Annotated in this window: 40 protein-coding genes and 5 pseudogenes; 31 read left to right on the forward strand and 14 right to left on the reverse strand. The window is 63.0% G+C overall.

Features of this window, described 5'->3' with window-relative positions; genetic code table 11:
* The first annotated feature begins 102 nt into the window (after positions 1–102).
* The 5 genes from NHG85_RS01020 to NHG85_RS01040 all read left to right on the forward strand — a co-directional run bounded on the left by NHG85_RS01020 (position 103) and on the right by NHG85_RS01040 (position 6,341).
* On the forward strand, positions 103–1,137 hold the full coding sequence (locus tag NHG85_RS01020) for a tyrosine-type recombinase/integrase (protein WP_253328955.1): 1,035 nt from the start codon (positions 103–105) through the stop codon (positions 1,135–1,137).
* Positions 1,138–1,839: 702 nt separating this feature from the next.
* Complete coding sequence (locus NHG85_RS01025) at positions 1,840–2,817, forward strand: helix-turn-helix domain-containing protein (RefSeq protein WP_253328957.1); 978 nt, start codon at positions 1,840–1,842, stop codon at positions 2,815–2,817.
* Positions 2,814–4,301 carry an AAA family ATPase gene (locus NHG85_RS01030; protein ID WP_253328960.1) on the forward strand — a complete coding sequence of 496 codons (1,488 nt, stop codon included), beginning with the start codon at positions 2,814–2,816 and terminating at the stop codon, positions 4,299–4,301. Before NHG85_RS01025 ends, NHG85_RS01030 begins: the two co-directional genes overlap by 4 nt.
* 2 nt (positions 4,302–4,303) lie before the next feature.
* A complete protein-coding gene (locus NHG85_RS01035; RefSeq protein ID WP_253328962.1) occupies positions 4,304–5,368 on the forward strand; it encodes a ParB N-terminal domain-containing protein in 1,065 nt (354 codons plus the stop codon).
* 148 nt (positions 5,369–5,516) lie between these two features.
* A complete protein-coding gene (locus tag NHG85_RS01040) occupies positions 5,517–6,341 on the forward strand; it encodes a recombinase family protein (protein WP_253328964.1) in 825 nt (274 codons plus the stop codon).
* A 567-nt stretch (positions 6,342–6,908) separates the two neighbouring features.
* Here NHG85_RS01040 and NHG85_RS19930 read toward each other — a convergent pair.
* Positions 6,909–7,274: pseudogene (locus NHG85_RS19930) on the reverse strand (IS110 family transposase); the annotation flags it as partial.
* A gap of 711 nt (positions 7,275–7,985) precedes the next feature.
* On the opposite strand from NHG85_RS19930, the gene NHG85_RS01050 reads away from it, so the two are divergent.
* The 4 genes from NHG85_RS01050 to NHG85_RS01065 are packed head-to-tail and all read left to right on the forward strand — an operon-like array spanning position 7,986 to position 11,704.
* Positions 7,986–8,759 (forward strand): ATP-binding cassette domain-containing protein, encoded by a 774-nt coding sequence (locus tag NHG85_RS01050; RefSeq protein ID WP_253328966.1) that lies wholly within the window; start codon positions 7,986–7,988, stop codon positions 8,757–8,759.
* Between the two features lie 29 nt (positions 8,760–8,788).
* Positions 8,789–9,772, forward strand: a complete 984-nt coding sequence (locus NHG85_RS01055; protein ID WP_253328968.1) for an autoinducer 2 ABC transporter substrate-binding protein — start codon at positions 8,789–8,791, stop codon at positions 9,770–9,772.
* Positions 9,750–10,742 (forward strand): ABC transporter permease, encoded by a 993-nt coding sequence (locus NHG85_RS01060; RefSeq protein ID WP_253328971.1) that lies wholly within the window; start codon positions 9,750–9,752, stop codon positions 10,740–10,742. The genes NHG85_RS01055 and NHG85_RS01060 overlap by 23 nt, the downstream gene beginning before the upstream one ends.
* Positions 10,739–11,704, forward strand: coding sequence for an ABC transporter permease (locus tag NHG85_RS01065; protein ID WP_253328973.1), 966 nt, complete (start codon positions 10,739–10,741; stop codon positions 11,702–11,704). The genes NHG85_RS01060 and NHG85_RS01065 overlap by 4 nt, the downstream gene beginning before the upstream one ends.
* A 3-nt stretch (positions 11,705–11,707) precedes the next feature.
* Here NHG85_RS01065 and NHG85_RS01070 read toward each other — a convergent pair whose 3' ends face one another.
* The 4 genes from NHG85_RS01070 to NHG85_RS01085 are packed head-to-tail and all read right to left on the reverse strand — an operon-like array spanning position 11,708 to position 15,770.
* The gene (locus tag NHG85_RS01070; protein ID WP_253328976.1) at positions 11,708–12,709 is read right to left on the reverse strand and encodes an SIS domain-containing protein; all 1,002 of its coding nucleotides are present in this window, start codon (positions 12,707–12,709) and stop codon (positions 11,708–11,710) included.
* 23 nt (positions 12,710–12,732) lie between these two features.
* Entirely contained in the window at positions 12,733–13,674 is a 942-nt protein-coding gene (locus tag NHG85_RS01075) for an eIF2B alpha/beta/delta subunit family protein (RefSeq protein ID WP_253328978.1), read from the reverse strand.
* Positions 13,667–14,596, reverse strand: a complete 930-nt coding sequence (locus tag NHG85_RS01080) for a carbohydrate kinase family protein (protein WP_253328980.1) — start codon at positions 14,594–14,596, stop codon at positions 13,667–13,669. The genes NHG85_RS01075 and NHG85_RS01080 overlap by 8 nt, the downstream gene beginning before the upstream one ends.
* A gap of 1 nt (position 14,597) precedes the next feature.
* Complete coding sequence (locus NHG85_RS01085; RefSeq protein ID WP_253328982.1) at positions 14,598–15,770, reverse strand: carbohydrate kinase family protein; 1,173 nt, start codon at positions 15,768–15,770, stop codon at positions 14,598–14,600.
* Positions 15,771–15,952: 182 nt separating this feature from the next.
* On the opposite strand from NHG85_RS01085, the gene NHG85_RS01090 reads away from it, so the two are divergent.
* The 5 genes from NHG85_RS01090 (at position 15,953) to NHG85_RS01110 (ending at position 22,180) form a co-directional block, all read left to right on the forward strand.
* Complete coding sequence (locus NHG85_RS01090; protein WP_253328984.1) at positions 15,953–16,102, forward strand: hypothetical protein; 150 nt, start codon at positions 15,953–15,955, stop codon at positions 16,100–16,102.
* Positions 16,103–16,148: 46 nt separating this feature from the next.
* Complete coding sequence (locus NHG85_RS01095) at positions 16,149–16,631, forward strand: hypothetical protein (RefSeq protein ID WP_253328986.1); 483 nt, start codon at positions 16,149–16,151, stop codon at positions 16,629–16,631.
* Positions 16,632–17,128: 497 nt separating this feature from the next.
* A complete protein-coding gene (locus tag NHG85_RS01100) occupies positions 17,129–17,563 on the forward strand; it encodes a hypothetical protein (protein WP_253328987.1) in 435 nt (144 codons plus the stop codon).
* 87 nt (positions 17,564–17,650) lie between these two features.
* A complete protein-coding gene (locus NHG85_RS01105) occupies positions 17,651–18,181 on the forward strand; it encodes a hypothetical protein (protein WP_253328989.1) in 531 nt (176 codons plus the stop codon).
* A 246-nt stretch (positions 18,182–18,427) separates the two neighbouring features.
* On the forward strand, positions 18,428–22,180 hold the full coding sequence (locus NHG85_RS01110) for an ATP-dependent DNA helicase (protein WP_253328991.1): 3,753 nt from the start codon (positions 18,428–18,430) through the stop codon (positions 22,178–22,180).
* A gap of 134 nt (positions 22,181–22,314) precedes the next feature.
* On the opposite strand, the gene NHG85_RS01115 is transcribed toward NHG85_RS01110, so the two are convergent.
* Positions 22,315–22,608 carry a hypothetical protein gene (locus tag NHG85_RS01115; protein WP_253328993.1) on the reverse strand — a complete coding sequence of 98 codons (294 nt, stop codon included), beginning with the start codon at positions 22,606–22,608 and terminating at the stop codon, positions 22,315–22,317.
* Positions 22,609–23,014: 406 nt separating this feature from the next.
* Between NHG85_RS01115 and NHG85_RS01120 the strand changes: the two genes are divergently transcribed.
* Entirely contained in the window at positions 23,015–24,151 is a 1,137-nt protein-coding gene (locus NHG85_RS01120; RefSeq protein WP_253328994.1) for a DNA cytosine methyltransferase, read from the forward strand.
* Positions 24,152–24,236: 85 nt separating this feature from the next.
* On the opposite strand, the gene NHG85_RS01125 is transcribed toward NHG85_RS01120, so the two are convergent.
* Entirely contained in the window at positions 24,237–25,616 is a 1,380-nt protein-coding gene (locus NHG85_RS01125; RefSeq protein WP_253328995.1) for an AAA family ATPase, read from the reverse strand.
* Between the two features lie 100 nt (positions 25,617–25,716).
* Here NHG85_RS01125 and NHG85_RS01130 point away from each other — a divergent pair, with 100 nt between their 5' ends.
* The 3 genes from NHG85_RS01130 to NHG85_RS01140 all read left to right on the forward strand — a co-directional run bounded on the left by NHG85_RS01130 (position 25,717) and on the right by NHG85_RS01140 (position 27,763).
* The gene (locus tag NHG85_RS01130; protein WP_253328996.1) at positions 25,717–26,184 is read left to right on the forward strand and encodes a hypothetical protein; all 468 of its coding nucleotides are present in this window, start codon (positions 25,717–25,719) and stop codon (positions 26,182–26,184) included.
* A gap of 90 nt (positions 26,185–26,274) precedes the next feature.
* Positions 26,275–26,967, forward strand: coding sequence for a hypothetical protein (locus NHG85_RS01135; protein ID WP_253328997.1), 693 nt, complete (start codon positions 26,275–26,277; stop codon positions 26,965–26,967).
* A gap of 400 nt (positions 26,968–27,367) precedes the next feature.
* Entirely contained in the window at positions 27,368–27,763 is a 396-nt protein-coding gene (locus NHG85_RS01140) for a hypothetical protein (protein WP_253328998.1), read from the forward strand.
* Positions 27,764–27,822: 59 nt separating this feature from the next.
* Here NHG85_RS01140 and NHG85_RS01145 read toward each other — a convergent pair whose 3' ends face one another.
* Both NHG85_RS01145 and NHG85_RS01150 read right to left on the reverse strand, forming a co-directional pair.
* The gene (locus NHG85_RS01145; protein ID WP_253329000.1) at positions 27,823–28,473 is read right to left on the reverse strand and encodes a hypothetical protein; all 651 of its coding nucleotides are present in this window, start codon (positions 28,471–28,473) and stop codon (positions 27,823–27,825) included.
* 440 nt (positions 28,474–28,913) lie between these two features.
* Positions 28,914–29,240, reverse strand: coding sequence for a hypothetical protein (locus NHG85_RS01150; RefSeq protein WP_253329002.1), 327 nt, complete (start codon positions 29,238–29,240; stop codon positions 28,914–28,916).
* 652 nt (positions 29,241–29,892) lie between these two features.
* On the opposite strand from NHG85_RS01150, the gene NHG85_RS01155 reads away from it, so the two are divergent.
* On the forward strand, positions 29,893–30,243 hold the full coding sequence (locus NHG85_RS01155) for a hypothetical protein (protein ID WP_253329004.1): 351 nt from the start codon (positions 29,893–29,895) through the stop codon (positions 30,241–30,243).
* Positions 30,244–30,446: 203 nt separating this feature from the next.
* Here the strand turns inward: NHG85_RS01155 and NHG85_RS01160 are convergent, their stop codons facing one another.
* Together NHG85_RS01160 and NHG85_RS01165 are read right to left on the reverse strand one after the other, a co-directional pair.
* Complete coding sequence (locus NHG85_RS01160) at positions 30,447–30,893, reverse strand: hypothetical protein (RefSeq protein ID WP_348773664.1); 447 nt, start codon at positions 30,891–30,893, stop codon at positions 30,447–30,449.
* 855 nt (positions 30,894–31,748) lie between these two features.
* The gene (locus NHG85_RS01165) at positions 31,749–32,963 is read right to left on the reverse strand and encodes a type II toxin-antitoxin system HipA family toxin (protein ID WP_253329006.1); all 1,215 of its coding nucleotides are present in this window, start codon (positions 32,961–32,963) and stop codon (positions 31,749–31,751) included.
* Positions 32,964–33,396: 433 nt separating this feature from the next.
* Between NHG85_RS01165 and NHG85_RS01170 the strand changes: the two genes are divergently transcribed.
* From NHG85_RS01170 to NHG85_RS19940, 12 genes and pseudogenes are all read left to right on the forward strand, one after another.
* Entirely contained in the window at positions 33,397–33,564 is a 168-nt protein-coding gene (locus tag NHG85_RS01170; protein WP_253329008.1) for a hypothetical protein, read from the forward strand.
* A 344-nt stretch (positions 33,565–33,908) separates the two neighbouring features.
* Entirely contained in the window at positions 33,909–34,916 is a 1,008-nt protein-coding gene (locus tag NHG85_RS01175) for an AAA family ATPase (RefSeq protein WP_253329010.1), read from the forward strand.
* Between the two features lie 3 nt (positions 34,917–34,919).
* Positions 34,920–37,463: a S8 family peptidase gene (locus tag NHG85_RS01180; RefSeq protein WP_253329013.1), complete on the forward strand. Its 2,544-nt coding sequence runs from the start codon at positions 34,920–34,922 to the stop codon at positions 37,461–37,463.
* Positions 37,464–37,738: 275 nt separating this feature from the next.
* On the forward strand, positions 37,739–38,749 hold the full coding sequence (locus tag NHG85_RS01185; protein ID WP_253329015.1) for an IS30 family transposase: 1,011 nt from the start codon (positions 37,739–37,741) through the stop codon (positions 38,747–38,749).
* Positions 38,750–38,870: 121 nt separating this feature from the next.
* On the forward strand, positions 38,871–40,232 hold the full coding sequence (locus tag NHG85_RS01190; RefSeq protein WP_253329017.1) for an ISNCY family transposase: 1,362 nt from the start codon (positions 38,871–38,873) through the stop codon (positions 40,230–40,232).
* A 167-nt stretch (positions 40,233–40,399) separates the two neighbouring features.
* On the forward strand, positions 40,400–41,410 hold the full coding sequence (locus NHG85_RS01195; RefSeq protein WP_253329019.1) for an IS30 family transposase: 1,011 nt from the start codon (positions 40,400–40,402) through the stop codon (positions 41,408–41,410).
* Between the two features lie 138 nt (positions 41,411–41,548).
* The gene (locus tag NHG85_RS01200; RefSeq protein WP_253329037.1) at positions 41,549–42,574 is read left to right on the forward strand and encodes an IS110 family RNA-guided transposase; all 1,026 of its coding nucleotides are present in this window, start codon (positions 41,549–41,551) and stop codon (positions 42,572–42,574) included.
* Positions 42,575–42,880: 306 nt separating this feature from the next.
* Positions 42,881–43,108, forward strand: a pseudogene (locus NHG85_RS01205) (helix-turn-helix domain-containing protein); the annotation flags it as partial.
* A 59-nt stretch (positions 43,109–43,167) separates the two neighbouring features.
* Positions 43,168–44,480, forward strand: a pseudogene (gene istA / locus NHG85_RS01215) (IS21 family transposase).
* Positions 44,480–45,277: an IS21-like element helper ATPase IstB gene (gene istB / locus NHG85_RS01220; protein ID WP_253329027.1), complete on the forward strand. Its 798-nt coding sequence runs from the start codon at positions 44,480–44,482 to the stop codon at positions 45,275–45,277. Before istA ends, istB begins: the two are co-directional and overlap by 1 nt.
* A gap of 54 nt (positions 45,278–45,331) precedes the next feature.
* Positions 45,332–45,512: pseudogene (locus NHG85_RS19935) on the forward strand (IS30 family transposase); the annotation flags it as partial.
* 173 nt (positions 45,513–45,685) lie between these two features.
* Positions 45,686–46,254: pseudogene (locus NHG85_RS19940) on the forward strand (IS30 family transposase); the annotation flags it as partial.
* Between the two features lie 104 nt (positions 46,255–46,358).
* On the opposite strand, the gene NHG85_RS01230 reads toward NHG85_RS19940, so the two are convergent.
* The 3 genes from NHG85_RS01230 to NHG85_RS01240 all read right to left on the reverse strand — a co-directional run.
* Positions 46,359–47,357, reverse strand: a complete 999-nt coding sequence (locus NHG85_RS01230; RefSeq protein ID WP_253329031.1) for an SCO family protein — start codon at positions 47,355–47,357, stop codon at positions 46,359–46,361.
* On the reverse strand, positions 47,354–49,711 hold the full coding sequence (locus NHG85_RS01235; RefSeq protein ID WP_253329033.1) for a multicopper oxidase family protein: 2,358 nt from the start codon (positions 49,709–49,711) through the stop codon (positions 47,354–47,356). The genes NHG85_RS01230 and NHG85_RS01235 overlap by 4 nt, the downstream gene beginning before the upstream one ends.
* Before the next feature lie 531 nt (positions 49,712–50,242).
* A partial coding sequence (locus tag NHG85_RS01240) for a hypothetical protein (RefSeq protein WP_253329035.1) occupies positions 50,243–50,535 on the reverse strand: 293 nt, incomplete at its 5' end.

Genomic DNA, 50,535 nt, shown 5'->3' on the forward strand with positions numbered 1-50,535 from the left:
CCTTGGCCATGCTGGGCATGATCCGCACAGCATGGCTCTGTCCGCTCCAGTTCCTGTCCGATAACCCGTCTTATCGGTCATGATAATGATACGCCCGTCTGCATGCCGGACACGCCCGAAATCCCCGCCCCGATCGCCCTGCCCGACCATATCGCCGGCTCCGGCCGGCTCGACCGGCTGGTCGACACCGCCCGTGGCTACGCCGACCACGCCGTCGCCGAGAACACCCGCAAGGCCTACAGTCGCGACTGGACTGATTTCGCGCGCTGGTGCCGGTTGAAGGGCGCCGATCCCCTGCCGCCCTCCTCCGAGCTGGTCGGGCTCTACATCACCGATCTCGCGGCCCCCTCCGGCAAGGCCCGCGCCCTGTCGGTGGCTTCGATCGAGCGGCGGCTGGCCGGTCTGAGCTGGGGCTACGCGCAGCGCGGGATGCGGCTCGACCGCCGCGACCGGCACATCGCCTCGGTCCTGGCCGGCATTCGTCGCCGTCACGCCCGCCCACCGGCGCAGAAGGACGCGATCGGGCCGGACGACCTGCGCGCCATGCTTGCCACCCTCGGCCACGATCTACGTGGTCTTCGGGACCGGGCGATGTTGTTGGTGGGCTTTGCCGGGGCGCTGCGGCGCTCGGAGCTCGTCGGACTCGATCGGGCCAAGGACGACACCGTCGACGGCAGCGCCTGGGTGGAGATCCTCAAAGCCGGCGTGCTGGTGACGCTGCGCGGCAAGACCGGCTGGCGGGAGATCGAAATCGCGCGCGGCTCCAGCGCCGCGACCTGTCCGGTGCAGGCGCTGGAGCGCTGGCTGCATTTTGCGAAGATCGAGGTCGGCCCGCTGTTCACCGCCGTCAGCCGCGACGGCAGCTACGCACTCGACCGTCGTCTGAACGACCGGCATGTGGCGCGGCTGGTGCAGCGCACGGCAATGGCGGCCGGGCTGCGCCCCGAACTGCCGGAGACCGAGCGCCGCGCCCTCTTCGCCGGCCATTCGCTGCGCGCCGGGCTGGCCTCGTCGGCCGAGATCGACGAGCGCCATGTCCAGAAGCAGCTCGGTCACGCCTCGGCCGAGATGACGCGGCTCTATCAGCGTAATCGGGATAGATTCCGGTATAATTTGACCATGGCCGCGGGACTGTAACGGGCCCCGTGCCCATTATTCAGAGAGTAAGACGTCCACGAGGCATAGGGCTATTCAAGCGAAACATCACTTACTTGACTGAGACCGGCGCCTTCGGTGGCAAGGTCGCCGAAGTCTTGTCGTGGGCAGCCACCCAGCCACTGCTCGTGCAGATCTACGTCTCCATCGACCGGTTCCTCTGATCCGTTTCAGAGGCCCCCTGCCCTACTCGAATCGGATTCCAGCCACTCCGGGCGTCCTCGACCCTGAGTCGTCCTGGAAATCATGAGATTTCCCTAAGAATCCACTCAGTTTCTCGCTCGGCGTGTGTTGTGCTGCTCGCAAGACGTGTCCGGACGGCAACAGTTTCGTGCCTTTTGAAAGAAAAAACCGAGGCTGGAATTCAGTCGAAGGGCCATGGATGCCGACGTCGTAAGGAGCCGTGGGCCTCAAGGGGTAATGCGGGGGATCAGGAACCACCCATGAGGGCTTGCGGGATGTGTGTGTTAAGTGTCTAACTGCGAGCAACGAAAACACACTTAGAGGGACGTATGGCGAGCTAACCCCCAGACGAGACGAAAGCCCAGGCCGGCTGCAACCGATCTGAGCTTTCCAAGTGTCCCAGGCTCTATCAAGAGACCCACATTTTCACTCTCTTGATAGCGTCACTTCGCAGCCCCCCGCAAGCCCCTTTGGCGTGCGGTCATGAAAAAGTGCGCTCTAATGCAACTCGAACTCGACGCCTCACGCGGTTATGCCGCGATCCCCGACGTCATCCATCGCATCAAGATGAGTGATGGGGCCTATCGCCTCCTGATCATCCTTTGCGCCCACGCCAAGAACTCAACAGGCCTGTGCGACCCCTCCCACGCCTATCTCGCGGACCTGATGGGAAAGTCGAAGGCGAGCATCACGAACCACCTGAATGAGTTGAGGCGGCTTGGGCTGGTCGAGACGACTTCCAAGATCGGGCGCGCTGGTGGGAACGGTGGCCTCCATATCCTCGTGACCTTCTGGAAGGCGTGGCGTCAGTCGGTGCGGGAGGCTGGAGAAGCCCGGCGCAAGGCAAAGTCAGAACCCCGCCGCGTTCAGCAGGGTGAATGCCTTGGCGTTCAGCAGAGTGAACGCGTTAGTAAGAAACATACGATCAACCATACGCCCCCTACCCCGCCGACGCCGGAGGCCACTGAGGCAGCCGGCCCGAAACCTTTGCCGCAGGTCGAGGTGGTGGTGAATAGAATGATCGAGGAGTGGTCCGACGCTATCGGACGCGGCAACGCTTACGGCTCATGGGCTCATCGGCCTGCCCCGAGCTTGGTCTCAGCCACGCAACGACTTCTCCAGGAGCATCGCCTGCCTTCGACGGACACTTCAACGATCACCCCGGCGATACAGGGGAAGCTCCAGTCGATCTGGCAGAGCCTTGGAGTGACGGTAGCGCCAGAGGAACTGGCGGCGCAGGCGCAGAGCGTAGTCAAGTCCACGCCGGACCCCCTGCCCCTCCTAACCCATCTGGCGCGCAGCATTCAGGCTGCTTGGCCGAAGCACCACAGGCGCGCTCCTCCGCTGCCGCAATTCATGACGTATCTCAACAAGGCCCGAGAGAAGGCTGGCACGAGCTTAGGGACCAAGCTGAGAAAACTCGCTTCTGACCTCGGGCGATACCACACCACATTCGGCCAAGAACCGGTGACCACATGACGACACACGAACAGCACACCCCCGATTATTTCTGCGGAAATAATCCGTCCTCGGACCTCGATCAGGTGACAGCCACCGAGGAGATCGTGCAATCACAGACACAAGAACCTAATTATTTCTGCGGAAATAATCCCAGCCCGGAGGCTCCCGCACCGATGCTCGAAGACTTCTTCACTAGGCTTGCCGACGAGATGAAGACCGTTGGCTCCACGCTGAAACGCGATCTCACCATGAAAGGACGTCTCGAGCGGCGCTTTCTCGGGCGCGAGGTCGGCGACCTGCTCGGTGTCACCGACAACTACATCCAGCGTATCCTGACTGAGGAGCCAGAGAACAACCCGGCCTTCCCGCGCGGAGAGCCGGGTGCGCGGGGCTCGGTCTACTCGCTGTCCGACGTCATGCTCATGCGGGCGATCTTGGAATCCAGGGTGTCAGCTAAATACAAGTATCTCTACTGGCGTGAGCCGGGTGACCCCCTGCCCGTCGTGACATTCGGCGCTCAGAAAGGCGGGACCGGCAAGTCCCTGACGGCCGCGCATTTCGCGCAGTATCTGACGATGCAGTATGGCCTTCGCGTCGGCATCATCGACTGCGACCCTCAGGCCACCGTGTCTCTCTACTTCGCTGACCAGAACAGCCCGATGCTGACTGGTGAGGCCCAGACGGTGGCGGCGTTCATGGGCGTGGAGAACTACAAGTCTCCCAACCTCGAGCGCCCCGTGGAAGAGATGCATGTTATGTGGACTAACACCCCGTGGCCGGGCGCCAAGCTCATGCCGGCTGGTGCGCAGATCCAGAACGGCGACTTGACGCTGCTCATGCTTGCCGAGGATGTCGATATCTCGACGCACTCTGTGCTGCAGAAAGCTATCAAGCGATGGGACGATGCCTATGGACCCCGCACGACCGCAGCCGACCTGCGGAACGAGGATGGCTCCTTCAACCTCGAACGCTACCACGCGGCGATGGATGAGACTGTCGACGTGATCATCATCGACCAGCAGCCGTCGCTGACCCTGATGCAGTTGAACGGTCTCGTGGCCGCCACGAACGTCGTGATCCCGCAGACCATGAAGGGATTCGACCTGTCGACGCTGGGTAGCTACGCGAATGCCGTCGCGCAGTATCTCAAGAGGAACGCGAGAGAGGACGAGGTGATCGGAGCAGGGAAGCACATTGTGCTTCCGACCATCATCCAAGGCGTCAACGAGCAAGACACCGACCAGGTGGCCGACCTCTACTACGACCGGGAGGACATGATCTCGCAGGTCTTCTATTCCCGGAGTGAAGCTGTCTCGAACGCAGCGGAATACTACAAGTCCATCTATGAATACGTGCCCGAGACTAGGGGGAAGCGCCCCTCGGCCAAGGCTTTCACGGACAACGCCAACGCGGTGAACGACCACCTCGTTGATCTCGTGTGGAACGGTAAGCTCCCCAGCAAGGGCTTCGCCGACACCTTCATTCAGCAGAAGTGGAGCTGACGATGCCGATGAAGAGGCGCGACCAGGTCGCTGCACAGCGACAGCAAGTCGAGGTTGCTGTAGGCGACCGGCCCACGGGAGGACAGCTAGTGGGTGGTGGTGGTGGCCATTACAACGCTGCCGAAGTGGAGGCGACCAACACCTTCCGAAAGCGGATGTCGACCATCGCAAGTCAGGTCATGGCAGGCGAGGTCAGCATCAAGATCGACCCAACCCAGATCCAGGACGAGATCCAATCCGATCGCCTTGGCGACTGGAAGCAGGGCGCCGAGTTCGAGGCATTGAAGGCAAACATCGCGAGGCGGGGGCAGACACAGCCAATTCGCGTCAGGCCCTGTGATCCGGGATGGAAGCCTAAAGACAGCGACCCCCTCAACATCGAGTCCGAGGCTCGCTTCTTCCTGCAGTCTGGCCGGCGCCGGTTGGCCGCCTGCATCGAGCTGGGTATCCCGGTCCTTGCTGTCATCGGCCAGAAGACCGAGAGCGTGTTCGACGCTGCGGAGCAGGGCGACCACGTGCTGGCGGACCTCGAGGAACGCTTCGCCGAGAACACGATCCGCAAAGATCTTCGGCCGCTAGAGCGCTACCTGTCGATCGGGCGCATCGCGCAGCACCTCAAGGCCGAGGACAACAAGCTGACCCAGACCCAGATCGCCGAGACAATCGGGGTAGGGCAGTGGGAGGTGTCGCTGTCCCTGAAATTCTGGAAGCACGAGGGTGAAGTCCGTGACATCTTCCCAGAGGGAGCTACCACACCTGTCCTCAAGCGCTTCGCCAAGCGCCTAGGAGACGGTAGTGATCGGGAAGCCCTCAAGGCCGAGATCATGGAGGCCATGGGGCAGGAGGAGCCTGACACTTCGGAGGCTTCCAGTTCGTCGGCCATGCGGACGAAGGTGCCTACCACTCGCCCAGCACCTCTGACGCTGTCCAATGGCGCGTCCTTCGTCGCCAAGCGCGGCAAGAAGAACGTGTCGGTGACTCTCAAGGCAGTGCCGGTGGCGCCTGAACTACAAGATGAATTCGAGGCCAGACTGAAGGAACTCGTCGAGAGCTACTGCTCTACATGACATAGATACCAGATTATTTCCGCAGAAATAATCCCCTCACTGCCAAGTCCAAGGTTAGCCTCTCGCCGCTACCTTGGGCCTAATTTATATAGACATATCAATTACCTGAGGTCGATCTCCCTTGAGATATCTCAGTCTGATGTAGAGTTTGCTCAACCACGAAGGAGCAGACAGCGCCGAGGACGACCTTCTGCTCCAGGTTCAGGGCATGATCGCCGAGTACGAGCGGGCCAAGTTCCTGGAGCGCAGCCGGCGCGGACGTCGGCATGCCGCGCGCTCGGGCCTGATCAGCGCCCTGGGCAAGGTGCCCTTCGGCTACCGCTACATCGCCAAGGACGCCGGCGGTGGGGTGGCGCGCGTCGAGGTCTCGGCCGAGGAGGCCCGCTGGGTCCGCCTGATGTTCGCTTGGATCGGGCTGGAGCGCCTGAGCCTGCGGGAGGTGTCGCGCCGCCTCTCGGAGGCGGAAGTACCGACGAGCACCGGCAAGGCCCGGTGGGACAGCACCACGATCGCGCTGATGCTGCGCAACACCGCCTATGTGGGACGTGCAGTCTTCGGGCGCTCGCGCCGGATCCAGGCGCCACCGCGCCTGCGACCGTTACGCGGCCACCCGCAGCCGGCCCGGAAGTCGAACTCCCGAGTCCCCGTGCCGCACGAGGAGTGGATCGAGATTCCGGTGCCGGCCCTGGTTGATCCAGCGATCTTCGAGGCGGCCCAGGCGCAGCTCGACGAGAACCGCCGTCGTCGTCGGGAACTCCGGCGCCGCCCCGGCTGGCTGTTGCAGGGACTCGTGGTCTGCCAGCGGTGCGGCTACGTGTTCTACGGCAAGATGGCGCGCGGGCGCGTGGGTGGCCGGCAGCCGGCCGACTACGGCTACTACCGCTGCACGGGCACCGATGCGCACCGCTTCGTTGGGCAGGCGGTCTGCGACAACAGGTCGGTGCGCAGCGATCGTTTGGAGCAGGCCGTGTAGGATGAGATCCGGACCCTCTTGGAGGATACCGGGCGCGTGGCCGCGGAATACCAGCGCCGGCTCGATCAGGCGCGCGAGAACTCCGGCGAGGCGAAGGACGCCGACCTCGAGCGCCGGATCGCCGCTCTGCGCCGCGGCATCGGGCGGCTCATCGACGGCTATGCCGAGGGACTGATCGAGCGCGACGAGTTCGAGCCCCGCATCGATGGGATGAGGCGGCGCTTGGCCCACCTTGCGGCGGACCGGCAGAGGCCGCTCGCGGACGCCGAGACGGAGCAAAACCTGACACTGCTCATCGGCCGTCTGGACGAGTTTGTCGAGAGGGTCCATGGAGGCTTAGATGAGTTGGACTGGAGCGGCACGCGCGAGATCATCCGGGCGATGGTCCGACGCGTCGAGATCGACGGCGACCACGTCAACGTTGTCTTCCGCGTGCCACCACCCTCAACGCCAGGGAGCGACCGGCGTTCTGACGGTCCGACACCGTCGCCAGACGGCGATTGGCAAGATTGTAGAGGCCGTCATGGCGGCCTCATTGGGGAAGATGCCAACGACGTCGGTGCGCCGTTTGATCTCGACGAAGCGCATGGTCGGACGGGTTGCTGCTTCCACAATCGCCTCGGCGTCGGCCATGTCGTTCTTCTGGGTCTTCACATACGGCCTGACGAACTTCGGTGCGATCAGCCGCACCTCGCGGCCGAAACCCGTTAGCGTGCGAGCCCAGTGGTTAGCCGTCGCGCACGTTTCCATCGCGACGCAGCATCCGGAATGCGCTTCCATGAATGCTAGGAACTGCTTGCGCGACTGCTTCTTCCAAAAGACGCCGTCGCCGTCGCCGTCGCCGTCGCCGTCGCCGTCGCCGTCAGCGGCCGCTCCGTGAAGCTGAAACACCTGCTTGGCCAGGTCGACGCCGATGATTGATACTTCCTTGATAGCTCAATCCTCCTGATCCGATCCGGATTATCGTGGCATAAGTGCCGCCAGGAGGGGTTACCCAACCCATCATCAATGCCCCGCTAGATCAAGGGCGTGGCAACGCCAGAGGCGGTGAGAGAAGTCGTCGAGGTGCAACCCGACGGATCATCTGGGCACATGCAGCAATCGTGATGACGTTGTAAATCTCGTGAGGGGGGCGCTGAGAAGGTCCTGATGGTTAGCTCCCGGGCATGCGGAGTCTTTCCCTGATCCCCTACTGCATCACGAACTAGTCCGACTACGATGCAGTGTCAGGCGACACGACAAACCGGTCGGTTATCACCTTCATTTAGATAGTAAATGATAAATCATATCAGTGTCTTGTTTTTCTTCGTTCTTTCATGTCGAGCCAGTGCAAAGTGCCATTTCAACTTTCGTACGGGCCAAGGTTCTGGCGGTACGGCTAGAGGCAACGCGAGAATGGGCACTGGCGGCATGCCGTTCTTGACGGCTGCGCAAGTGGCGGTCGTCTACGCTGCGCTGATTCAGCGTGTTAACCCGATCATTGCCTGGCGGATCTTCGAGGCGGTTGCCAGTCAGTAGCGCTGTCTCGGCATCCAGCATTGGTTTTCATACACCGGTAACGACGACACAGAGAAAACCATTGACAGAACGTAGATCATGGTTGGAGACTAAAGGTGAAACGTTTCAATACGGCGGAGCAGACGCATGACCGACCCTCTGAAGCTGTCCATGCGTGGCCTCGTGAAGCGGTTCGGCGGTGTAGTCGCCCTCGACTCCGTCGATTTCGAACTGCGCCGTGGCGAGGTCATGGCGCTAGTCGGCGACAACGGTGCCGGCAAGTCGACCCTGATCAAGACTCTGGCCGGCGCGCACATGCCCGACGAAGGGGTGATGGAAATCGACGGCGCACCGGTGCGCTTCACCTCTCCGCAAGACGCCTGGAACAGAGGCGTGGCGACGATCTTTCAAGAGCTTGCCCTAGCGGGAAAGATGACCATCGCCGACAACATCTTTCTTGGGCGCGAAATCGTCCGCAAGGTGGCCGGCATCCCGTTCCTCGATCGTCGCGAGATGCACCGCCGCAGCAAGGAGCTGCTGGAGCGGCTCGACGTCGTCGTGCCCGACATCCACACATGGGTCGAATACCTGTCCGGAGGCCAGCGCCAAGGCGTGGCAATTGCCCGGGCGCTCAACATCGACGCCGAAGTGATCGTCATGGACGAGCCGACCGCCGCGCTGGCGGTGGCCGAGGTGCGCAAGGTGCTCGAGTTCATCAAAGCGCTGCGCCGGCAGGGCAAGTCGGTCGTACTGATCTCGCACAACGTGCAGGACGTCATGGAGGTGTCCGACCGCATCACCGTGCTGCGGCGCGGCCGACGGATCGGGCTTCTGGAAACCGCGAACACCACCCCCGAAGAGGTGGTCGGTTACATCACCGGCGCGGCGCTCGCGCAGAAGCAGCAGCTTGAGCAGGCATGAAAACCGATACCAATCAGGGAGTTTACCGGATGTCTCATCGCAACACATTGCTCGGCGCGGTCGCGCTAGGCTTTGCCAGCCTGCCTGCCTTGGCGCAGGACGACACGACCCGCATCGCCTTCATTCCGCAGATCGCGGGCATTCCCTATTACGTCGCGATGGAAGAGGGCGGCCAGCGCGCGGCCGAGGAGCTGGGCGTCGAATACGTCCAAGAAGGCCCGACCAGCACCAACGCCGCCGACCAGTTGCGGATTTTCGAAAGCTTCGTCAATCAGGACTTCGATGTTATCGCGATCTCGCCTCTGGATGAGGAGACGCTGAAGCCCGCGATTTCGCGCGCCATCGAGCAGGGCATCGTCGTTCTGACCTCGGACGCCGATGCGCCGGGCAGCGATCGGCAGTTCTTCGTGGCGCAGGCGCTTGACCGCGATCTCGGCTACACGCTGCTCGACGAGGCGGTGGCGCGGATCGGTGAAAGTGGCAAGATCGCCATCGTATCGGACTCGCCCTCGATCCAATCGATGCAGAACTGGATCGCCGCGATCCAGGAGCGCGCCGAGAGCACCTATCCCGAGATCGAGATCGTCTCAGTCGACCACACCGACGGCACGGCGCAACGCGCCTATCAGTTCGCGACCGACGCGATGACCCGCAATCCCGACCTCAAAGCGCTGCTCGGCATGGCCTCGACCACCTGCCCAGGCATTGCCCAGGCGGTCGAGGCGGCGGGCGCCACCGGCGAGGTTCTGTCGGCGGGCTACTGCTCGCCCAACACCGCGCGCGACTACATCAAGTCGGGCGCCATGCCCTACTCGGTGCTGTGGAACCCAGCCGATCTCGGCTACCTGACGGTCTGGGTCGGCGACCATCTCGCCAATGGCGGTGAGATCACGGGCTCCTTCGAAGTCGAAGGTCTGGAGCGCACCATCGAGTACCTGCCGGAGGACCAGGTGATCCTGCTCGGCCAGCCGGCAGTCTTCACCGAAGAGAATGTGGACGATTTTGACTTCTAAGGTCCAGAAGGCCCTGTGGCCGCGTGGTGCGTCTTCCCGACCGTTTCACATCGGTCGGGAGGCGCTGCTGCTGATCGCGTTGGCCGTGCTCTGCGCGGTCTTCGCGAGCCAGTCCGAGTTTTTCCTGAGCGAGCGCAACCTGACGACCGTGCTACGCAACTCAGTGGATCTCTCGGTGGTCTGCGCTGGGATGACCATCGTCATCATCCTCGGCGGCATCGATGTCAGCGTCGGCGGCGTCCTCGCGGTCTCGGCTGTGCTGATTGGGCGGGCCTACCAGCTGGGCATGCCCGATTGGGTGGTGGTGCCGATAGGCCTCGCCGCCGGCGCCGCTCTCGGGGCACTGAATGGCACGATCATCGCCCGCACCCGCGTGCCGCCGATCGTGGCGACGCTGGGCACCATGTATATTTTCATCGCTGTGCTGTTCCTCGTGATCGGCGGGGTCTGGATCAGCGGCCTGCCGGCTAGTCTGTCCTTTCTCGTGCTGGGCGAGTTCCTGGGCCTGCCGGCGGGGCTTTATGTGATCGGAGTGATCTACGCGCTGTCGTGGTATCTGCTGCGCCGCACGCCATGGGGCCAACACGTCGTGGCGATCGGCTGCGATGAAGGCGCGGCGCGGCTGGTAGGCATCCGGGTCGACCGCACCAAGATCCAGGCCTACGCGCTGCTCGGCCTCTTCGCCGGTCTCGCGGCGGTGCTCTATGTGGCGCGGCTGCGTAACGTGGAGGTCAATATCGGCACCAACATCGCGCTCGAGGCGATCGCCGCGACGATCCTCGGCGGAGCCAACATACGCGGCGGCACCGGCAGCCTGCTCGGCGCGTTGATGGGGGTTCTGTTCATCAAGATCACGCAGAACGGTCTTGTACTGATCGGCGTGTCGTCGCTTTGGGAGACCGTAGTGATCGGCGGGCTGCTGATCGTCGTGCTTGTGCTCGACGCGTTCGAAACACGGAGAGTGTCATGAACGATCCGCTGAGCCAGCGCCTGTGGTTCCTGTTCGGCCTGCTGCTGGCGGCGGGCCTAGCGGGGGCGCTGTTGTCGCCGCACTTCCTGCAAACCTCGACGGTGGGATACCTGCTGCAATACGTGCCAGTGCTGGGCGTGCTGGGCATGGCGCAGACGCTGGTCATGCTGTCGGGTGGGCCCGGGATCGACCTGTCGATCGGCGCGACCATGTCGCTAGTGGGTCTAGCCATCGCGGCGATGTTCGGGCTCGGCGTGCCGCTGCTTCTGGCCTGCGCGCTGGGGCTGGGGATCGGCGGGCTCTTGGGCGCGGTGAACGCGGTGCTGGTCTGCGTGCTGCGGATCCCGTCGCTGATGGCGACGCTGGCCACCTTCTTCACCTATTCGGGCCTGGCGCTGGCACTGACCGGCGGCTCTGCGCTCGGTGGGTTTCCCGACTGGTTCGGCGTGCTGGCGCAGGGCCGGTTTCTAGGCGTGCCGATCCACATGTGGACCGTCTTCGTGCCGCTGGCGATCGTACTGCACGTTCTGCTGTCGCGGACCCGGATCGGCTCGCACATCTACGCCGCCGGCAATGACGAGCGGGCGGCCTTTCTGTCGGGGGTCAAGGTCTGGCGGCTGCGTTTCGCGCTCTACTGCCTGAGCGGCGTCATTGCCGGTCTAGCGGCGATCATGACGCTGTCTTGGTTCCAGGCGGCGCGGCCGGATGCGGGCGAAGGGATGGAGCTTCTGTCGGTGACTATCGCCGTGCTAGGCGGCGCGCATATCTTCGGCGGCATCGGCCGGATCTCGGGGACGGTGCTAGCGGTGCTGATCGTCACCACCATGCAGGTGGCGCTGCAGCTGGCTAACATCTCGCAGGCTTGGCAACTGGCGGCGATCGGTCTCTTGCTGGTGGGCAGCGTCGTGGCCGACAACGCGGTGGGTGACCGGCTGCGCGCTCGCCTGCGCCGAGCCTCCTGAGGCTCAGTCAGAGCTCCAGCCGAACCAGTCGCTCTGGACCTCCGCCGCGCCCGAGCCACCCGCCGGCTCGGTCACGTCAAGGCCCCGTGCCTCGGCCACAGCCAGGCACAGCGCCTGCGCGGCGAGGCCCGCGCGCATCGCGGCTGCCAAGCCGTCGGTTCCGTCCTCCAGCGCAGCCGCACTGACCGAGCAACCCAGCCGCTCCAGCCCGCCGCGCAGCATGGCTGTGCGCGCGTCGCCCGGTCCGCCGCTGCCGCACAGCACGACATGGTCTCCGGTGCGCAGCATGAACTGCGCACCATGCGCGAAGTTTTCACTTTCGAAAGACCATGCGGGCAGGCCGCCCGCCTCATGCATCTTCGCCGCGCCGTAATGAGCCGAGCCGAGCGCCGCGCCCGAGCCGAGGAAGAAGAACCGTCCATTGGACGGCATCGCTGCGGCGATGCCGCGGGCCTCGTCCAGCAACGCCGGCGTGGCGTCCTTGAGCATCCGGCCGAGCGCCGGGCCGTCGATCTCGCCCGCCAGTGCGCCAAGCGCGAGCAGCGTCATCTGGTAGTCGAGTCCGTGCGGGATGGCGCGGCTGATCGGGGAATAGGGCAAGCGCAGAGCCGCGTTGGCCGCAGCGGCGAGCGCGCTGTCGGGGTTCAGCGTGACAGCGATGGTATGTGCGCCGGCGGCCCGGGCGCGGCGGACCGCCTCGACGCTGCGCAGGGTCGAGCCGGAGATCGAGACCGCGACGAAGGCATCGTCGGCCCCGAAGGCGGTCTCCCATAGCGCCTCGGCAGCACTCAGAGGCCGCAGCGTCCGTTCGTTCAGCCGGAAATGCCGGGTCAGGGCCTGCGCGGCGAAGAGGCTGTCGCCGCAGCCGCCTGCGAAAAGCGGCATCCCCCGCGCGAGGCCGAACCCCATCGCGTGGGCGCTTAGCCGCTCCGCCGCCTCGGCGAGGATCCGGGGCTGCTCCTCCAGTTCACGGCGCATCAGCGCGTGGCTTTCCGATGGGGTCATGGGGTGTCCCTCGCGGTTCGGGGTCAGGTGGCGCGGTGGCGCAGGGCCACCGCCAGATCGGTCGGTGCGACCGGGCCGATCTCTGTCAAAATGGCGGTGACGAGGTCCGGCGGTACGACCTCCAGCTCGGGCGCCGCGGTCGAGGCGGTCTCGCCCTCGCGCAGCAGGAAGTCGTAGTCCCGCGGGGCAGGGGGCGGCAGCTCCCCGACCCGGCGCTCGCCGACCTTGAACAGGTCGGCCGCGCCGTAAACCGGCAGGCCGTGGGCCCGTGCGGCGCGGGCGGCGGGGACCGAGCCGATCGTGTTGCTGACGCCCCCATCCAGTGTAACGCTCTCGGCGCCTAGAAGCAGGGCGTCCGACAACCCGGCCGCGTGTTCGAGCGCGGCGTCAGGAAGGAACAGCAGGGGCACGTCGAGATCGCGCAGCGCCGTCATGTAGCGCCGGCCGCCATCAATGGCGCGGCTCTCGGGGATGACGATCCGTTCGAGTCCCGAGGCTTGAGCCAAGGCGCGGACGATGTCGGCCACGGTGCTGGAGTAGTCGTAGATCAGCGGCGTGCGGCAACTCTGCAAGGTCTCGACCGACCGTTCGACCAGCGCGTGGCGGCGCGTGGCAGCGGCGCGGTCCCACTCCGTGGCGCGCTCGGCCAGCAAGCGGGCGGCCTCCTCGGGAGGCAGGTCCTCCGCGCCGCGGCTTTGCCAGGCCAGCGCGTTAGCGACGATCGGCGCGGCGAGGCCACGGGTGCCGGCAATGAAACGCGACAGAACCAGTGCCTCGTGCAGTGCGGTGGGACGGTCGAGCCAAGCGATGCGGGCCACCAGCGGCAGGGCGAGTGCCACGTGGTTCGAGGCGCCCAGCACCCCTTCGTCGACGATGTCGTGCAAACCCTGCATGGTCTCGGCGTCGGGCTCGGGCAGGCCCTCGCGGCGCAAGGTATCCAGCAGTTCGAACCGGCGTTCAGGCATGCGTTCTCCGATCGGATATGTGATGCATCAGCGCCTCGACCTCTTCAAGGCGGGCCAACCCGGCCTGCGCGCCGTAGGCCCGCGTCGACAGCGCGGCAGCCGCGTTGGCGAAGCGCAGAGCGATTAGGTCATCCCGGCCCTGCAACCAGGTATGTAGAAAGGCGGCGGCGAAGGCGTCGCCGGCGCCGGAAGTGTCAACCACCTCGACCTCGTGCCCCGGAACCTCGTGGCAGGTCCCACCCCGCTCCAGCCGTGCGCCACGGGCGCTTAGCGTGGTCGCGATGGCCTGATCGTCGCGCGTAGCGAGGGAACCGAAGCGCCGCTCTGCCTCGGCCCGGCTGTGCTCGCTGACGAAGAGCAGGTCGATGTCCTTCAGCAGCGCGCCGATCCCGGCGCCCGGCGGCGGCAGGTCGGCCGCTTCCAAGTCGAGCGAGACTGTCGCGCCGACCGCGCGGGCACGGGCCACAGTGGCAGCGACGAGTTCCGGCCGGGTGAAGGTGAGGTGCACATGTGTAGCGCCCTCGAAGGCCGCCGGGGTGAGATCGGTAACCCGCGGCAAATAGGCTTCGCTGATCGCCTTTACCAAGGACTTCTCGCCAGCGCGGTCCACCATGATCACGCAAAAGAAGGTCGGCGTGTTCGCGCGGGTCACGACATGATCGAGATCCAGCCCCTCGGTCGTCAGCGCAGCCAGCGCCTCGCGCCCCATCGCGTCGTCGCCGACGGCGCCCAGCATCCGCACCGGGGTGCCGAGCCGCCGCGCGCCGACTGCCACGTTCGCGGCCATGCCGCCCGGGGTCTGGGCAACGCGCTCACCATCCACCTTCTGATCGCGGCCGGGCGGCTCCGGCACCCGGATGATGATGTCCATATCGATGTCGCCGACGCAGAGCAGGAGCGGCGGTCGGGAGACGGGCGGCATGTCAGGCCTCCGCCGCGGTCTGGGCGGGGCCGTCGATCTCCGCGAGCTTCGGCAGCCGCCCTTGTGCCCCGATAGCGGTGACCGAGAGCGCCGCGCCATGCACTGCGTGCTGCAGGGCGGTCTCGGCCTCGCCCGTAGCGAGCCAACTCGCGAGGAACAGGCCGGCGAAGGCGTCGCCCGCACCGGTGGCGTCGCGCATCTCAACCTTTGGCGAGGGGCAGGCCATAGGCGGATGATCGGGGCGCAGCAGTACCGCACCTTCGCTGCCGTGCGTCAACAGCACCGCCCGGCAGCGCGGCTCGGGCGAGAGCGCAAAGATCTTACCCGGGTCCTCGTCGAGGTCCGGGGCGTGCTCAGCGATGCGCGCGAAGGTAGCACGGTCGAGGAACAGCACATCGAAGATCTCGAGCAGCCGGCGCGGCTCCAGCGCCGATTGCGGCGCACGCTCCAGCCCGGCGGAGTGTAGCGACATCAGGTATCCTGCTTGCTGTAGCTCGTGCCGGGCCCGCTCGGCCACCTCGCGATGAAAGCCGTCGAAATGGATGCAGACGGGCTGGGTGGGCGAGGCCGGGCCTGCCAGATGCCGTACGAGGAGATCGACCGGAACCTGGAAGGGTTCGTTGATGATGGTGCGCTGGCCGTCGGCCCCGACGAGCACGATGCAGCGCGACAGCCTGTCGCCCGGCTGCTGCAGGATGCCGCTGGCGTCGATGCCACGCTGCGCCAGCTCTTCGAGCGCCCAGTGGCTGTCGGCGTCCTGGCCCATGCGGGACACCATCTCCACCCGGATATCGGACGGGGGCCTGAGCCCGGCCGCGAAAGCCGCGACGTTCGCGGCCGGGCCACCGAGCATTTTCTCGATCGACTGCGAGGTGACGCGGGCGCCGGTGAGTGGCACATCGTCGATCTGCACCATGTGATCGATCGAGATGTAGCCGACGCAGATCAGCCGGGCCCGAGCGGTCTCGTGGCCGCCGCCTTCTCGGGGTCTGTGCGCGATCAGCGAGCGGGCGAGGCTGTTCGGCCGGTAATCAAGGTCCGCGACAGCGCGCATTACGGCATCTCGAGCCGCCTCGGAAACGGTCTTGCTGTCATTGAGCACATGCGAAACCGTTCCCACAGAGACGCCAGCTTGGGCGGCCACGTCGCGCACCGTTGGACGTCGCTTGGTCATCGTGTGCTTTACCGCAGCCATAAACCTGTCAGACCAATTTGTTTTCTTGCCGATCGCTCTGCTTGAGAGACCTATTGAAACGTTTCACTATCTTCTTTGGCTGTCAACTGAGAGCGTGACTAAGTGGGTCGGTGGTTGCCGATGAGAACCCAGATCTGCTTCGGTGCGATATCGAGCGGGTCGTGGACGCCATTATGGACGCGATCTTGGAGACGACTCTCTCACATACCCGCCTCAGCGGAATCTTGGAATCGATGCTGAAGGCGACGATGCGCCATGAACAGCCTGTTCAAAACCGCAACTTCGCCGATACATCCGGGGTGGTCAGCTAACTGGAGACTCGAGGCTGCAGGTCGCCAGCCACGGCCTGCTTGCAGTATGATTTTGGCCCATGCAAGGCCGGACCATCTTATCATCAGCTATGACAAGATCCCGATGCTGCCCAGTTCGGTCACGACCATGCTCGTCGCCCTCGCGCAGGCTCCCGATCCAAGGGCGCATGCCGCGGAACTGAAACAGATCGGCCGCGCGCTTCTGGAAAGGCCGGACAACGCGGCCGCGCTGCTGGCCCAGATGGCCGGCAGCACGACGACCGGGCATGACGAAAAGCACATGAGCAAGCTGCTCAGCACGGTGCTCGATGAGGCCCGAATGGCGCGTGAGAACGGCCAGCGGCGCGGCGGCCATATATGTAGTCCACGATTCATTTGGTCTGAGAAGGGCGGCTTCAGCATTTTGATGCAGACGCGCTCAGGTTTACTGTCGCCTAGAGCCTGTATCGGAGAAGCGAGAGGTAAACCATCAGGCCATGGCGCAAGCCTTCGCCAATATCGACGTTGGGCGGGCCGGCGCTTTGCTTGAACATATGCCACAGGCAAAAGATAGGCGGCCGAGCATCCGCTTCCGGGGTCATTCAGCGGGTGCGCATGAGACAGTTATAGAACGACTTCCTGTACTCGCAGTCCTGCCAACTTCTTCGCGGCCCTGAAATCGGCTGCGGAGGTCGAGCTGCTCTCTCCCCGTTACTCCTGAGTTAGGAAACACGGATCCGGCAAGGCGAAACAAATTTGCAGAGAGCGGCAGCTCATCTGTTTTGTTTCCCTTCTCTGGTTTCCCATTTCTCGAAGCCAAGGTTCTGCGTCCCAGCCGTACTTCGCCCTCGTGGAAACTTACCGGATCTAAAGCGGGGTCTGGGAAGGCCTCCCGGTAGGGGGAAGTGAAGGGTGAAGCCTCTCGCCCCTCAACAATCCACAGGTGTTTCCCTAAGATCACATACTTGTGATTATCCGGCTCCGGGGCGGATGTGCTACCAAGGTATTACCGATCTACTGACCATCGCAACACTACAGGATTACGACATGGCGCCCCTGAAGAAGACCAGCATCACTATCGCCCCGGCCCTCGAAAAATTCCTCGCTCGATACAACACGTCCTCGCGGGAGTCCAACGTCACCGCCAGCGGACTGATCGGAAACATGGCCGAACGCTACATGCGCCTTCTGGCGGACGGAAAGCGGTCACGACCGAAATTCTCCGAGAAGGAAATGGAGTACCTCTATGTCATGGTCATCCATGGTGAGGTCGATCCGGACAGTCCCGTGCGACTGGCGGCCCAACTCGAATTCTGGATCCCACAAGACCTTGAAGCGCAAGACATGGACGAGTTCAGTTCTTCCCAAGTGCCGGATACTTGGAAGGACATGCTCAAGCGCCTCAACACGCTTTCACTCGCTCAAGAGCTGTCCCTGATCGAAGAATTCGAAGCCAAGGCGTCAAAGAACCGAGACAACTAATCCCTACTCCAGGGTTCTCCTTCCTCCTCCCGACATTCGACGCTGACACTGACCTTCGCGCTTACTGCGTGAAGGAACGGGGAGGACATGTCTGCGCCTCGCGCCAAGACAAGGCCACAAGCTGGTCACTTCCCCGAACAAACCTTCAGGCCCGGCTCGCGACACCGCCAACCGGGCAACAACGACAATATCGAACACAATGAGGCAAACATGAATGGAGTGATCATCTCGAGCAAAGCCGAGACGTACTGCCAAGACACCGCCCGGCGCCAACTCGACGCGGCTATTGCGCAAGCCAGCCGCGCGACAGGGGCCTTGCCGCTCCCGCTGACCGGCGACAACCTCATCGCGGTGACGCGTGTGGCTGAAATGCAGCTTCTCGGTCGAGGCGTGCAGCTATCGAACCTAGCCGGCACCGTCGTGACCTACGTCCCGGAAGTGCCGAAAGAGGTCGGAGCATCCGGCTGCGCAGTGCTGCAACTCGTTCTGCGGCGCACGGTGGATGAATGGCGCCTGTCTTCGATCACCCCTGTTCATCGTCGCGGCGGCACGCCGATGCAGAGCGATATCTCGCTTACGAAGGCAGCCCAAGCCGACCAGCAGCGTCGGGTGGCATAAGCGGCCGGAACAACAACCACGACCTGAAGTGACCCGGGGGCGGACACCCGTTCCGCTCCCACTACCCCTCTCCTCCATTCGCGTCCCCCCTGACGGACCCGCGCGGCCTCGCGCGGCGGGATGAATGTCGCCTGTCCGATTGATCCGAAACCTCGGCTTAAACGTCACCACACACCTCGGTGGCGCAATTCCAACCTCCCTGATCAGCGGCTCACAGCCGACCAGGGTCCTGACGAGGATCACGTCATGAGTGCTATCGTACCGGGCGCATTTCGGAACGCGACACCTGCCACCAACACGCTTCGAGAGGCTGACCGAGCAGTGCTGCCGTCGCTGACGTTGTTTCGCTCAGATGGCGGCCCCTTGGCCAAGGAGGTTCGGCTCGAGAATGGTCAGCTACACAAGACAGCGCTGGCCGCGCTGAGCCGAGGCACGGCCGAGACGATCCCGGTCGAGACTGCTGCGGAACTGGCCCGCCTGCTCGATGGGCTCGGGCCGCATCAGGCGATCTCGACCGGGATCTTGCGGGACAGGTCCTGTGCCCGGATTGGTACCCGCAGTTGCTTGCGCGAAGGCGAGGTCAGCCGTTCGCTCGAGCATTTTCACCTCCCGGCGGGGCCTGGCTGGCTGCTTTGGGACTATGACGCCAAGTCGATGCCAGATGCTGTCGCGACCCGCATGCGCGAACTTGGCGGGCCGGTTGAGGCCCTCTGCCATCTCTGGCCCGAGGTCCGCGAGGCGGCCCGGGTGATCAGGCCGTCGTCATCGGACGGGCTACGCGCTCCAGGTCTTGCTCCGGTCGAAGGCGGATTGCACGGCTACATCCTGGTGCAGAATGTGTCTCGTTCGCGCGACATACTCGACATCCTGCATCAGCGAGCCTGGGCCGAGGGCCTTGGCTGGATGAGTTTGAGCACGAGCGGCGCCGCTCTCGAGCGCTCGATCATCGACGTGACCGTCGGCTCGCCGGAACGGCTGATCTTCGAGGCACCTCCGGTCCTGCAGCCTCCCGTCACACGCATCCCCCGTCCGACGCTCACCCAAGAAGGTTGCGCACTTTCGGCACCGCTGCTGCCCGAGGAGACCAGAGAGAGAGCAAGGGCTGCCCAAGCCAGCGCGCGGCAGGAGATCCGGCCCACAGCCGAGGCCCGGCGCGCCTCCTATGCCGAGATGCGGGTCGCCGACCAGGCCCGGCGTCTCGGCATCAGTGCCAAGGCGTCACGTCAGCACGTGACGCGACTGCTGCAGACCCGGATCCTGGCCGACGATGTCCTGCTCGACATGCCGGACGGCAGCACAGCCCGGGTCGGCGACATTCTCGATGCGCCTGCTCAATATGATCGCATGGCGCTGCCTGACCCGGTCGAAGGGCTTGGCTATGGGGCCGACAAGGCCACCCTGCTCCTGACCCCGCGCCCGGGGCACCCCGGGGATACGCCATGTCTCGTGTCGCATGCGCACGGATACCGGCGGGTCTACCGTTTCGCGCGCCATGAGCTGGCCGTCCTCTCACCTGTACATCCTATACCGCCGCACGGAGCGGAGCGGGCACCCGCCCTTGCCGCCATTCGGGAACGCATCGCGGACTGGGCCGATCTCAGTGACCGCTACGCCCGAGCGCGTCGTTCAGCGGCGGTCGGTGGCGACAGCGACCCGATACCGGCGCTTGGCGATAAGGAGGGCGACAGGCTCGAGGGGACGCCTGAGCAATCATCTGCGGCAGAAGAGGCCGTCGCTGGTGCGCGCCGGGACAGCTCGGCCGAATGCCTCACCGGCGATCCTGCCGCGCCCGTCTGGCTGATCTCCGGCGCCCAAGGTGTCGGCAAGACCGCCGCGCTCGTCGGCCGGGACGGCCAACCAGGCCTTCTGCACGACGGCACCAGTTACGTCTCGATCATGTATTCGATCGACCAGGCAAAGAGCGCCGAGGCGTTCGCGGACTACATTGCCAACCGACCGCGGGATCGACGTACTCCAGGCGCGATCCAGCTGCGGGGCAGGGCGGCCGAGCGGCCAGACGGAAAAGGCGCGATGTGCCGGATCGCGCCGCAAGCAGAAGCGGCCGCCAAGGCCGGGGCGGACATCCGAAAGGATTTGTGCGGTCGCTGCCCTTATGCGGACGAGTGCGCCTATCTTCAACAGGAGCGCGACCTCGCCGCGATGCGCGAAGAGAAGGACGGAGTGATCGTGTTCGCCGTCCACGATCATGCCACCGTCGCCCTCCCCGGCGGGCTGCAGCCGGACCGCGTCGTTTTCGACGAGCGCCCTCGCGACTTCTTCCATACCTCACACGTGGTGCCGCTGAAGGCATGGGAGCAGGACTTGCTCTCACCACTTCTCCGATCCGGCCAACGACCGCATGCCATCGCAGATCGCGTGGCCGAGCTATCGGAGCTGGTACGACCGCTGTGTGATGCGATCCGTTTCGCGGTGGCCGATGATCCGGAACACGGGCTGGCGCGAATCCGGAGTACTGCCGAAGCCCTCCTTGCCGATACCTCGCGTGCCAGACGGCTGGGTTGTGACAGCATGACGGCGGCGGAGATCCTGCGCCGTGCGGCCGGCATCCTGCATCAGTGCCGCGATCGATCTCTTGCGCAGAGGATTGGGCAATTGCTGACGGCCCCTTCGTCGCAGGAAGAAGGCCAACTAGACAAAGCCCTCGCTCAAATGATCCGTGAGAGAGCACCCTGCCACCTCACGTCGATGGCAGGAATTCTCGTGGCCATCGCAACCGAGCTTGAACAGAACCATGGGCCGGCCCTGCGCGCGGTGCACCAACTGAAACTCGACCAGCAGGATTGCCTCGTCGCGGAAGGGATCACGCCGTTGACCATGCCCCGGGACATCCCGGTACTTCACCTCGATGGTACCGGGAATGGCGAACTGGCACAGGCGTGGTTCGGACCCCGGTTGCAGCACTACCACCACCCGATTGAGAGGTTGGGCACAGCTACCTATATAGGCGCTCACAAATTCTCCACGGTCTCGTTGACCGGCGTCTGCCCCGTCACCGGCCATCCGCGGAATGCGGATCGCGCTGAAGATGTCCGCGACCGCTGGCGCCAGGTTTTCGCGCGGTATCCCGGCTGTTACATCGCGATGCCGAAGCAAGCCCTGCAAGTTTTCGGCGATCTTCCTGGCCACGTGGTGGCTTGGTTCGGCGCTTTGCGTGGACGCAACATCGCGGAGCGCTGCAAGACGGCGATCGTGATCGGCCGCCAGCAGCCGACGATAAGAGACATCGAGCGCAAGGCGCGAGCACTGGCTGTGGCGCTCGACCGACCGTTTGCGCCACTGTCGAACTTGCCGGGCAAATCTTACGCCGACTATCCGACCCGGCGCGAAGGGCTGCGCATGCGGGACGGCAATGCGCACGGGATCGAGGTCGCCTATCATCCCGACCCCACCGCGCAATTGGTGCTGCGCCAAGTGCGGGATGCCGAGGCCACGCAGGCGCTCGACCGGATCCGTCCGCATTTCGAGACAAAGCAGCTGATCTTCGCCGGAGCCGCGATCCCAGATGTGACGTTCGATCGCTCTACCGACTGGAGGACGTTCAAAGCGGGCGGGACACCGCTCGAGCGGGCGCTTGAGCGCCGAGTGCTCCCGCTTGCTCCGATAGAGCTCATGCGGGCCCATCCGGACCTCTGGCCAAACCGGCAAGCCGTGCAGCGGGACGCCGGGATCAACGACTTGTTCGAGGCCGTTCAGATGAAGCACTCGGTATTAGAGAGTCCTTACATACGGGATGTTCAAGTTGAACAGCCGGTACAGCTTATCGCCTACTCCCGGCCGCCGACGGGTACAGGTCGGGGCCAGCGGGCCCGGAGCTTTGCGGCGCTGGTCCTGGCTACGGAGGAAGATGTGCCCGCTCTTTTCAAGCAATGGCTCGGCGAGGTCAGCATTAGCGGGATCAAAACGCTGCGCCCGACAGCCCTTCGGAACGCCCCGAACCAAGCCGCTGCACGGGGGCAGCCTGGCCTGACGTGTCGTTGATTCAGTCGGGCCTCCACCCCCTGGCCCCGGCCTCGTGCATGCTCCTGGGCACGCATTGCACCAAGAGGGCCGGGTCGGGATTGAACGCGGTCCGACAGGTCGGCCGCTGCAGCCCCCCGCTGATCTGTCGAAGCTCAAACGTTGAAGTGCTCCGGCTCGCCGGCATCGAACAGCCGTCGTACAAGCTCGGCCAGGACCCGGACGCTGCGGTGGCGCGGGCAGGTCTGTTCCAAGTAGCCGAGGTCGCTCTCTGATAGGCCGTAGAAGCAGGGGTCCAGTCCCAGGCTCAGGGCGTGCTCGGCCACGATAGAGCGCGCGATCGGACGCACATGCTGCTGGTCCGGAATCGGCATCTCAAACACATCGCATCGCGATAGGAGGGGCCCGCTGATCCGGTCCAGGGAATTGACGGTGCCGGCCCAGTTCACGTGAGTGGCATCGATCGCGGAGGCCAGGAAACTTTTGTGATACCGGTCATGCGGCAGGCTCGACGGGCCCTCGTTGGCTGACTGGCTGCCACTGGCTGTGAGAGCTTCCTGACGTCTCGGTAGCAAACGTTAATCCGCTGGAAACCGGGTCACACTACGATCTGCTTCAAGTCGTCCGAAGTGGCGACCGGGCCGGGGCATACGTCCCCGCTCTCGCAACAACGATCCATGAGGCAATCCCATCATGTCGAGTTTCCACGAGCTTTCCCTCATCACCGTACGTGCGTTCAGAAAGCCTCCCTCTCCATCAGCATCATCTCCGCTTTGAGCGTGATCGACGCCAATTTCGGCCTTCACGAGATCACCCCTGCATTTCCGATACCTTATCATTTGATGGACGCATTCCATGAACAGCATTGAACTCTTCGCCGGCGCCGGAGGCCTCACCTTGGGGCTCAAGCAGGCCGGTTTCTCGCCGGAAATCCTGGTCGAACGCGATGCGCACTGCGGTGCCGCCTTGCGGCGCAATGCGCGACTGTTGGGCCTGAAAGGCTCGACGGCCATATTGCAGCGCGACGTGCAGACGGTCGACTTCCGAGACTACCGAGACATTGACCTTCTCGCCGGCGGTCCGCCATGCCAGCCGTTTTCGGCAGCGGGGCGGGGAAGTGGCCAACAAGATCCCCGCGACATGTTTCCACAGATCGTTCGAGCGGTTCGCGAATGCGGTCCCAAAGCGTTCCTGATCGAGAACGCGCCCGGGCTGATGGCTCCGCGTCATCGCGAATACCGCGACTACATTCTCATGCAACTGCGGTATCCGGATGTCATCGCTCACCCGGGTGAAAGCTGGCGGTCGCACCTCGGTCGGCTGGAAGCCTGTCTCGACCACGGCGTTGCTTTACCGGTGCACTACGACATTCACGTGTTGCAACTCAACGCTGCAGACTACGGAGTGGCCCAGACCCGAAAGGGGGTATTCTTGGTCGGCTTCCGTTCGGACCTCGCACCGAGCTGGGTCGCTCCGACCGCGACGCATGAGAATCCTTCGAAACTGGACGGACGGAGGACGGCTGTCGCAGCGACTGGCGCCGCAATGCCAGAGACACGGGATCGACAGCCATGGCTCAGCATACGCGATGTCGTACACGATCTGCCAGCCTTCGGGACACCTGAAGCCGAGGCCTTGGAGCATCTGTCGAGGGCGGGCGCGCGACCTTATCCTGGCCATACCGGCAGCCCCTATGACAGGCCGTCGAAGGCGCTGAAGGCCGGCGTGCATGGGAGCCCGGGCGGCGAGAACATGATCGACTTCGGCGATGGACAGTACCGCTACTTGAGCATTCGCGAAGCGGCCCGGGTGCAAGGCTTTCCCGATGACTACAGCTTCGACGGAGTTTCATGGAGCCGAGCGTTGCGCCTTCTTGGCAATGCGGTACCCGTCAGGCTTGCGAGCAAGGTGGGGATCGCGGTCGCAGCGGCGTTGAGATCCGGCGAGGCCCTGGCGACAGATGACACGCGTCGCCGGGATCAAGCTGCTTGACCGTTCGGATGGACATGGGGCCCGAGAAGAATGGCTTCTCAGGCCCCAAATGCAGTCGAAAAGTTGCCCCACTGCTGCTCCATGCTCACGCGCGTGGCAGGTCCTGCTCCTGCGCATCGAGAAGCTGTCGAACGAGCTCTGCAAGCACACGGACGCTACGGTGGCGGTCGTAGCTATTCTCGAGAAATTCGACATCTTCGGTCGAAAGCCGGACAAATCCGGTGTGCAGCCCGAGATCGCGAGCGTATTCGGCGATGATCGCGCGCACGATCGGCCGGACATGTTCGCGGCTCGGTGTCGGCATTTCGTACACGTCGCACCGCGAGAGAAGCGGCGCGGTGATCCGGTCGAGAGAATTCGCCGTGAAGAGCCAGTTGATATGCGATGCATTCACGGCTGAGGCGAGAAACCGTTCGTGGTAGTGTACCGCCTCAGTCGGTTCGAGAAGTGGGAGCAGGCTTTCTTGCACCGATCCGTTCCGCGATGTGTACGCCTTGTCGAGCTCGTCGAGGATGATCGCGGGGTTGAGCAAGCGGCTCGAGGCGACGGTCGAAGTCATGATCGAAGGCAGAGAGGTCGACCAGCCGGCAGAAACACCGAACACGTTTGAATCCGAGCTGCCGGCGACGCTGATCCGCGTGACGGGCAGCTCGAGCGCCGCCGCGAAATCGCGCAGAAGCGCGGTCTTGCCGGAGCCGGGTCCGCCGACCAGGATCGTCGGCCGTAGCTTCAGTTCTGCGCGGCCGGTCATGAACCCGCGCTCGAGCGGCCGCAGCAGGCCGTCGATGACCGCAATGGCATGTGGAAATTTGCATGCCAGCGTCTCGCGAACTCGGGCGAAGGTCGAGCGATCAGTGCATTCCGCCAGGCCGAGTTTTTGAGTACAGGCCGCCATCAGGTCCGGGCTCTTCCGAACGGAACGACCGTTTTCCGGGAGCCGGTCGATCGCGCTCTTGTCGAGCAGATAGCGTTGCGGTGCAGTCGACTGGCTCGCCGACGTCTTTCGTCCTGCCGCCCGACCCGGCGCAGCACTCAGCTGCTTCCTGACATGGCCGTAAATCCGTTTCTTCTCGGCTTGCACCCTCGCCTCGGCTTCGCGCTTGATCCTGGCCTTGGCCTCGGAAATCCGGCGCTGTACGAGCAGGTCTTGCAGCGCAACGCTCTCCAGCAGGTCGGCAAGCACATCGACGTCGTCCGGCTCTGCACCGGGCTTCGGATCATCGCGCTCGGCGTCGAACGCGAAGCCGAGAAACGTAGCCAGCTCCGCGCGGCGAAACCGATCTTGGCGCGACCACCATCCGCGCACGATGTCATCGCAGATCTGCTCGCCGGTACTGGAAACATCGGGCGCGTAGAACGCGATCACGCGCTTGACCAGTTCATCGAGATCGAAGCCGATCGGACCCCTGCCTGTATCGCTGGAAATAGAGGCCTTGTGGCCTTTTTTGACATCACTGTCTGACATTCACTTACCCGTACCCAAATTGCAGGGCGCTCTCGCGCGTTCTTGCAGATCAAGGCTGGGGTAAGGTGACGGTCATTTTCATGAAGATATGCTACCTGCCATGAAAGGCATCGTCAATGCGACGCGCCAGGGTATGTTTGATCTGGAAGATGAATCGCCAATTGATCAGGTCTGGATGGAGCAAATCATTCGCTCATCTTCAATCAGGTATCTGGGTAATGTCCCTTGGCCGCTGAACATTGACTTGGCCGATCATTATGCCGTCAAATTACATGAGGCAGCGATATATGAGGAAATCATGATAGGCCTTATCAACTCAGCCATTCTTCTGGCTGGCGCCACGAACCGCAGCGAGCGCATTATTATCGACCCCGAGGGGTATCGGGTGGCGGCCGTGACTGGAGAGTTCCTCCAGCGCTGGAAGGAGCGGGCGCTGGCCGCTGAACAGGAGCTCGAGCGGGTCAGCGCCGAATGCGACGAGCTCGCCGCGGACAACATCGATCTGCAAATGATCGTGCAGGCTCTCGAAGCGAAGATTACCGAACTGCACGCGGCCCCGCCGATCTGAACAGCTCGGCCTGTCTCATCGTCCGGCGCGCACTCGTCACTTGCATGCCCTCGCGTAGATCGCCGGTGCGATCAACAAGCGAGGTGTATCATGACGCGTGAAACGACGACTGCAGCTATGAAGAGGCGTCCTGGCGGGGCGCGTCGTTGCTTCGACATAGCCAGCGAGATCCTGAAACTGCTCATCCGCCTCCTGGCACGAATCTTCGGCTGGCCGATCCGTGCCATGAGCTACCTCACCGGAGGCGGCAGCCGAAGCGGGCGTGGTGGCACGCATTCCGCAGATCAAGAGCGCGCGCAGCGACGCGCGGAGATGGAGCATCCGCAACCGACTCCGGGTGATGTGCCAAAGTCTTCAACGCCTGAGCGGCTGGTGCCGATCATGAAAGAGTACCTGCGTACGACCGACTCGAGCAGGCGGGCCTGCCTGGCAAGGCGCCTGGCCGAGGCCAACGTGTTGCCGTATCTCGACCGCCTGACTGATGACGAACGAAGTGCGTTCCTGCTGACCCCGTCGAGCAGCCTGCGCAAGCATTTCAGCGGGCAGCTCTATTCCCGGACTCTCCCGGCCTGGGATCCGCACGAGCAAGTGCTGGTTGAAGAAAAGTTGCCTGACCCGGCTCGGGAGACCATCCCGGTCGGTACCGCGGTTCCTCAGCCGCGAAAGCGGGCGCGCTTTCACGATGTCGGCTTTGAAGAGATATTGCGCCATCGCACCGCGCAACTCATGCGACGGCAGCGAATGACTTCCGAGCCAGGTCGCGGCAAGCATCCCGATATGTAAGATTTCAGCCCCGGCCGCCGGACCCGTCTGGCAGCCGATGCGGCCCGCCTGTGTCTTTCGCATCACAGGAAATCCAAGCCACATGCGGAAGAGGTGTCGGATCGAAAACTCCAACGCACGCACGGGCTTTCAACTCATTCGACCCCATTCAAATCTCAATTATAATTTTACCATTTCTCCTGATGTCTGTGCCATGCCGAAACAATATGTCCTTCGTTGAGATGCCTCAGATTGACCGGCGGCGAGTGAACGATCTAGGAAAGGCAAGTGATCCAGCGTCCGGGTTGTTAGTTCTATATCACCGTCCTTTGCGACCAGCCTTCGACGCTTCAGTAAAATCGACATTTCAGTAAAGAAGCGCCTGCTTCGCAATGCAATGCAATTAAAGAGAGGTCATGCCATGGGCATTGATTTGAGAATTATCCCCGCCGAGCCTTCTTCCGAAGGCACCGTTCTGGTTGGCATCGAGGTCGGCGTCGACTTTCGAACCGACTGCTTGGGCTGCCTCGACGGAGCGGACATCGAAATCCTGAGGTGCGGCTGGAAAAGCGATCCCAGACGGCAGGATCCGAGTTTACGGCCGACGGGTTTCGACCTCTACTTCGTCCAGCGGCGCGACGTCTTCGGTACCGTAGATGACGAAATGGTACGTCGCCTTGCCGAAGAGGTGCGAGAGCAAGTTTTCTGGATCAACGACGCCGATGTCGAGATCAGCGAGGCTGCGATCGAGCTGCAGGAGTTTGTGGACGACATCGCGGCGGAGTGGCGTCATCAAAGGCGCTCGCACGCCGCCTGATCGCGAGGCCTCCGTTCCCGCGATACAGCTCAGCGGTACCGCGGGAACGACGCTGTCACTCACGTCGGGTCGATCGCCTTGGGATACATCAGTTCCATGACCAGCTGCGGGTCGCGTCCATGCAGGGCGGCAAGCCGGTCGGACAGGCAGAATGCCCACCCCGCGGAGCGGATCCGGCCGGGTCGGCCGGTCACCATGCAGCGTCCCTCCGACGCGCTCTCGGCCCACTCCGCCAACGGCTGAAGCTCTGCTCTAGCGGCCCCGTCGCAGCAGACATAAACACGCAGGGAGCCGAACTTTTCCTTGATGTCGTCGATGTAAATGACCTCGTCGATCGCGCCTGCCAGACGGCAGAGATGGTGTGTCAGCACCTCCCCGATCCACACCCAGCCTGTCGGGAGGCACGTGATGTCGTTGGCGCCATCGACGCCCGCCGCTTCAAGACGGCGTTCGAGCGCGGCCAGGATCCCGGGCACGTCGCGCACGGACGGAGCACCGAAGGGCAGGGGCGTAGCAGGTCGATGCCAGCTACGGTGCTCGCGCCACCCAGCGCCGAGCGTTTCGAGAAGCCTGATCTGAAGTTGCGAGTTGCGAGGCGCGCCGGGGCCGAACGCCAACTCGATACACGCGCCGCTCTCGGGGTGCTGTGCACTCCAGGTTTCGGTGGTCCGAATGTCGACTTCGGCCGGATTGAATGAGGTGTTTGACAATGGAGAGTGCCCTGATCTGCCAAGGTAGAGAAAGGCACGGGCAGGTCACACAGTTGGTATGATCCCAGCGTTTACCGTGCCGCGACGACGGTCATGAATTCGTAAGGTCGGCGCGGTATAAGGCAGGGGCATGGGGAACAGGGTACAAATCGTCATCGCAGCGTCAATCCGATAAGCTCCCAGCCGGCGCTTCGTGGAGGTCCTCAGGGAGATGAAGGACCCGCCAGATCCTTGGCGGCCGTCGCTCCGACCGAGAGAACGGATGACATTGCTCCAGGCAAAGCGCGATCGGGGACTGATTGTGGGTATGTGTCCGCCACACACTCTTTCGGGGGGATATCGGCTCGATGATCGTACGCAACAGACGCAGGAATTTCAGCGCCGATAGGTGAAATTGGAGCCGGCACTCCGGCTCCAATCGGCGGCATGGCCATAGCTGCTCAGGAAGGTCGCAGAATAGTCAGTAGCTTCTTCAGATCGTCTCGCGTCGGTTGATGGCCGTTATCGATCATGCGCTCGAGCTCGACCGCAGCGGTGCCCGCCTGCCACATTCCACCGCCTTCAACGATTTCCAGAACTTCGCCTCCGATGTCCTCGATGGCCTCGCCTTCCGAGAATTCCGGCTCGTCCTGTGACATGCTCTTGCGGGTCAGTTCGACGGCGTGCTCTTCATTTCGAGCCCAACCGCCCCAGCCGTAAAGACCTGCCTCGTAGTAGTTGTGTTCCCATTCGATCAGAACGGAATAATAAGTCAGCTGTTCTTTCATAACGCCTCCGAATATAAGTCACGATATGCAGCTTAGAGGGGCGTGATTTCGGGAGGTTTAAAGAACTCCTATCCGCGAAGAGACGGGGCGGGACGAGGAGAGGGCCTTGAGGAGGCCGGCGATCCATGGCCCGGACAGGAGTTCATTAAGCTATGGCAGATTGCCGTGCGCCTGCGTCCAATCCGGAGCAATGCCGTTGGGCGCCACGAGCTCACGCCAAGGCAGGGATCCCCGGCGAGCCATCAGGACGCTCGATTAGCACCTACCTACATTACCGGGGTGACCTTACGAACCGGTCCCCACCGGGGTTGGCAGGGCTGGGCGGTAGACCACCTTGATCGTGACTTTGGCCGACAGAAAATCGGCTCAAAGGCAAGAGTATTTCATCACTTCCATGAAGAAGGTCATCCTTCGGGCCTCTCACCATCCAGTACGCATACGTACAAACGCATCAGAGAGCCTCCCCGAGCGACTAGACAGGGCCTGAAAGGCGTTTTTCATAAATAATGAAGAAATCAAGACGTTGGTCTATTCGCAATAATATTATGTTGTCTGAACGCCATAGAGGGGTCACCCGGGGAGCCGTTGAGTTGATGCATGCGGACCTGCCCCCGATATTCCCCCCACGCAGTAATCAAAAAAGGGCAGTGAAATGAACATCCAATCCGCTGAGCGTCCTGTGGCTGAGCAGGCTGTGGCCACCAACCTGTCGGCACCTGCGCCGCATCGACCGACTTTGGAGGAGGGCTTCTCTCCGAACGACCTCGGCCTCTCGGAATCCGAAGTGAACGCCGTGGTGGACGCGAACTGGTCCCACTGGTTCGATACCTCCGAGCTCGACCGCCATGTCGAATGGAATGTCGAAGACAGTCTGCAAGACGGGCTGGCAGAGAAGTGGAATATCGACGGTCCCGCGCTCGTGGAAAAGCTCAAGGCGTTGACCACCGAGCAACAGGACGCGCTGGTCGCGGAGATCAAGCGGAGGCGAGCCGCAGTGGCCTAAGCCAAGTCCTGCATCTGGTCGGTAAAGGCGCTGCTTGCAGCGCCTTCATCGTATCTCTTGGCTCGGACGGCCCGAAGGCTTCAGATAACATCGGTCCGGAACACCGCGTCTAACCCGGTCGCCATGTCCCGCCTTGTGCAGAGCTAATGATAGGCCGTGAGCGCATCGGGGGTCTCGGCGTTCAGCTCGTTGAGCGCCGCGAACTAGTTGTTCAGCATCTGGAACACCAGCCAGGCATCAAGCTCCGGGTCGTTCACATGGCCGGCCTGCGGCTTTCCGTCCCGGTAGTGCTTGACCAGATGGTGGTAGGGGTTCCGGGGAAAGGCGAGAGGGTTCAGCCAGAGCGTGTCGATCGGCGCCTGCATCAGTCGGGAGAGGCGGGGTCTCAGCGCGGCGAGATGGGGCAGGTCATGCTGCAGGATGTTGTGTCCGATCGGGTGGGCGACATTGTCGAGCGCGGTCTCGAGACAATCCAGCCCCGCTTGCAGCTGTTTCGCCGCGCAGCGGATGGCCGGCCGGTCGTCATGGCGCACAGCTGCGAAGGCGAAGACCTCCGCCGTCCTCGGATTGACCTCGAGATCGATCGAAAGGCACCGATCGAGCAGGGCAGGACGGCTAGGCAAACCCGATGACTGAGGCAGCTGGTTCATTCGGGAACAGCGAATACAACTCCACGCCGCGCCACAATCGAAACATTTTGAGATCCCGAGCACCCTGGATCTGTCCATTGCAGAAAGGCGATGGCGCGAACGGTCGCCTGCTGCAGCGCGCATTGGCCGAGGGGAGGGCCACCAAGAGAGCAGGGCCAGGGGACCTGCACTACTGGTTAGCTGGGGAAGGAGCGTCGCCGGACTTGGATGTGTCTGGGCAGGAGAAACGGCCTGGTCCCGAGGGAGTCGAGCCAGGCCAGCACTCGTTAAAGACTAGGAAGAGCATCAACGATAGACCAAAATCGTTGACGTATGGTCAGCCTCGCCGAGGCAAGAGGGTATGGGAAGCGCCATTCGCCTCACCAAGCGACAAAATCACTCAGGGCATGCCGTGTGATGGCAAGCGATGACAGAGGAAGCATCCTGTAAACGGGTGCCTTTGGCGCGAGCGGGTTCGGAATTCAACCGGTGTCTCGGCTAGGTCAGCGGCGAGGACGGTTCTGACGTCCCAGGTCGGCATCGAGACAGCTATGGAGTGTCATCCGCGCCGGCAAGAGCTGACGACGGCCCATTGCCGGCGCGTCCGTCGGCTCCATGTTGTTTATCGGCTGGACGGGCTTACTCGCTCCTGCCGTGTCCAGCCGGGAGGACCGGAGCGTGGCAGCGCTTCGGTTCTCGCAAAGGGGGGGCGGGTGTTTGCCACGCATCTTGCAGCAGCCCGCTCGGAGGAGCGCCTAAGCGCTGTGAGGCCGGGGACGTTCCAAGACATCGGCGCTGCCCGCGGGCTTTTCAGGGGGCCGGGGAGAGCGCCCTTGTCCGAGCGAGTAAGTAAGAGTGCGACGATGACCTTGCCAATCAGGCAGCGGGTCGGGTCTGGGTCACTTCGGCCTCGGACGCGACCGCCGCGTGATGCTGCCTGATCCCTTCAAAAAGACCGTCCAGCATGACGGCGGCCGCATCGGGCTCCAAACCAAAGCCCGGCGCCATGTCCAGCACCTGCGTTACGCGTGCGGCCCCGTCTGGTACGCAAAGCGCCGTTGCCCGGTGGACACCGTGAGGTATGCAGTTCGGCAGTTTCAGACCCAACGCGGGCGTGAGTTCGACGGCTTGGCCGGTCCAGAACAGGGTGTGACTGCGGGCGGGAGCGGGGGCTCGGCCCAGAAGACTGTCGAAAGCCGCTCGGCGGAAAAGCTCGCGGCGGAGCGCCTCCGGTTCACGCGCCCATTCGGCTGCGGCGTCGAAGACATCGCCATGGCATACTTCGCGGCTCGGAGCCTTGATAAGATCGAGGAGGGTCTGCCCGCTTACCATGGCCCGCGGGGCGCCGCTCTCCTCGCGATCGAAACGCCCTACGAGCAACACCAGCCGGTCCCCGAGGCGTCGCAGCTCAAAACGGGGAACGTCGATGTGGCACAGCTGTGCGAGCCGGAGCCCCATGTATTCCGCCCGAAGGGCGTCATGCGGGTCACGGCTGTTGCCGAACTTCGCGATGCAAGACCGACCCTTGATGTTCACAAGCACCTTGGGGGATGTCCCGCCAATTGCCACAGCATGAACGAGCGGTTCAGCCAGATCCCCCGGCAGGGAGAGCCCCTGTTCGGTGCGGCGGGCAGCTTCGGCCAAGGCTTCCAGTTCTACCCCGGGCGCGATCCGTGTCTCGAAGCTGGTTGCCGACGCTTGAAAGGACAAAGCGCCGATCCCGTCGGTGCCGGCAAGCAACCCGTAGGCGATGTCGCCGATTTCATCCGCGCCCGCATCAGCATCGTGCTGCCCGAGTTGCAAGGCACGCGTGACGCGCCGGCCCCATGCGCCGGGCAGGGCGTCACGCAATGTCCCGGTGAGACCGGGGCCTGGAAGGGACCGCATCCCCTGCGCCAGGGGCAGGTCAGGGCCGAGCGCGATGGCATTCGATCGCTCGAGGTAGTCCGACATGTAGCCGAAATCATGCCGACCATCCGTGCCACGGTGCAACCGTCCAGCAGGTACGGGCTGGGTCTCGCTTGGCAGCCAGACCCAGATGAAAGCCGAGGAGGCTTTGGACAACGCATGGATGCGCGTGGTGGTCACCATAGATCTTCGCAAACAGGCGCAGGGTACGGGTGGTTTCGGCTATACCCCTGTTCAGGCCGGACGGCGACACCCACGACCTTGGCGATACCAGAATGCCGGCGAGGCCCTTCGCGCGGGACTGCGGCTGCTGTAAGCCGAAGGTTGTCAAAGTCCTGCGCAGCAAGCCCAGCTCAGCGCTGGCCTCGAAGGGGCCCTAGCGGGCAAGCGCGCTCCCGGTTCGAAAGAGCTAGCTGTTTGCCGCGCTTTCGCGAAGGCTCGGCAACGGCATGCCAACGGAGGAAAGCCTGGCGGCTGACGCCATGCGCCGAACAGAGCCTGGTCGATACAGTGCTTTGCGTGCTGGAGACGTTCGGGCCGCGTCGGGCTGCTATATACGAGACCGAACTGCTCGACCGATGCGCCGCCCGGCGGACGGGCGAGCCGCCAGCCGTGAATGCTCGAACCTTCTCGGTCGCAAAACGACATCGACCTGTGCTATGCGCGGCCGGGCGAGCATTCTCCGGTGTTCATCGACCTGCCGGACGAACTCGCCATCGTCGATATCCTGCACGCACGCAGTGACCCGCCGGCGCGCAACGCGGTGCTCAAGGCTCGGCTATGAACGACAAGCGGCGCATGTCTACACAAGGCTAAGTTGAAAAATGACCCCTTTTGCTCCGCCGCTTACTTGCTGCCGCTCTGCGCAGAAAGGGGACTACGCAAAGTAGGATGGCAGCGACTGGGCAACCGACGCGACCGACCTTTAGCTGACGTTGGTTCGAAAGAGCCGTGCTGCGGTGCGGCACCGATCGGGCACATCAGGCAACGCTGAATACAAACACGGAGGCCGGATGCCTGACAATCCGTTGCCTGAGGAAGGCTCAGACTCTCTCGTCGCTCTGGCAGCAGTATATTTGGTTGGCAGTTCGCACCCGTGAGTCTACCGTAAGCAACAACTGAGCAACCATGTCCAACACAAAGCAGATCCTTTCCATGCTGCGCAGCCGCGCTGAAGGCGACGAGGACCAATTCCTCGCGATCGCCCTTCAAGTTGCGGCCGCCGAAGCGCGGCAGGGACGGCGAACCAATGCCGAGCTGCTGCGCGCTGCGGTCGAAGACGTGCGTCGGGGCGGTGGCGACAAACCCTCTGTGCGGGTAGCGCTCGCCCAGCCTCGCGGCGATCTCGAGGGTCTTCTAGACCTCCGCGAGCCGAACATTCGTCTGCCTCAGGTCGTGCTCGCCGACTCCGTTCGTGCGAGACTCGATGGCGTCGTTCTTCAGCAAAGCCGTCGCTCTTGGCTCCGCGAGGGCAACCGTGTGCCCTCCCGTCGCCTGCTCTTCGCCGGACCTCCAGGATCGGGCAAGACGATGACGGCGGAGGCGCTCGCAGGCGAGCTGCGCCTGCCCTTCCTCGTCGTCCGTCTCGAGGCCTTAATCACTCGCTTCATGGGCGAAACGTCAGCCAAGCTTCGGCTCGTGTTCGACGAGACGATTCGGCGTCGCGGCGTGTATCTCTTCGACGAGTTCGATGCCGTGGGCGGCAAGCGCGCCGCGACCAACGATGTCGGCGAGATGCGACGCGTTCTGAATAGCTTTCTGCAGTTCATGGAAGAGCCCGCGTCTACCGACAGCATCATCCTCGCGGCGACGAACCATCCCGAACTCCTTGATCCCGCGCTGCAGCGCCGGTTCGACGATGTTCTCCTCTTCGAGATGCCATCGCCCGACGAGATTCGAGAGGTGATCCGCAACCATCTTCGGCCGATGAAGTATCCGAGGATATCTTGGGACCGGGTCGCGGAGGCCGGGCGCGGGCTTAGCCAGGCTGAACTCGCTCGGGCCGCCGATGAAGCGGCGAAAGCCGCCCTCCTCTCGGAGCGGGATACGATCCGCACAGACGACCTGCTCAAGCAGCTGGCAGCGCGGCATCAGATGCGCGACATCTTCAGGGGCGACCAAGAGGCGGCTCGCTGATCTATGGCCGACTACGACCGTCCGCATATCGACATCGCGCCTTTTCTGACGACCAGCTCCTACACGGCGCATCAATCTCCCGGAGGTCGGACGTTCACGCGTAACCGTGACCAACACGGTCCTCGCTTGAGCGCCGGCTTGGTCGCCTCTCTCACGGCCGCCGAGGCACGCCGCCCGGCACCCGACACCCTTCCGCACGGCGTCCAGCCAGGTGAAGGCGCGTTCGTCACTGTCATTCTCGATCCGAATGCCCGCGAGCTCGACCTCGAGAAACCGAAGAAGGGCGTTCGCCAAAGCGCTGCAGGCGAAGCCAACGGGCGCCGGACCATGGTCCTGCACATGGCGGATGAAGATGCACAGGCCTATCTGCGCGAACGGGTCGAGCGCTATCTAACCGGCGAACTCAACGATCGCGAACGCCCGCCTCTCTATTCGGAGATGGAACCCATCGACGGCTTCTCGCCGACGGAGCTTTTAGACCTATGGCGTGAGGACCCCGGGACCCTTCCGACCGATGCCAACGGACCGACATGGTGGGGTCTCTGGTGCTGGGATGACTTCGTCGATGACGTGACGGGCGTGGCGCGCGCCCTCAAGATGCATGTTGCACCGGAAGACCGTTGGAGCACCTTCCCGGACGTCCGTGTTGTCCCTGTTCATGCAACACGCGCTCAAGTTCAGACGATGCTCGACCTTAACCAGTCTGGCCTCGCCGAGATCGGATACGCGACGGACGACCCCGCCATTCTCATCGATCTGACCGGCCAGGAGCAGGACGGCCTGGTCGAGGACCTTGCCGGCCGCATCCAGTGGCCTGGGGCCGACGTTCCCGCGATCTGTCTCTTGGACACAGGTGTGAACCGCGCGCATCCGTTGATTGAGCCGGCGCTTACATCGGACGATGCGCAGGCCGTCGATCCCGATTGGGGATCGGACGATCACCACCGGCCCGGGCACGGCACACCCATGGCTGGACTGGCGCTCCATGGCGACCTGACAGGCCCCCTCGCCGACGCCTCGGCACGGACGCTCGCTCACCGACTTGAGAGCATCAAGATCCTTCCGCCCACGCCGCGCGCCGCCGACGATCCGGCGAACTATGGCGCGATCACGAAAGCGGCGGTGGCTCTGGCAGAGGCTCAGAATCCCGATCGACCGCGGACAATCTGCTCGGCCGTCACGAACGATAGGCGCCGCGGGGACAGGCCGACCCGCTGGAGCGCTGCGATCGATGAGATCGCGTCCGGCGTCGATGCAGCCAAAGGCGAAGAGCCGCCCCGACGCCTCTTCGTACAGGCGATCGGCAATATCAGTCATTCAAATGACTGGTCCACGATTGAGGACCAAAGCCTCCATCCAGGCGAAGATCCCGCGCAGGCGTGGAACGCGCTGACGGTGGGTGGCGTGACCTTCAAGGACGCAATCGAAGCTCGCGACCGTGCGGAATGGTCGGCTTGCGCCAGCGTCGGCGAAGCAAGCCCCTATGGCCGGACGTCGAGCGACTGGCCGGACGGCACGACGCCAGTCAAGCCCGAGATCGTGTTCGAGGCTGGAAATCGCGCGGCCAACGCGCTCGGAGATCAAGTGAGCGATGCGATGCCGTCGCTGTCGCTCATCTCCACCGGAAAGGGCGGCACGGGTGACGCGCTCATGCCTTTCTACGCGACAAGCGCAGCCACCGCGCAGGCCTCGCGCATGGCGGCTCAAATCACGGTGGAGCACCCTCAGTATTGGCCTGAGACCGTCAGGGCGCTCATGGTGCACAGCGCGGACTATACCCCGGCCATGCGCGCCGAGATCGACAGCGCCATCGGAAAGACTGAACGAAGTGCGCTCCGTCGAAGGTTTGGCTATGGCATGCCCGACCTGCTCCGGGCCCTGGCCTCCGCATCGACTGACCTTGCGCTCGTCTCACAAGCCTACATCCAGCCCTTCGACCGACCGGAGATCAGTCGTCGTGATGCGAGGAGGCGGGTAGGACCAGTCACCTTCGGCTCCGCACATTACTACGACTTGCCATGGCCGACCCGCATCCTCGAGACCTTGGAGAACTGTCCGGTCGAATTGAAGGTCACGCTCTCTTACTTCGTGGAGCCATACCCACTGAAAGGCGCCATGTTGGATCCGGCGCGCTACCGCTCGTTCGGGCTGCGCTTCGACCTCAAGCGCCCCAGAGAGACCGACGCGGAGTTCCAGCGCCGCCGCAACGCGGAGATGGGAGTTCGGATTCCCGCGACCGAAGACGATCCAAATTGGGCGTTCGGCCCGAAGGCGATCGCCGCCGGCTCGATTCATTGCGATACTTGGTCAGGCACCGCAGTCGAACTCGCTTCCCGCGATCAGCTCGCGATCTATCCGGTAATGGGTTGGTGGCGCGACCGACCGGGACAAGGGCGCTATCTCGACAAGGCGCGCTACGCGCTTGTCGTTACGCTGACCGCGCCCGAAGCCGGGATAGACTTGCAGGCCGAAGTCGAGATCGCAGCGCGGACCCAAATTGCGGCCCAGGCCGGGGTTGCGATCAACGTACCGACGAGGGGTGAGTGAACCGCTCTCGCTTGTCGAACTGAAAAGTTCGCACTTGCCGCGAAAGTTCGCTTTCCGGCCTTGTGCCCTGTGCCTTCGCGATGCTGCGCCATGCTTAAACCTTGAGGAAGGGCAGGACCTGACTTCTCGCTTTGGCTGACACTCATGTCAGGTCGAGATCGACAACACTATACATTACATAACGCCTATTACACGCATAGATTGAGTGTAGCGGTGGATTCACGTTCGAAGTGCAACTTCTGTATAGAAACAGATGGTTACATGGAGAGAAATTGATGGGCACCTGCTACGCACATTTGGATCTCGAAGAGCGCCAGAAACTCGCGCGCTGGCGCGAGGCGAAATTGCCGATGAAAGAGATCGCGTTGCGGCTTGGCCGCGCCCCTTCCACGCTCTACCGGGAAATGCAGCGCAATCGCTTCATGGACGATGAGATCCCCGAGCTGAGCGGCTATTACGGCATGACCGCGCAACGGGCTTACGAGAAGCGTCGTGCCATCCATCGCAAGCTGGTCCGGCACCCTGCCATGAAGGCTGCCGTGGTCGACCGCCTCAAGGCCGGATGGTCGCCCGAGCAGATCGCGGGCCGGATGAAGCTTGAGGGCCATGCCACGTCCGTTAGCCACGAGACCATCTACCGCTACGCCTATTCCGGAGATGGCCGGTCCGAGGCGCTCTACCGGCACCTGCCGGAGCACCGCCGGCGTCGTAGACCACGCGGCACGCGACGCCACCACGGCCGCAGATTCAGCAATGAACACAGCATTTCGCTGCGGCCCGTGGAGGTCTCCGAGCGCCAGCAGTTCGGGCACTGGGAGTGTGACTTGGTGATGTTTCGCAAGGAGTTCGGCAAAGCGAATATCACCTCACTGGTCGAGCGCGTCAGTCGCTTCACCGTCCTGGCGAAGAACGCCGATCGGACCTCCAAGCCGGTCATGGAGACCCTGATCTCTGGCCTGAAGGCCCTGCCCCAACCAGCCCGTCGATCCATCACTTTCGACCGGGGCACCGAGTTTACCGCTTGGGCGCATCTCAAGGCCGGTCTCGGCATGGCTCCATGGTTCTGCGACCCGCAATCGCCCTGGCAGAAGGGAACGGTCGAAAACACCAACAACCGGATCCGAAAATATCTCCCCCGCAAGACCGATCCCACGACGATCACGGATCGATATCTGACTTCGATCTGCGATCGCCTCAACGCCACGCCTCGGAAGTGCTTGGGCTACCGGACCCCGGCCGAAGTCTTCCGGGAAAAGCTGATGGAGACGATGCAGTCAGGCGAGTAGAATGAGCCTGCCGGAATTGCGCTTCAGCGTGAGCCCACAAGCAGCAAAGCTAAAGTGTCACCCGTGAGCAATGCAGAAGTGTCACTCTCGCCTGCACCGAGCACAGGCAGAGAGACCGAGCATGGGATGGGTTCTGATGAGCGAGCGCGAGTTGCACCGTGTCGAGGTTCTGGCGCAGATCGATGACGGTCGGATCGATGTCCAGAACGGCGCGCACCTGCTGGGGTTGACCCGACGCCAGATCTTCCGGCTGCTGAAGCGGTATCGCGCGGATGGCGCGGCGGCGATCCGGCACCAGGCGCGCGGGCGCGCTCCGAACAACCGGATTCACGCTGCCAAGCGCGACTATGCCCTGTCGTTGATCCGCGAGAGCTATGCGGATTTCGGGCCGACGCTGGCGGCGGAACGGTTGCAGGACGATCACGGACTGACGGTCTCCCGCGAGACGCTGCGCAAGTGGATGGTCGAGGACGGCTTGTGGCTGTCGCGCAAACAGCGCCGGGCCTTTCACCAGCCGCGCCTGCGCCGCGAATGCTTCGGCGAGCTGATCCAGATCGACGGCTCGGAGCACCGCTGGTTCGAGGGTCGCGGCGATCCCTGCACGCTGCTGGTCTTCATCGACGATGCCACCAGCATGCTGATGGAACTGCGCTTCGTCACCTCCGAGAGCACGTTCAGCTATTTCGAGGCACTGGAGCGCTACCTGGTACAACATGGCCGTCCGGTCGCCTTCTACAGCGACAAGCACTCGGTGTTTCGGGTGCCGAGGCCCAGCGACCACATGACCGGCATGACCCAGTTCGGGCGGGCTTTGGCGGAGCTGCAGATCGAGATCCTGTGCGCCAATTCGAGCCAGGCCAAAGGCCGCGTCGAGCGCGCCAACCGCACACTGCAGGACCGGCTGGTGAAGGAGCTGCGTCTGGCCGGCATCTCGGACATCGCGGCGGCGAACACCTTCCTGCCGAGCTTCGTGGAGCGCTACAATGCGAAGTTCGCCAAGCCCGCCGCCAAGCCGGACAACCTGCACAGGCCGCTGAACGTCGCGCCCGATCGACTGGCCGAGATCTTCTGCCTGCGCGACAAGCGCCATGTCAGCAAGGATCTGACGCTGAAATACCACCACAAGCGCATCCGGCTGGAGGTGAACGAGCTGACCCGCGAACTGGTGGGCAAATACGCCGATACCTACGAATTTCCCGATGGCCGCATCCAGGTCAGACACAAGGGCATCGTCCTGCCCTGCAGCATCTTCGACCCGCACCAGCAGCGCGTCACCCACGCCGCGATCACCGAGAACAAGCACCTCGGCGCGGTGCTGGCTCACATCAAGCGACAGCAGGACAAGGCTGCGGTCACGCCCGAGGTGCGCCCCGAAAGCGCCCGCACCGGGTATCGAAAGACCGGCCGACGCAACACCGGCTGGAACTCCAAGCTGGCCCAACGCGCCAAGGCCCGCGCAGCCGAGCAGGCCTCCGAAAGTTGAGGTCTCCGCCCTGCCCGGCTGCGCTCCCGTCAGGGCCAGCAACGACACTTCTGCTTTGCAGAGCCGGTGACAATTCTGCTTGGTTGCAACAGATTGAGTGTAGCTGTGGATTCACGTTCGAAGTGCAACTTCTGTATAGAAACAGATGGTTACATGGAGAGCAATCGATGGGCACCTGCTACGCACATCTGGATCTCGAAGAGCGCCAGAAACTCGCGCGGTGGCGCGAGGCAAAATTGCCGATGAAAGAGATCGCACTGCGGCTCGGCCGCGCGCCTTCCACGCTTTACCGGGAGATGCGGCGCAATCGCTTCGTGGATGATGAGATACCCCATCTGAGCGGCTACTACGGCATGACCGCGCAACGAGCTTACGAGAGGCGACGTGCCATCCAACGCAAGCTGGTCCGGCACCCGGCCGTGAAGGCTGCCGTGGTCGACCGTCTCAAGGCCGGCTGGTCGCCCGAGCAGATTGCGGGTCGGATGAAGCTCGAGCGCCACGCCACGTCTGTCAGCCACGAGACCATCTACCGCTACGCCTATTCCGGAGATGGCCGATCCGAGGCGCTCTATCGTCATCTGCCGGAGCACCGCCGCCGTCGCCGGCCGCGCGGCACGCGCCGCCACCATGGTCGCAGATTCAGCAATGAACACGGCATTTCGCTGCGGCCCGTGGAGGTCTCCGAGCGCCAGCAGTTCGGCCATTGGGAGTGCGACCTGGTGATGTTTCGCAAGGAGTTCGGCAAGGCGAACGTGACCTCCCTGGTCGAGCGCGTCAGCCGCTTCACCGTCCTGGCGAAGAACGCCGATCGGACCTCCAAGCCCGTCATGGAGACCCTGATCTCCGGCCTGAAGGCCCTGCCCCAACCAGCGCGCCGCTCCATCACTTTCGACCGGGGCACCGAGTTCACCGCCTGGGCGCATCTCAAGGCCGGTCTCGGCGTGGCTCCCTGGTTCTGCGACCCGCAATCGCCGTGGCAGAAAGGCACGGTCGAAAACACCAACAACCGACTCCGCAAATACCTTCCCCGCAAGACCGACCCCACGGCGATCACAGATCAAGATTTGACTTCGATCTGCGATCGCCTCAACGCCACGCCTCGGAAATGTCTGGGCTACCGGACCCCGGCCGAAGTCTTCCGGGAAAAGCTGATGGAGGCGATGCGGTCAGGCGAATAGGATGGGTTAGCGAAAATTGCGCTTCAGCGTGAACTCACAAGCGGGCACTTTCTAAACTGATGGATTGGATGCCCCTCCTGCCGGTCCAATGTGGAACCGTCCGAGCTGCTCTGGCTCGGAGCAATGCAGGAGGAAGAAATGTCAGAGGTATTCATCGTAGGCGTTGATTTGGCGAAACGCGTCTTCCAGATTCATGCTGCTGACGTTGGCGGCCATGCGATCTACCGCAAGAAGCTAAGCCGGCCTCAGTTCGCCAAATTTCTGGCAGAAACACCGGGCTGCGTCATCGCAATGGAAGCCTGTGCTTCCGCTCACTACTGGGGCCAAGAGGCGAAATCCGCAGGACATGAGGTGCGGCTGGTTCCAGCTGGGTACGTGAAACCGTTCGTCAAACGCCACAAGAGCGACGCTGTCGATGCGGAGGCGATTACTGAAGCGGCGTTGCGACCGTCGATGCGCTTCGTACCTGTGAAGACGCCAGACCAGCAATCCCAAGCGATGCTCTTCCGGACACGCGAGATGTTCGTGCGCCAGAGAACGCAGAGCATCAATGGACTTCGCGCACATCTGGCCGAATTCGGGATTGTGCTTCGGCTCAGGATCCGAAACCCGGACACCTTCAGGCGTGAAGTCGCAGCACGAGCCAGCGAGTTGCCTGACCTGGCAGGATCGTTGGCAGAGTGCCTTCTGGTACAGATCGCTTCAATAAGCGAGCAAATCTCGGCTTTGGATATGAAGATCAAGCTGCGCGCGAGGTCGTCGCGTGACGCGCAGTTGATGCAAACGATGCCGGGCGTCGGCCCTATGTCGGCGATGGCAGTTCAGGCATTCTGCCCGCCCGCAGAGAATTTCCGGACCGGCCGCGATTTCGCCGCGTGGCTCGGCTTGGTTCCCAGGCAGCATTCAACCGGCGGCAAGGAACGGTTGGGGCGTGTCACGAAAATGGGCCAGAAAGACGTCAGACGGCTGCTGATCATAGGAGCTATGTCCGTGCTCAATGCCATCGAACGGCGAAAGCGTTGCGTCGAACCGTGGCTCACCCGTATGCTCGAGACGCGGCCTCGAATGGTCGTGGCGGTTGCTTTGGCCAACCGTATGGCCCGGAGACTTTGGGCAATGTTGGCGACGGGCCAAGACTATCAAGTTCCGAGGTCTGTCGCATAAGGCAAACCTCAGATCCCGGCAGGTGTGTGAGGACGAAAGGATCGAATAAGGAAAGCGGATCGACGAGAATGAACTCGGGAAACCAGTGCAACCCTTCGCGGCTTCGAGCCCGATAAACTGATTTGGACCCAAGTTCGCGTATCTCCATAAGGGCCAGCGGTCACATGCGCCGCACAAACAGGCCGGACACGTGACAGCACCCGATCATGCTATCCAGACTTCGATAATTTGCTCGCATAAACGGGGGCATCCACACGTGGGTTGCGACCAACGCTCTATCCTGTCGCAAACACAGGAGTTTGGAAGATGGCCCACCGCGAGCTGGATCTGCAAGAACGGCGGCTGGTCGAAGACCTACTCCAGGCGAAAATGTCTATCGCCCAGATCGCGGTGCGGCTATCACGGCACCGTTCGACGATCTACCGCGAGATCCGGCGCAACCGGTTCGAAGATAGCGAGCTGCCCCAGCTCAGCAGCTACTACTACGGCATGCTGGCCCAAAAACGTGCCGCCGAGTGTCAGGCGACACGACAAACTGGCCCTGTGGCGACACGAGGAACTGGCCCCTTCGATGAGCCATGAGGGGATACTGGATGAGCATTCCAGCGACTGAGAAGCTCCTGCGGATCGAGGGTCTGCGGAGGGACGTCATGAAAGAGCCGGGCGATGTGTCGGCGATGCTGCGCTTGAAGTCGCTCGGCTGGGGAGCCCGTCGGATTGCCACGGAGCTTGGATGTTCTCGAACGACGGCGCGGCGCTGGTTGAAGGAGGGAGCATGGCACAAGCCATCATCCCCTTCGCGCCCGAAAGCGCTGGACGCCTTGGAGGCGTGGGTTGAGGAACGGTTCCGCCGCCATGCCGGCAATGCCGATGTGGTCCGTCAGGAACTCTGGGCTGAGAAGGGCATCAAGGTGAGCCTGCGCACGGTTGAGCGCGCGGTGGCGCATCTGCGTCAGAGCTGCGTGCGGAGGCTCGGGCGACGGTGCGTTTCGAGACGCAGCCGGGCCAGCAACTTCAGATCGACTTTGGCCAGCGGCGTGTGAAGATTGATGGCCTGCCGCAGCTGGTCTCGTTCTTCGTAGCCACGCTTGGCTATTCCCGCCGTATCCACGTGCGGGCCTTTGCGGGCGAGCGCCAAGAGCACTGGTTCGAGGGGATGGAAAGCGCCTTCGCAGCGTTCGGCGGGGTGCCCGAGGAGGTGTTGCTCGACAATGCCCGCGCACTGATCCTGAGCCATGACGTCGCCAGCCGGGAGATCGTGGTGAACCCCAGGCTCCACGCCTTCGCCCGGCATTGGGGCTTTCAGGTGAAGGCCTGTGCGCCCTACCGGCCGCGCACAAAGGGCAAGGACGAGCGGGGTGTTGGCTACGTGAAGAGCAATGCGATCGCCGGACGCGCCTTCGACAGCTTTGAGGCTTTGGAGGCGCATCTGGAGCAATGGACCCGCGAAGTTGCCGATCAACGGCTCCATGGTACCACCGGCGAGGCGCCGATGCTGCGCTTTGCGCGTGATGAAGCTGGCAAACTGAAGCCACTTCCCCAATGCGGACCGTTCCTGGCGATGCGGGACTTGAGCCGACGCGTCGGGTCTGACTGTGCGGTGGAATTCGATACCAACAGCTACTCGGTCCCATGGCGGCTGATCGGCGAGCGAGTGCGCGTGCTGGTCACCGGCGAGACGGTGCGCGTCACTCATGTCGGTGTGGAGATGGCTTGCCACCGACGCAGTGGCGGTCGGCGCGGCCGTATTATTGATCATGCCCACTTCGCGGGAGTTGCAGGCGCCGCCGGTCGGGTGATCCGGAGGTCTGAACCGGTTGCTGCGACTGCGGAGGACTTGATCTCGGAGTCGACGCTGCTGCGGCCTCTCGCCGAATACGAGGCTGTCGCCGGAGGGGCATGGTAATGGCTGTGGTGACGACAGAGGAGTTGGACCGGATGCTGACGCGGCTGAAGCTGACCGCAATCCGTGATCAACTCGACTCGCTGCTCGACGAAGCTGTGCGGGGGGAAATGACGCTGCGCGATGCCTTGGCATTTCTTTGTCAGCGCGAGATCGCCCGCAAGGACCAGCGGCGCATCGACATGAGCTTCGGATTGGCGAAGTTTCCTTTCGTGCGCGATCTTGGCGGCTTCGATTTCACCGCCCAGCCCTCGCTCGATCGCGGCCAGATCCGCGACCTCGCTACCGGACGCTTCATTGCCAACGGCGACGCGCTCCTGCTGCTCGGCCCCCCGGGGGTTGGGAAAAGCCATCTTGCCGTCGCTCTTGGCCGTGAGGCGATCGTCGCGGGATACACCGTGCTCTTCACTGGAGCCATGGAGCTGGTGGCGAACCTGGCCAAGGCGCAGGCCGATGGACGCCTCGAAGAGCGGCTGACGCACTATACCAAGCCGAAGCTGCTGATCGTTGATGAACTCGGCTATCTGCCCCTCGACCCCGATGCCGCGCATCTGTTCTTCCAACTGGTGAGCCGACGCTATGGGCGGGGTGCCATGCTGGTCACCTCGAACCGCGCCGTCGGTGAATGGGGCAGCGTCTTCGGCGACGCGGTGGTTGCAACTGCGATCCTCGACCGTTTGCTCCACCACAGCCACGTCATCACCATTCGGGGCGATAGCTACCGCCTTCGCGAAAAGCGCCGCAGCGGGCTTTTGCAAAAACCCGCTGCGGCGCACGAAACCACAACCGTATCGACATGAGAGTGGGCCAGTTCCTCATGTCGCTCCCGGGCCAGTTCCGAATGTCGCTGGACAGCCGAGCGACGTCACAGACGTCGCAAGCTGATCCGGATGACGGCGCTGCGCGAGGCCGTCATCGACCGTCTGAAGGGCCGGCTGGTCGCCCAAACAGATCGCGGGGCGGCTGCGCTTCGAAGGCCATCGCAGCACCATCTGCAATGAGACGATCTACGCCTTCGTCTATTCGCAGGACGGTTAGAGCCAGAACTTGGCGCGTCACCTGCCCGAGCGCCGCCTCCGCAGCCAAAACGCCGAGGGCGTCCCCCGAAAGACGGGAGGATCGATCAACTGCACGGCTGATCACCCCACCCGGAAACTGGGGAGTTTTACTTCGGCACTTCTGGGGAAACTTCAGTCGGCGTTGACACCCGTCGGCCCCGAAGCCTCGTCTTCCCATTGGAACGCGCGATCCAGAACCGGCCGGATCACGTCAACGACCGCAGCGGGTTCGGCGACTGGGAGGGTGATTTGATGATCTTCGCAAGGAGTTGGGCAAGGTCAATGTTGCCTCTCTTGTTGAGCGCAAGACCTGCTATGCCGTCCTGTTCCGCAACAACGACCGCAGCTCGAAGCAGCTGATGAACCGCCTGATCATCCTGTTGTCGCCCTTGCCCTTGTCCGCACGGCGCTCGATTGTACCGGCGCTCGATCACCTTCGACCGGGGGTTCGAGTTTAACCGCTGGCGTGATCTGAGAACGGGAATGGGCACCGAGGCGTGGTTTGCGACCCGCAGGCGCCTTGGCCGAAAGGCTCGGTCGAGAACCTAGACAAGCGCGCCCGCCGCTACCTGCCCCGTGATACGGCTATCGCCGCACTGTCAGACCACGCGATGGCGGAGATCAGCGCCCAGCTGAACGCCACACCAAGGCGCTGCCTCGGCTACCGGACACCGGCCGAGGCCTTCGCCGAAGAACTCCGTCAGCTCGACCGGTCCTGAACCCGTGTCGCAACCAGCATTGAATCCACAGCGGTTGATCGGGAGCGTCCTACGTGGACCACGGTCTGCTCGGGACCAAGGTCAGGCGCTCGATCTCTGTGGGCTCAATGTGCGTGACCGGCTGCATCATTGCCGTGAGTGTCTTTCCCATCCATGTTGTGCGCTTGGTCGGAAGCGCTCCCCTCCTTTGGGAGCTCTTCGAGGCGCAGGGTTTCTGCGTGCAGGTAAGAGATAAGGTCCGCCGCATCCTTTTCACCGAGACCGAAACGTGGCATGCGAACCGTGGGATACTCTTGGTCGAGCTTAACCGCGATGGGATCACCCTCAGCCAGCATCCGGTCCGGCGTCCTGATGTAGCGCATGAGCCAATCGTGATCTCGCCTGAGCGTTACGCCTTCGAGATCAGGGCCGACGCGCACCCCGGCACCGATCGAATGGCAGGCGGCGCAGCCCTTGCTGAACAGGCCTTCTCCGACCCGGCTCTTTTCGGCAAAGCTATCGAGCGTGGCGCCGTCGAGAACCTTTGCGGGAGTCCTTGGCGGTTCCCAGTCCGGGTCGAGCGCGAGGATGTCGGCGGTCGCGGCCGCTAGATTTCCCATCAGCGAGGTGCGGCGCCATTCGCCGGTCGTGACATTGCCGATCAGCATGTCGCTGCGGTGGTCGCTCAGCCGCGTGCTGCGTTCGCCGAGCTTGTAGCGCAACTCCTCGACCTCCTCCGGCTCGCCGGTGAGGAAATACCAGCCCTCGCCGGCACCAAAGGCCTCGGCATAGGCGGCCAGTTTCTCGGGCGTGTCGCGCTCGGGGGTGAGGGAGATCGAGATGATGACGATTTCCTCGCCCACGCGCTCGCCGAGCCATTCATACACCTTGGCCATCCGCGCGGTGGCGAGGCCGCAGATATCGGGGCAGTCGAGGTAGAAGAAATTGACCACCGCGATCCTTCCATCGAGCAAGTCATCTACGAAGCGGAGCTCCTGGCCCTCCTGATCCAGTAGCGATGTATTCGGAAAGTAATCCAGACCCCAGCGTCCGGGTAGGGCCGAGGTGGCGGCGAGCGTGGTCGCGAGAGCGATCGCGCCGAAGAGTGAACGCCGACGTATCATCCCCGTCTCCGCGGCTTGTCGTCATCATCATCATCATCATCACCGACCATCGGGTTTCCGGTATACTCCTTCGAGAACGGGTTGCCCTCGGGCAGGATTTCGGGGTCCCGGTAGGTCACGCCGTATTTCGAGGGATCGGGCGTCGGGATCACGCTAACATGCTGTGACGACTGGTTCGGATCATTGGGATCGGTCAAGACGTCATAGCGTGCCAGCATGGCCCAGTCCTCGTGGACCGTGTTGTGACAATGCGTTACGTAGGCCCCGCCATATTCCCCGAAGGTGACCTGGACCCGGACCTGGCCACCTGCTCCGGTGCGCCAGACATCCTTGCGTGCGCCGCGCTCGAGACGTGAGAGCCGGCGTCCGTCGCGGTCGATGGTAACGCCTTCCTCGAAATGAAGGTGAACCGGATGATCCCAACCACCGCTGCTGTTCTCGATGATCCAGTGCTCGGTCACGCCCGGCTCCGGGACAAGCATGCTGACTCGGTTGGCATTGAGAAAATGGTTCGACTCGCCGTTGACCCGGATCGTCCAGCCGAAGCCCTCGATGTTCCGATCGTCGCAGTCGGGGAAGCACTCACCCGTTTCCAAACCTTCCTCTCTATCCGTACCCTTAAATTCGAGATGTCGGACGCGGACCGGATCGACGATCGGGATCTGTTCGGTAAGCTGCGACGGAACCCGGCTGTAATCGGGATCGGAAGCGTAATGCTTCTTGCCGGGACTATCGACCGAATCGACTTCGCCCACCACGCGGAATTCGAGGAAAGTGCCCACGCCGGGGTCGTCGGTGTCCTGATCGATCGCGTCCCGCCGCGACAGGTACTCCTTCGGCTTGCCGCCTTCCTCGTGCTCCGCGACGTTGAGCATCCGGATCCTGCTCCCGACCGGGAACTCGCTGAAATCGACCACCACGTCAAAGCGCTCGGCCGAGCCCATCGGATCGAGCAGGTTCACCGAGACCGGGTTGACCATCAGGTTGCCGTCGGTGGCGATCACCTTCATCGGCACCCAGCGGTTCCTGTCGTTGATCAGCCCGGGCCGGATGAAGCGCGACATGCAGGCATTGAGCAATCGGAAGCGGTATTTGCGCGGCAACACTTCGAAGAAAGGCTTGTAGGCGAAATTGACCAGCAGCAGGTCGCCGAGGAAACCTATGGTTTCGAAGATGTCGAAGAAATACTGTCCGTCCTCGTCCAGCGCCGCGTCCGAAATCATCAGATTGACGTCGAAGTCGATATTGCCCCAGTCGAGTTCGGTCCCACTCGGCAGCCTGTGATTGACCCCGTCATTGAGGGTTTCGTTGCCGCGATCGGGGCCGCTATAGTAATTCAGCGCGCCGAGATGGCCCTTGTAGACGTTCTCGGCGGTGAAGAAGAAGCGATGGTCGTGGAACCATAGCGAGCTTTGCAGCTCGCGGTGATCCCCCTTCACATAGGTCAGACCGCCGTATCCGTCGGGCCCGGAGGCACGCGGATCGCTGGCATCGGTGTTGATCATGTCGGCGCGCGCCAAGGTCGTCGACCAGTGATAATCGTAGAACTGCCCGGGGTAGAAATGGGCATTGGAGGCCCCGTCGCTGGCCGATGCGTTATGAGCGTTATGGTTATGCGTGGCCATGCTGATCGAGCCGAAGCCATTGTTCTTGCGGCGATCCTCGGGCAAGGCGTTGTAATGACGGAATATGACCGGCTCACCGTAACGCACTTTCAGCAGCGGCGGTGGAAGCACGGATTCCTCTTCGCGACCGGTATTGAAGGTCCAGACGCTGTCGCGGTCCTGATCTGGAAAATTGGGGTGGAAGGAATAGCCGTTCTGCAGCCGGCCCAGCGTCATGATGAACGCCTTTTGCGGGAGGTATTCCCGCCATCTCTGATGGGCGAAATACTCGCCCGGCGGCCGCCCCTCCATCGGGCCACCCGAGAACCGCGGATTGCGGTAGTCGTCGCCCCCGGATTCGGTGAACTGGGTGTGGTAGGAAAGCCGTCTTGCCTCCGGCTCGTCCAGATAGCCGGGAAAGGCCAGATCGAGTTCGTAGCCGTTCGGCTTCTCCGTGAGCTTGTGCGGCTCCTCCAGCCGCAGGCGCGGCATCCGATAGGTGAAGGGCATGGCGCCGAAAGTCGGGCTGCGCGGCACGCCGGTCGGCACCGAGGCATAGGCGCTTGTTGCGAACGGGCTGAGGCCGTTGATGTTCGCCAAGGTGCCGAGGCTCGTGAAAATTCCCCACTTGAACAACTCGCGTCGGCTTACATGGCCCTGCGTAAGAGCCTTGACGATTTCGGCACGATTGTTGCGAGCATGTTGCGCTTCTTTGTGACGACGGCGCGAGGCGTGTGGCTTGAGATACATAAATCCCTCCGTTGGCACTCCGCAAAATGCGCAACGCCGTTCGAATATTGCCTCTCCCCATTATTGGTTAACGCGGCGGGATCTGTCCATCAACTGAACGTCTTAAACAGAAATAGGGACTTTTCCCCCAATACATGTGTTAATGGGGCTTGACGATTTGCCGATTTTTCATGATCGGAGCGAATCTCACGCGACGTTGTTGCAAATCTTGGTGAGGGGGATTCACTGAGCGGGTCCTGACGGTTAGCTCCGGCATGCCAAAGCCTTCCACCTCACCCGCCCTGAGACGAGACGGTTCGACAGTAGGAGCCATTGACGGCAACGTGTCCCAAATCATCTGACGACGGACAGGCAACGGCGGGGGCGGTCTCGAAAAGCCTAGCACGCCTCGGCGTGTTGCGGTCATGAGCGGGTCAGGAACTAGCAAAGATGCAGGAAGTAGGGGTTAAAAGAATCGTGCTATATACAACAGCGTCGATCAGAGGCTCGGAGCTCCTTACATTTGATGGCGGATGGAGGACGTGCCTGTCTCTAATCTTCATCGCCGCCGCGTCTCCACTTCAAGCCCATACCGATGGGACACCTCTGGCGCCGCATGCTCTCTGGACGGCGTGGTCTCTGCAACCTACCGTCATTCTGCCGGTCGCGGTCGCCGTGGCCGTATATAGGAGAGGCGTTCATCTGTGAGAACGGCGGTGAGAAAGTCGGCCACGGTAGCGGCAGGATGAGCCTGCTGCGGGCGGCATGAAAGTCGTCCACCTTTACCCTTTCTGGAGGCAGGGAGGGCGGGAGGATTTTCACCGTGGACTTGTATCGCAAGGTTC

This window comes from Limimaricola litoreus, from assembly GCF_024159025.1.
In the GTDB taxonomy this organism is placed as follows: Bacteria; Pseudomonadota; Alphaproteobacteria; order Rhodobacterales; family Rhodobacteraceae; genus Limimaricola; species Limimaricola litoreus.

Coding starts and splice junctions, on each gene's coding strand:
- NHG85_RS01020 (WP_253328955.1), top strand. CDS start 103: ATGCCGGACACGCCCGAAATCCCCGCCCCGATCGCCCTGCCCGACCAT.
- NHG85_RS01025 (WP_253328957.1), top strand. CDS start 1,840: ATGCAACTCGAACTCGACGCCTCACGCGGTTATGCCGCGATCCCCGAC.
- NHG85_RS01030 (WP_253328960.1), top strand. CDS start 2,814: ATGACGACACACGAACAGCACACCCCCGATTATTTCTGCGGAAATAAT.
- NHG85_RS01035 (WP_253328962.1), top strand. CDS start 4,304: ATGCCGATGAAGAGGCGCGACCAGGTCGCTGCACAGCGACAGCAAGTC.
- NHG85_RS01050 (WP_253328966.1), top strand. CDS start 7,986: ATGACCGACCCTCTGAAGCTGTCCATGCGTGGCCTCGTGAAGCGGTTC.
- NHG85_RS01055 (WP_253328968.1), top strand. CDS start 8,789: ATGTCTCATCGCAACACATTGCTCGGCGCGGTCGCGCTAGGCTTTGCC.
- NHG85_RS01060 (WP_253328971.1), top strand. CDS start 9,750: ATGTGGACGATTTTGACTTCTAAGGTCCAGAAGGCCCTGTGGCCGCGT.
- NHG85_RS01065 (WP_253328973.1), top strand. CDS start 10,739: ATGAACGATCCGCTGAGCCAGCGCCTGTGGTTCCTGTTCGGCCTGCTG.
- NHG85_RS01070 (WP_253328976.1), bottom strand. CDS start 12,709: ATGACCCCATCGGAAAGCCACGCGCTGATGCGCCGTGAACTGGAGGAG.
- NHG85_RS01075 (WP_253328978.1), bottom strand. CDS start 13,674: ATGCCTGAACGCCGGTTCGAACTGCTGGATACCTTGCGCCGCGAGGGC.
- NHG85_RS01080 (WP_253328980.1), bottom strand. CDS start 14,596: ATGCCGCCCGTCTCCCGACCGCCGCTCCTGCTCTGCGTCGGCGACATC.
- NHG85_RS01085 (WP_253328982.1), bottom strand. CDS start 15,770: ATGACCAAGCGACGTCCAACGGTGCGCGACGTGGCCGCCCAAGCTGGC.
- NHG85_RS01095 (WP_253328986.1), top strand. CDS start 16,149: ATGATTTTGGCCCATGCAAGGCCGGACCATCTTATCATCAGCTATGAC.
- NHG85_RS01100 (WP_253328987.1), top strand. CDS start 17,129: ATGGCGCCCCTGAAGAAGACCAGCATCACTATCGCCCCGGCCCTCGAA.
- NHG85_RS01105 (WP_253328989.1), top strand. CDS start 17,651: ATGTCTGCGCCTCGCGCCAAGACAAGGCCACAAGCTGGTCACTTCCCC.
- NHG85_RS01110 (WP_253328991.1), top strand. CDS start 18,428: ATGAGTGCTATCGTACCGGGCGCATTTCGGAACGCGACACCTGCCACC.
- NHG85_RS01120 (WP_253328994.1), top strand. CDS start 23,015: ATGAACAGCATTGAACTCTTCGCCGGCGCCGGAGGCCTCACCTTGGGG.
- NHG85_RS01125 (WP_253328995.1), bottom strand. CDS start 25,616: ATGTCAGACAGTGATGTCAAAAAAGGCCACAAGGCCTCTATTTCCAGC.
- NHG85_RS01130 (WP_253328996.1), top strand. CDS start 25,717: ATGAAAGGCATCGTCAATGCGACGCGCCAGGGTATGTTTGATCTGGAA.
- NHG85_RS01135 (WP_253328997.1), top strand. CDS start 26,275: ATGACGCGTGAAACGACGACTGCAGCTATGAAGAGGCGTCCTGGCGGG.
- NHG85_RS01140 (WP_253328998.1), top strand. CDS start 27,368: ATGGGCATTGATTTGAGAATTATCCCCGCCGAGCCTTCTTCCGAAGGC.
- NHG85_RS01150 (WP_253329002.1), bottom strand. CDS start 29,240: ATGAAAGAACAGCTGACTTATTATTCCGTTCTGATCGAATGGGAACAC.
- NHG85_RS01155 (WP_253329004.1), top strand. CDS start 29,893: ATGAACATCCAATCCGCTGAGCGTCCTGTGGCTGAGCAGGCTGTGGCC.
- NHG85_RS01160 (WP_348773664.1), bottom strand. CDS start 30,893: ATGAACCAGCTGCCTCAGTCATCGGGTTTGCCTAGCCGTCCTGCCCTG.
- NHG85_RS01165 (WP_253329006.1), bottom strand. CDS start 32,963: ATGGTGACCACCACGCGCATCCATGCGTTGTCCAAAGCCTCCTCGGCT.
- NHG85_RS01170 (WP_253329008.1), top strand. CDS start 33,397: ATGCTCGAACCTTCTCGGTCGCAAAACGACATCGACCTGTGCTATGCG.
- NHG85_RS01175 (WP_253329010.1), top strand. CDS start 33,909: ATGTCCAACACAAAGCAGATCCTTTCCATGCTGCGCAGCCGCGCTGAA.
- NHG85_RS01180 (WP_253329013.1), top strand. CDS start 34,920: ATGGCCGACTACGACCGTCCGCATATCGACATCGCGCCTTTTCTGACG.
- NHG85_RS01185 (WP_253329015.1), top strand. CDS start 37,739: ATGGGCACCTGCTACGCACATTTGGATCTCGAAGAGCGCCAGAAACTC.
- NHG85_RS01190 (WP_253329017.1), top strand. CDS start 38,871: ATGGGATGGGTTCTGATGAGCGAGCGCGAGTTGCACCGTGTCGAGGTT.
- NHG85_RS01195 (WP_253329019.1), top strand. CDS start 40,400: ATGGGCACCTGCTACGCACATCTGGATCTCGAAGAGCGCCAGAAACTC.
- NHG85_RS01200 (WP_253329037.1), top strand. CDS start 41,549: ATGTCAGAGGTATTCATCGTAGGCGTTGATTTGGCGAAACGCGTCTTC.
- istB (WP_253329027.1), top strand. CDS start 44,480: ATGGCTGTGGTGACGACAGAGGAGTTGGACCGGATGCTGACGCGGCTG.
- NHG85_RS01230 (WP_253329031.1), bottom strand. CDS start 47,357: ATGATACGTCGGCGTTCACTCTTCGGCGCGATCGCTCTCGCGACCACG.
- NHG85_RS01235 (WP_253329033.1), bottom strand. CDS start 49,711: ATGTATCTCAAGCCACACGCCTCGCGCCGTCGTCACAAAGAAGCGCAA.